The organism is Agromyces sp. P2_B3 (genome assembly GCF_056404815.1).
The window spans coordinates 1-56134 of record NZ_JBFUDH010000014.1 but is presented as its reverse complement, the minus strand read 5'-3'; the positions used below and the strand labels follow the sequence as shown (position 1 = coordinate 56134).

Below are 56134 nucleotides of genomic sequence, written 5' to 3'. Positions count from 1 at the left end.
GTGGTGGGGATGCGGATCCAGGCCGCTTCGGCGCTGCGGAGCAGCGAGAAGAGGATGCCGAGCGCGATCGCGAAGACCGATGCGACGAGCGCCGCCCGCAGGGTGGCGAGCACGCCGTCGACGATGATGAACTGCCAGACCTCGGGATCGGCGAAGATGTCCCAGCGACTGGGGTCGAAGAACCCGGGAAGCGTGATGCCGCCGCTCTCGCGGGGCTGGGCGAGCGTCCAGATCATCCAGGCGATGCCGGCGATGATGACGACGCCCGCGACGATCGACGCGATCAGCGAGATCCGGCGCGCCTTCGGGCCGGGTGCGTCGAAGAGGACCGACGAGCTGCTCATCGCTGCACCACCCACTTCCGTTCGAGCTGTCCGGCGAGGATGCCGAGGGGCACTGTGATCACGAGATAGAGGGTCGCGGCGCCGAGGAGGATCGCGATCACCGCGTCGCCGTTCGCGTTCGCGAGTTCACGCGTCGCCGCGAAGAGCTCGAAGACGAAGAATCCGCCCGCCACCGAGGTGTTCTTGGTGAGCGCGATGAAGACGTTGATGAGTGGCGGGATGGTCATGCGGAAGGCCTGCGGCATGACGACGAGCCCGACCGTCTGGGTGAACCCGAGCCCCACGCTGCGGGAGGCCTCGGCCTGGCCGATCGGCACGCCGTTGATGCCCGAGCGGAGCGCTTCGGCGACGAACGGCGAGGTGTACACCGACAGGCCGATCATGGCGGCCGTCACGTAGGTGAGCTCGGAACCGAGGTAGGGCAGGATGATCGCGCAGAAGAACAGCACGAGGGTCAGCGGCGTGTTGCGCACGAGCTCGGTGTAGACCGTGGCGAAGACCCGGAGCGAGCCCACGGGCGAGATGCGCATCGACGCGATGATCGTGCCGATGACGAGTGCCGCGATGCCGCTCACGACGAGCAGCAGCAGGGTCATCCTGAAGCCCTCGAAGTACGTCGGCAGGTTCTCGATGACGGCGTCCACGAGTCTCCGTTCCGGTCGGTTGGGGGTGGGACGCGGCCCGGACGATGGTCGCCCGGGCCGCGCTCCGATCAGTAGCGGTCGACGGCAGGCGGGTCGACGTAGGGCAGCACCGCTCCGGCGGTGGACTCCCACGCCTGCTCGTAGCGCCCGTCCTCGTAGGCCTTCTCGAGCACGTCGTTGATCCACATGCGGAAGTCGGTGTCGTCCTTCGCGAGGCCGATGCCGTAGGGCTCCTCGGTGAACGGCTTGCCGACGACCTTGAACTCGCCCTCGTTCTGGGCGGCGAGGCCCGCGAGGATGACGTTGTCGGTGGAGACGGCGACGACCTGGCCGCTGCGAAGCGGCTCGAGGCAGTTGCTGTACGTGTCGGTCTCGATGACCTCGGCGCCGAGCTCCTTGAGGTTCGCCGCGGGCGTGGACCCGGTGACCGAGCAGACGGGCTGGCCGACGAGGTCTTCCTCGCTCTCGATGTCGTCGTTGTCGGCGAGGGTCAGGATCGACTGTCCGGCCATGTAGTACGGACCTGCGAAGGAGACGACCTCCTTGCGCTTGTCGTTGATCGTGTACGTCGCCACGACGATGTCGACCTGGCCGTTCTCGATGAAGGGCTCACGGTTGGCCGACACGGTCTCGGTCCACTCGATGTTCTCCTCGTCGATGCCGAGCTCGGACGCGATGATCTTGGCGATCTCGACGTCGAACCCCTCGGGGTCGCCCGACGGGCCCTTGAGTCCGAAGAGCGGCTGGTCGAACTTCGTGCCGACGGTGATCTTGCCCGCTTCCGAGAGCTTGGCCATCGTCGTGCCGGCCTCGAACGTGGGCGCCGCCGTGGGCGTCTCCTCCGCCGTGTCTCCGCCGCCGCCTGCGCAGCCCGCGAGCACGAGCGCCGACGCGGCTGCGGCCGCGACGAGTGCGAATCTCATCCGTTTCATGTCTCTGCCTCTTCTCTCTGGGTGGTTCCTCGCCGCTCGTGGCAGCGCAGGTCTAGTGCTCGAGGATCTTCGAGAGGAAGTCCTTCGCGCGATCCGACTCGGGATGGTCGAAGAATTGCGCCGGCGCGGCCTCCTCGACGATGCGTCCGTCGGCCATGAACAGCACCCGGTCGGCCGCCTTGCGCGCGAAGCCCATCTCGTGGGTCACGACGATCATCGTCATGCCGTCTTGGGCGAGCCCGACCATCACGTCGAGCACCTCGTTGATCATCTCGGGGTCGAGCGCGCTCGTCGGCTCGTCCATGAGGATGAGCTTGGGGTTCATGGCGAGCGAGCGGGCGATCGCGACGCGCTGCTGCTGGCCGCCCGACAGCTGCGACGGCATCTTCTTCGCCTGGTTCGCCACGCCGACCCGGTCGAGGAGCTCCATGGCCTTCGCGTCGGCCGCCTTGCGGGACTGCTTCTTCACGCGGATCGGGGCGAGCGTGATGTTCTCGAGCACGGTCTTGTGCGCGAAGAGGTTGAACGACTGGAACACCATGCCGACGTCGGCGCGGAGCTTCGCCAGCTGGGCGCCCTCCTCGGGAAGCCGCTCGCCGTCGATGGTGATGGTGCCGGAGTCGATGGTCTCGAGCCGGTTGATGGCGCGGCACAGCGTGGACTTGCCCGAGCCGCTCGGCCCGATCACGACGACCACCTCGCCCCGATTGACGGTGGTGTTGATGTCGTTCAGCACATGCAGGTCGCCGAAGTGCTTCTCGACGTGGTCGATGACGACGAGGGGTTCACCGCGACGCACAGAGATGTTCGACGTCGGCGGCGCCGGCTGGGTTGGCTCCATATCCCCCAAACTAGGGGGCGCGACATCCGGGCGACAACCAACGACGCGGCGGTTCGGTGCGGTGGTTACCTATTCGTGACCCGCGCTGCGCTGCGCGAAGGCGCTCTCGTACAGGCAGACGGATGCCGCGGTGGCGAGGTTCATCGACTCGGCGTGGCCGTAGATCGGCACGGTCACGACACGGTCGGCGAGGGCCAGCTGCTCGTCGGGCAGGCCGTGCGCCTCGTTGCCGAACAGCCAGGCCGTCGGACGCTCGAGGACGCCGTCGCGGCGGGCCGACAGGAGGTCGTCGCCCTTGACATCGGCCGCCAGCACCGTGAGCCCCGCCGCCCTCGCGCGCTCGAGCACGTCCTCCAGGTCGGCGCCGACCGCGACGGGCAGGTGGAATATCGAACCCGTCGAGCTGCGCACCACCTTGGGGTTGTACAGGTCGACCGCGCGGCCCGTGAAGACCACCGCGTCGGCGCCCGCGGCATCCGCCGCTCGCACGATCGTGCCGGCGTTGCCGGGATCCCGCACCTCCTCGAGGATCGCCACGAGCTTGGGCGATGCCCCGAAGACGTCCTTCACGGCGGTCGGGAACTGTCGGCACACCGCGATGAAGCCCTGCGGCGTGACCGTGTCGGCCATCGCGTCGAGCACCTCCTCGGTGACGAACTCGAGGTCGAGGCCCTCATCGTCGGCGGTGCGGGCGATCTCGGGATGGCGTTCGACCGCCGTCGGCGTCGCATACAGCTCGACGACGAGGTGCGGCCGGAACCTGAGGGCCTCCGCGACCGCTTGCGGGCCCTCGAGGAGGAACAGCCCGCTCTCCACCCGGGCGGACTTCTTCGCGAGCTTGGCGACCCCTCGGACGCGCGGGGACCTGGGGTTCTCGAGCATGCTGCAAGTCTATGGGGCGCCCTCGGAGGGGCCCGGCCTACGCGGCGAGGAGTCGCCGCGCCGCGAGGCCGATCAGCGCACTGTAGGTCGGGTAGGCGAACTTCACGCTCGCCAGCGTCGCCACATCGACCCCGGCCGCCATCGCCGTGGTCACCGACTGGATCACCTCGACCGCGTTCTCGCCCACCGCGTGCGCCCCGAGGATGAGCTCGCGGCGGCGGTCGGCGATCAGGAGCAGGAAGCCCCGCTCGCGATCGTCGATGACGGCGCGCTCGAGCTCCGAGTAGTCGACGCGGCTGACGACGCACTGCAGGTCGCGCTCGCGGCACTCGGGCTCGGTCAGCCCCACGCCGGCGTAGTCGGGGTCGGTGAATCCGCCAGCGGGGAGCAGGTGGTGGGGGGTCCGCCGGTTCGCGCCGAGCACGGCGTTCTCGGCGGCCGCCTCGCCCTCGAAGTGCGCGGCCTGCACGAGCATGTCACGGCCGGTCGCATCGCCGACCGCGAAGATCTGCGAGACCGAGCTGCGGAAGTACTGGTCGACGACGATCGACGATCGTTCGACCCGGACGCCGATCGCATCCAGCCCGAGGTCGTCGACCCGCGCCGGCCAGCCCGTCGCCATCACCACGGCGTCGAAGGCGTCGGATTCCTGCGCGGCCGCCGCCCGCCAGTCGAGGTCGAGCCGCCCGTCGTCGCGCCTGCGGAGTGCGTCGACGCCGTCGATGCCGACCCGGACGCGGATGCCGTCCTCCTCGAAGGCCGCCGCGACCGCCTCCGAGATCGACGGGTCGGAGGCCATCAGCACCCTGGGCGCGACGTCGAGCAGCGTGACGTCCGAGCCGAAGGCGGCGAACACGGTGGCCAGCTGGGCACCGGTGTTCCCCGCGCCGATCACCGCCACCCGGTCGGGAAGCCGCGGAAGGTCGAGCACCTCGTCGGGAACGGTCGCGAGCTCGGCCCCGGGGATCGGAAGACGCCGGGAGTGGCCGCCGACGCAGACGATGATCGAGGCCGCCTCGATGCGGCGCCCGCTCTCGAGGACGAGGGTGTGCTCGTCGGCGAAGGTCGCCCGTCCCTCGAGCAGGAGGTCGATGCCGGCCTCGGCGAACCGCTCCGCCTCGCGCTTGATCGACCGCACCCGGTCCACCGTGCTCCGCACCCGCGCGACGGTGGATGGCCAGTCGATGCGCTGCCGCGACACCGTGATGCCGTACTCGTCGGCCGTGCGCACCTCGCGCATGAGGCGGGCCGTCTTCGCGAGCACGCGCGTCGGCACGCAGCCCGAGTTCACGCAGGTGCCGCCGGTGCGGTCCGCCTCGAGCACCACCACGCTGGCACCCAGCTCGGCCGCCCGTAGTGCCGCGGCCGTGCCGGCCGGCCCCGCCCCGATGATCGCCACGTCGTACACGTCCGCGGATCCCGCACCCATCCAGCTGCTCCCGTCGTCGGATTCGATCCAGTCTCGACAGTCTCGCATCGGCCCGGGTCCACGGGCGGAACAGACGACGAACGGCCCGGCACCCAGGGGTGCCGGGCCGTTCGTGACGGAGGACGCGCCTTACGCGGCGGTCTTCGGAGCCGAGGTGTCGGCCGGGAGCGCCTGCTTGGCGGTCTCGACGAGCGCCGCGAAGGTCGTGGGCTCGTTCACGGCGAGCTCCGCGAGGATGCGGCGGTCGACCTCGATGCCCGCAAGGCCGAGGCCCTGGATGAGGCGGTTGTACGTGAGGCCGTTCGCGCGCGAGGCGGCGTTGATGCGCTGGATCCAGAGGCGACGGAAGTCGCCCTTCTTCTTGCGACGGTCGTTGTACGAGTAGACGAGGGAGTGGGTGACCTGCTCCTTCGCCTTGCGGTACAGACGCGAACGCTGGCCGCGGTAACCCTCGGCGCGCTCGAGGATGACCCGGCGCTTCTTGTGGGCGTTGACCGCCCGCTTCACTCTTGCCATGACTCTGTTTCTTCCTTAACGGGTCTCGCGGCTCAGCGGCCGAGAAGCTTCTTGATGACCTTGGCGTCGGGGGCCGACACGACCTTGTCCTGGTTCAGGCGGGCCTTGCGCTTCGAAGCCTTGAGCTCGAGGTTGTGGCGCATCCCGGCCTGCTGCTTCTTGATCTTGCCGCTGCCGGTGATCTTGAAGCGCTTCTTGGACCCGGAGTGGGTCTTCTGCTTCGGCATCTCGTTGTTCTCCTTGGTTCTGCCGCCAACTCGTGGCGGACGGGGGTGCTTGGCCTACGCCTCGGTGGCGTCGGCCGACTGCGTCTCGGGCTCGTCCGGGGCATCCGCCGCCGGTCGCACCTTCGCCGCAGCACGCTGTGCATTCGCCTCGGCCTTGGCCTCGGACTTGTTCTTCAGGGGCGCGATGACCATGACCATGTTGCGGCCGTCGATCGTGGGGTTGTGCTCGACCGTGCCGAACTCCGCCACGTCCTCCGCGAAGCGCTGCAGGAGGCGGACACCCATCTCGGGGCGCGACTGCTCGCGGCCCCGGAAGAGGATCATGGCCTTCACCTTGTCGCCGGTCTTCAGGAAGCCGACGGCGCGCTTCATCTTGGTCTCGTAGTCGTGCTTGTCGATCTTGAGGCGGAACCGAACCTCCTTGAGGATCGTGTTCGCCTGGTTGCGCCGGGCCTCTTTCGCCTTCTGCGCAGCCTCGTACTTGTACTTGCCGTAATCCATGATCTTGGCGACCGGAGGCTTGGAGTTCGGTGCGACCTCGACGAGATCGAGATCGGCCTCCTGCGCGAGCCGCAGGGCCACCTCGATCTTCACGACGCCGACCTGCTCTCCGCCAGGTCCCACGAGACGAACCTCGGGGACGCGGATACGGTCGTTGGTACGGGGATCGCTGATGCGTGTACTCCTCTACTCAAGCTGTTTCGCTCGACGGGAGGCGGATGCCGCCCGTCGACGAGAGCGGAAGATCCACGCAGGTTCGCACGGAATCACACCGGCAAATCACTGCGGCACCCTGTCTACTCCCCCGCGTGCTGGTCGCCCAGCAGCGTGGAAGCGGAGTGCAATCGACCCGGTAACCTTGATGAAGCGGTATGCGCGGGTGGGAGAATCTCCACTTTCGTACCGGGGACTGGCCCCGGGCCCGCAGTAGTCTAACAGAGGAAGTCCGTGAGCGACAGTTCAGCCGAGTCCACCGTCGAGGGCGCGACCCGTGACATCGCCGAGGTGCCCGCCGTCGAGATCATCACGACCGCTGCCGTGCACCTCATGAGCGCGGCCGCGGTGAAGGTCGGGCTCGCTGACGACCCCGACCAGCAGGTCGACCTCGACGAGGCGCGCAAGCTCATCAACGCCCTCGCCGGGCTCATCACGGCGGGAGCCCCCGAGATCAGCGACATGCACGCGCGGTCGCTCCGCGACGGCCTGCGTTCCCTGCAGCTCGCCTTCCGCGAGGCGTCCGTCATCCCCGATCCGATCGGCCAGGGCCCCGGCGAGAAGTGGACCGGCCCCGTCACCTGACGGTCACCGCTGGCAGTTCGGGCACCACCACGAGTCGCGCAGCTCGACCTCGTTGCGGCCGAGCAGGCCGTGCTCGATGCGCGTGCCGCAGCGCCGGCACGGCTGCCCGGCGCGCGAGTACACCCACAACCGTTCGCCGCGACGGTCGACACCGGTCGTCGTGCGGGAGATGCGATCGCGATTGGCTCGGATGACCCGCGACGCGAGGTCGACGAGCGGCGCCGCCTCCACCTCGCTGGCCGGCCTGGTCGGGCGGATGCCGCGGAGGAAGCAGAGCTCGTTGACGTAGACGTTCCCGAGGCCGGCGAGGTTCCGCTGATCGCCGAGCGCCACGGCGATCGGCACGTCGGGTGCCGCTTCGATGCGTCGCACGGCCTCGACGGCGTCCCAATCGGCGCCGAGCAGGTCGGGGCCGAGATAGGCGAGCCGGTCCGCTTCCTCCGCTGCCGGGAACACCTCCACCAGTCCCAGGTCGAAGCCCACGGCCACGGCCGTCGGCGTCTCGACGATCGCGCGCGCCTGCCACGCGGGCCGGCGCCACTTCTCGCCGGGACGATGCACCCGCCACTCGCCCTCCATCTTCAGGTGCGTGTGCAGCACGGCGTCGCCGATGCGCATCAGCAGGTGCTTGCCGCGACTGGCCACCGAGTGCACCGTCTCGCCCGAGAGGTCGACCGTCGCGAACGCCGGCACCCGGATGTCGGTGCGGGTGACGGGCTGCCCGGCCAGGGCGGCATCGAGCCGGCGCGCCGCCTGGTAGACGGTGTCACCCTCTGGCATCGAACCGGAGTCCCCTCGGCGTCTCGCGGAAGCCGGCGGCGCGCAGCGCCGGCTCGAGCACAGATCCGTAGACGACCTGCCCGTTGACCGTCTCGATGCGGAGCCTCGGCGAGCCGGCGCGGCTGAGCGCCTCGGCGAGCGCGGCCGCCGCCGCGGCCAGCGCGTCGGCGTCGTCGGTGAAGACGAGCGTGGTGCGACCACCCCGCTCGAGGTAGAACACGGCCTCGCCGTCGACGATCGCGACGAACGCGCCGCCCTTCCGCGCCGGGCGATGGCCACCCTCCCCCACTTCCGGCCAGTCGAGGGCGGCGCCGAACGGGTTCGCGGGGTCGGTGGCGGCGAGGGCGACGGCCTGGCCGCGCGGGGCGCTGCGAAGGCGGTCGACCGCGGAGGTCGAGGCGAACTGCGCGCCGCCCTGCCCGTCGATGAAGTAGCCGCGTCGCACGCGCCCGGTCTCCTCGAAGCCCGAGAGGGAGCGGTAGGCGAGGGCGAAGCCGCCGAGCACGCCCTCGGCGACGACGGAGCCTCGCGTCACCACCCCGTAGCGCTCGAGGAGCGTCTCGCCGAGCGCGTGCGCTCGTGGCGTGGCGGCTGAGCTCGCGAGGGGCAGCACGGCCCAGCGGCCCGCGACCTTCGGCGGGTTCGCGCGGGCCGTCGCCGTGCGGGCGGACTGCACGCTCGCGGCGAGCGAGCGTCGGGACAGCGACCCGCCCCGCAACCGGGCCCTCGGCGTGGCCGCGGCGGTCTTGTGCGCGCCGCGTCCGGCCACGAGTCCGCGAAGCGGCGCGAACGTGTCGTTGGTCACCAGGCCGCCCCAGGCGAGACGCCAGAGCGCGTCGATGACGGGTTGCTCGTCGCTCGCGCCGACGGCCTCGACCAGCTGGCGGAAGAAGTAGCCGCCTCCCCCGCCGAGCACCGCGAGGAGCTCGGTCTCGAGCGGATCGAGCGGCGCGGCCGCCGGGGCGGGGAGCGTGAGCTCGGCCGTCTCGGCGAGGTGCAGGCTGACCCAGCCGTCGTCACCGGCCAGCGATCCCTGCCCGGCCCACACCACCTCGCCCGAGGCGGTGAGCTCGTCGAGCATGGTCGGCCGGTAGTCAGCGACTCGTGCCGGCAGCACGAACGACTCCCACGCCGACGCGGGGATGCGGGCGCCCTCGAGCTGCTCGATCACGGCCGCCAGCCCGTCGACGCCCCGGAGGCGGCCGCCCACGTGCTGCCAGTCGGGCAGGAACCGCGCATACTCGCGCGGCGCGACCGGCTCGACCTCGTTGCGAAGGGCGGCAAGCGAGCGGCGGCGGATGCGGCGCAGTACCTCGCTGTCGCACCACTCGGCGCCGGCGCCGTGCGGCAGGAACTCGCCCTCGACGACCCGGCGCTCACCCGCGAGTCTCGCCAACGTCGATGTCGCGACGACGGGCCCGATGCCGAAGCGTGCCGCGACCGCGTTGGCGGTGAACGGCCCGTGGGTGCGGGCGTACCGGCTCACGAGGTCGCCGAGGGGATCGCGCACGGCCTCGCCGAACACCTCGGGCAGTCCGGGCGGGATCGGCACCCCGAGGGCGTCGCGGAGGCGGCTGAGGTCTTCGACGACCGCGAACCAGGTCGTGCCCGCGAAGCGCACCTCGGCCACTCGTCGAGCGTCCACGAGCGTCGCCAGGGCCGCCGCGGCATCCGTCTCGTCATCGGATCGCTCGGCCACCTCGGTCGCCGTCAGCGGCCCCAGCTCGCGGAGCAGGTCGGCGACACCCTCGTCGCCGCGGGCGGCGCGATCGGGGACGAGCCGCTGCAGCATCCGCTCCGTCTCTTCGACCACCTCGGGATCGAGGAGCTCGCGCAGCTCGACCGTGCCCAGCAGCTCGGCCAGCAACGCCGGGTCGAGCGAGAGCGCGGCGGCACGGCGTTCGGCGAGCGGCGCGTCGCCCTCGTACATGAAGGCGCCGACGTAGCCGAAGAGCAGGCTCGAGGCGAACGGACTCGCCGTCTCGGTGGTGACCTCGACGAACCGCACCCGGCGCGCCGCGATGCGCTCGGTGAGGCGCGTGAGGGCCGGCAGGTCGTAGACGTCCTGGAGGCACTCGCGTACCGCCTCGAGGATGATCGGGAAGTCGGGGAAGTCGCGCGCGACCTCGAGCAGCTGCGACGCGCGCTGCCGCTGCTGCCAGAGCGGCGAACGCCGGCCCGGGTTGATGCGCGGGAGGAGGAGCGCGCGTGCCGCGCACTCGCGGAAGCGTGACGCGAACAGGGCCGAGTCGCCCACCCGCTGCGTGACGAGCTCGACGAGCTCGGCCGACTCGAAGGTGAACAGCTCGGCGCCGGGTGGCTCGTCGGACGTGTCGGGCATGCGCAGCACGATGCCGTCGTCGCTCGCCACCGCGTTCGCGTCGACGCCGAAGCGCTCCTGCACGCGGGCGCCGGCGGCGAGCGCCCAGGGCGCGTGCACCCGCATGCCGTACGGCGAGTGCAGCACGATGCGCCAGTCGCCGAGCTCGTCGCGGAACCGCTCGACGACGAGGTTCGTGGCGTCGGGCACGACGCGGGTGGCCGCCTTCTGGTCGGCGATGAACGCGACGAGGTTGGATGCCGCGCGCTCGTCGAGTCCGGCGGTGCGCGCTCGTGCCACGCCCGCGTCGGGTGCCGCGTTCGCCAGTTCGGTGACGAAGCCGCCGATGGCCTCGCCGAGCTCCGCCGGACGCCCGATGCCGTCGCCCTTCCAGAACGGGAGGCGGCCGGGTTCACCGAACGCCGGCGCCACGAGCACGCGGTCGTGCGTGATCTCCTGGATGCGCCAGCTCGTCGCTCCGAGCGCGAACACGTCACCGACGCGGGACTCGTAGACCATCTCCTCGTCGAGCTCGCCGACGCGCCGGCCGGGCCCGGCCTCGCCGATCATGAACACGCCGAACATGCCTCGGTCGGGGATGGTGCCGCCGCTCGTGACCGCGAGCCGCTGCGCGCCGCGTCGCCCGACGATCGTGCCGGCGTCGCGGTCCCAGACGATGCGCGGACGCAGCTCGCCGAACCGGTCGGACGGGTATCGCCCGGCGAGCAGGTCGAGGGTGGCGTCGTACGCGGATCGCGGCAGCGTGGCGAACGGCGCGGCGCGGCGCACGAGGTCGAACCAGCCCTCGACGTCCCACTCGTCGACGGCGGCGGCCGCGATGGTCTGCTGCGCGAGCACGTCGAGCGGGTTCGTCGGCACCCGCATCGCCTCGATCGCGCCGGCGACCATGCGTTCGGCGACCACGGTGCAGTGCAGGAGGTCGGCCCGGTGCTTCGGGAAGACGACGCCCTTGGAGATCTCGCCGACCTGGTGCCCGGCACGCCCGATGCGCTGGAGCCCGCTCGCGACCGACGGGGGCGACTCCACCTGCATCACGAGGTCGACGGCGCCCATGTCGATGCCGAGCTCGAGGCTCGACGTCGCCACCACGCATCGCAGGCGGCCGGCCTTCAGGTCGGCCTCCACCAGCGCTCGCTCCTCCTTGCTGACCGAGCCGTGGTGGGATCTCGCGAGCACGGGCGCAGCCCCGCCGGTGATGCCCGACGCACCGACCGCCTGCGCCGGAGGGCGTCGCACCGGCAGCGGACCGTCGGCCACATCGGCGGGCCTGAAGCCATCGCCCGCCCCGACGGCCACCGGCTCCACAACCTCGACGGGCTCCAGATCGAGCGCCTCGACGGGCTCCAGCGCCGCCATCGCCTCCACCGGCTCGGCCTGCCGTTCGGCCCAGAGCTCGTTGAGGCGCGCGGTGAGCCGCTCGGCCAGGCGACGCGAGTTCGCGAACACGATCGTCGACCGATGGGCCAGCACCTCGTCGAGGATCGCCGCCTCGACGTGCGGCCACACCGACCCCGAGCCCGACTCCGTCGCGAGGTCGGACAGGTCGTCGACCGGCACGGTCACCCGGATGTCGAACCGCTTGCCGCTCGGCGGCGCCACGACGCTCACCGGGCGCGTGCCCGCCAGGAACCGCGCCACCTCCTCATGGGGACGCACCGTCGCCGACAGCCCGATGCGCTGCACGGGGCTCGCCGTGATCGCGTCGAGCCGCTCGAGGGAGAGCGCCAGGTGCGCGCCCCGCTTGGTGCCGGCGAGCGCGTGGATCTCGTCGACGATCACGGTCTCGACGCCGCGCAGGGTCTCGCGCGCCGCCGACGTGAGCATGAGGAACAGCGACTCGGGCGTGGTGATGAGGATCTCGGGCGGGTGCGCCACGAGCGAGCGCCGTTCGGCCGGCAGGGTGTCGCCCGAGCGCACGCCGACGCTCACCTCGGGCACCTCCAGTCCGTGCGCGGCCGCCGTGCGGGCGATGCCCACGAGCGGTGCACGCAGGTTGCGCTCGACGTCGACGCCGAGGGCCTTCAACGGCGAGAGGTAGAGGACCTTGGTGCCCGTCGTCTCGGCATCGGCTCCGGACGCATGCAGCCGGTCGATGGCCCAGAGGAACGCGGCGAGGGTCTTGCCCGACCCGGTGGGGGCCACGACGAGCGCGTGGTCGCCGCGCGCGATCGCCCCCCAGGCCTCGCGCTGCACGCTCGTGGGCGCGGTGAACGACTCGGTGAACCACGCCCGGGTCGCGGGCGAGAACGCATGCAACGCCTCGGCCATGCCTCCATTCAACCGGATGCCCCTGACGTCGGGCTTGGAACAGCCGTCACCGCTGCCCGGCGTGCACTGCGGCGAGTGCGCGTGCGACGGCGTCGACCGTGCGGCGCACCTGCGCGGCATCCGTCTGCCAGTTGCTCACCGAGAACCGCACGACCGCCCGGTCGTGCCACCTCGAGGTCATCGCGAGCACCTCCCCGTCGTCCCAGAGCCGTGCGCTGAGCGCTTCGGTCGCCGCGTCACTGGCGAGCGCGATGCAGACCTGCGTGAACACGACGTCGTTGAGCACCTCGACGCCCGGCATCGCCGCCACACCCTCGGCGATGCCGCTCGCGGCATCCGCCAACCGCTCGACGAGCGCAGCGACTCCCGACCGGCCGAGCGAGCGCAGCACCGCCCAGGTGGGCACGCCCCTTGCCCGCCGTGAGAGCTCGGGCACCTTCTCGTGCGGGTCGGCGCCGACCTCGGTCGCCTGCAGGTAGCTCGCCTGCATGCTGAGCGCGCCGTGCATCGGCCGGGCGTCGCGCACGATCGCGAGGCCGCAGTCGTAGGGCACGCTGAGCGTCTTGTGGGCGTCGGTCGACCACGAGTCGGCGGCCTCCATGCCGGCAGTGAGACGTCGCAGCCGCGGCGAGGCGGCCGCCCACAGGCCGAACGCCCCGTCGACGTGCACCCAGGCACCCGCCTCGTGCGCCGCCGCGATCGCCGGGCCGAAGTCGTCGAACGCGCCCGAGTGGATGTTGCCGGCCTGCAGGAGCACGATCGCCGGCCCGGAGCCCGCCGCGAGGGTCTCCCGCAGCGCGTCGACGCGGATGCGACCCTGCTCGTCGCTCGGCACGACCACCGGGCTCCCGAGCCCGAGGTACCTGCCGGCGAGATCGACCGTGCCATGCCGCTCCTCGCCCACGATGAACCGGATCGGCGGTCCGCCCGCCATGCCGGCGGTCTCCACATCCCAGCCGGCACTGCGCAGTACCGCGTCGCGCCCGGCCGCCAGGCACGTGAACTGCGCCATCGTCGCGCCCGTCACGAACCCGACCTGGCTCCCCTCCGGAAGTCCGAGCAGGTCGACGACCCACGCCTCCGCGAGCTCCTCCACCGCGACGGCGCCCGGGGTGATGGTGCGCAGTGCGGTGTTCTGGTCCCAGGTCGACACGAGCCAGTCGGCGGCGAGCGCCACCGGCTGCGTGCCGCCGATCACCCAGCCGAAGAAGCGCGGCGAGCCGATGGCGATCATGCCCGGCTCGGCGCCCTCCGCGAGCCGCTCGATCACCTCGGTCGCGGGCTCGCCCGACTCGGGCAGCGCACGACCGAGGCGGTCCTTGATCTCTTCGAGGCCGAGCCTCGGGGGGATCGGCCGCTCCCCGACACGCGACAGCCAGTCTCGTGCATACCGATCGGCGAGATCGAGCACTGGTCCGTAGGCTCGGTCGGCATGTGCTGGTCCGTCGGCATCGACGGGCTGCTCGTTCGGGTCGACCACGTGACACCTGCGATTCCGCGCGCGCGGGCGCGCCTCCTCGATTCTGCTCCGGCTGCGACATCCGGTCAACGAAGCGGATGCCGCGAGCGGGCCTCGGAGCTCAGACCGCCGTGACGGCGTCGGGTCCGGCCACGATCCGCACCGTCAGCGAGTCCACGAGGGTCGCGATCGCGTCGTCGGCGGCCCAGCGCGCGGCCAGCCGCTGGAGCACGGCGTCGAGCTCGGGGCGGGTCAGGCCCGCCACGAGCGTGAGGCGCACGACGAGCTCGGGACCGGCGAGGCGGGCGTCGGGATCGCCGGGCAGCAGCTCGACGCCGAGCACCGCGAGCTCCGTCGCGATCGTGCGCTCGAAGGCGTCGCGCACCTCGACCGAGTCGAACGGCGGATGCCACGGCTGCGACTGCGCCACCGCCCAGACCGCCGGCCGGCGCAGCACGAACTCGCTCGGCGAGCCGGGGTCGAGCACCACCAGGTCGGTCCCGTCGTCGGTCGCCGCGAGCGCCACCCGCACGCCGTCGGCGGGCACCGGACGCGCACCGGGATTCCATCGCGACATCGCCTCGACCGAGGCGAACACCGGCAGCACGCGGCGCCCGTCGGGCCCCTCGACCGTGACGATCGACAGCTCCTGGCTCTTGTCGACCGCGAGGCCGTGCTCGCCGACCTCGGTCCCGCCGTCGCCGAGCTGGGCGAGCAGTGGGATCAGGAGTCGCGACCGGCCGAACTCGGCGACCACGTCGCCCTGCCCGCCGTCGCCTGAGCGGAACCGGCGGATGGCGGCGGCGAGTCGTTCGGGAGCGCGGCCGTCGTCGGCGGCGTGCGCGTTCGGCTGGAACGAGCGGCCCGCCCACGGCACGCCCGCCGAGTCGGCGGCGTTCGGCCCGGAACGCGCCGGCGCGGCATCCGCACCGCCCGGCTCGTGCCCGTGCCCGTGCCCGTGCCCGTGCCCGTGCTCGTGCCCGGGGTCAGTGCCCGGCGACATCCAGCGCCTCGGGCAGCGTGAAGGCGCCCGCGTACAGCGCCTTGCCGACGATCGCGCCCTCGAGGCCGAGCGGCACGAGCTCGCGGAGCGCGGCGATGTCGTCGAGGCTCGAGATGCCGCCGGAGGCGACGACCGGGCGGTGCGTGCGATCCATGATCTGGCGGAGCAGGTCGAGGTTGGGGCCCTGCAGCGTGCCGTCCTTCGTCACGTCGGTCACCACGTAGCGGGCCGCGCCCGCCTCCTCGAGGCGGTCCATGACATGCCAGAGGTCGCCACCGTCCTGCGTCCAGCCGCGGGCCGCGAGGGTCGTGCCGCGCACGTCGAGCCCGACGGCGACGGCTTCGCCGTACTGCGCGATGACGGATGCCGCCCACTCGGGGTTCTCCAGCGCGGCGGTACCGAGGTTGATGCGCTTCGCGCCGATCTCGAGGGCGTGCTCGAGCGACTCGTCGTCGCGGATGCCGCCCGACAGCTCGACGTTCACGCCACGGACCTGGCGGATGACCTTCTTCAGGATCCCGGCGTTGGATCCCCGACCGAATGCCGCGTCGAGGTCCACGAGGTGGATCCACTCGGCGCCCTGGTCGGCCCAGTCGCTCGCGGCGTCGACGGGGTCGCCGTAGTTCGTCTCGGTTCCCGCCTCGCCCTTCGTGAGCCGCACGGCCTTGCCGCCCGCCACGTCGACCGCCGGAAGCAGCACCAGACGGGGGGTCTTGTTGAACTCGCTCATCACTGTCCTCGTATCCGTGGCTGTGAAGCGCCACAGCGGCACAGTCACAGCATCCTAGCGCCGGCGCGGCGAGGCCGTCGGCGGATGACGCCCCGCTCAGGCGAGCGAGCCGAGCCAGTTCCCGAGCAGCCGGATGCCGGCTTCGGCGGATTTCTCGGGATGGAACTGCGTCGCCGTCAAGGGGCCGTTCTCGACGGCGGCGAGGAACGGCGCGCCATGTTCGGCCCAGGTGAGCCTCGGCTTCGGGAACGGCGGCATGACGTCGAGCAGCCACGCCTGTGCGGCATACGAGTGCACGAAGTAGAAGCGCTCGTGCTCGATGCCGTCGAAGAGCACGGAGCCCTCGTCGGGGCGAACGGTGTTCCAGCCCATGTGCGGCAGCACGGGCGACGGCAGCTCGGAGACGACGCCGGGCCACTCGCCGAGCCCCTCGGAGTCCACGCCTCGCTCGACGCCGCGCTCGAAGAGCACCTGCATGCCCACGCAGATGCCGAGCACCGGGCGGCCACCGGCGAGCCGGCGGTCGATGATCTCGTCGCCGCGAACGGCGCGCAGTTGCTCCATCACGGCGGCGAAGGCGCCGACGCCGGGCACGAGGAGGCCGTCGGCCTCGAGGGCGGCGGCCCGGTCGGCGGTCACCTGCACCTCGGCGCCCGCGCGTTCGAGCGCCTTGGCGGCCGAGTGCACGTTGCCCGAGCCGTAGTCGAGCACGACGACGCGCTTCGCACCCGTCACAGCGCGCCCTTGGTCGACGGGATGCCGGTGACGAGCGGGTCGAGCGCCTTCGCCTGCCGGAACGCCCTCGCGAACGCCTTGAACTCGGCCTCGGCGATGTGGTGGGGGTCGCGACCGCCGAGCACCGTGACATGCACGGTGAGGCCGGCGTTGAACGCGATGGCCTCGAAGACGTGGCGCACCATGGAACCCGTGAAGTGACCGCCGATGAGGTGGAACTCGAAGCCCGCGGGTTCGCCCGAGTGCACGAGGAATGGGCGTCCGGAGATGTCGACCACGGCCTGCGCGAGGGCCTCGTCGAGGGGCACGAGGGCGTCGCCATATCGCGAGATGCCACGCTTGTCGCCGAGCGCCTCGCGGATGGCCTGCCCGAGCACGATGCCCACGTCTTCCACGGTGTGGTGCACGTCGATCTCGATGTCGCCGCGCGCCCGCACCGTGAGGTCGGTGAGCGAGTGCTTGGCGAATGCCGTGAGGAGGTGGTCGTAGAACGGCACCGAGGTCTCGATGTCGCTCACGCCCGTGCCGTCGAGGTTCACCGACAGGTCGATGCTGGACTCGCTCGTCTCGCGCTGCACGCGGGCGGTGCGCGGTGCGCCGGGAGTGGTCATGCCGTCATCCTATTCGGGGGCCGATGCCGGGTTCGCCGAGGAGGCCGTCGCGTGGGCCGGTGACGCTGCCGCACTCGCGGGCGAACCGGCCGGTGCGAAGTTCGCGATCGCCTCGAGGAACGCCGTCGTCTCGGCCTCGGTGCCGGCCGTCACGCGGAGGCATCCGGGGAGGCCGATCTCGCGGATGAGGATCCCCCGTTCGAGGAGCGCCTCGAACACCGCGTGCGGGTCGTCGACTCCGCCGAACAGCACGAAGTTCGCCCCGCTGCGGTAGGGGCGGAATCCGAGGCGGGCCAGCTCGGTGGCGATGCGCTCACGCTGCCCGCGGATCTCGTCGACCATCGCCAGCATCTCATCGGAGTGCGCGAGTGCGCCGAGCGCCGCGGCCTGCGTGAGCGCCGAGAGGTGGTACGGGAGGCGCACGAGGCGCAGGGCATCGACGACCGCAGGGTCGGCGGCGAGGTAGCCGACCCGCGCGCCGGCGAACGCGAAGGCCTTGCTCATGGTGCGCGAGACGAGCAGCCTCGGCCGCCCCTCGAGCAGGGTCAGGGCGCTCGGCGTGCCGGGGTCGGCGAACTCGATGTACGCCTCGTCGACCACCACGATGCCTCGCGCGGCATCGGCCACCGCCGTGATCGTGTCGAGCGACAGCGGCGTGCCGGTCGGGTTGTTCGGCGCGCAGAGCAGCACGACGTCGGGGTCGTGCTCACGGATGGCCGCGACGGCGGTCTCTGGGCTGAGCTCGAAGTCGTCGTCGCGCCCTGCGGTGATCCATTGCGTGCCGGTGCCCGATGCGAGGAGGCCGTACATCGAGTAGGTGGGTGCGAATCCGAGCACCGAGCGGCCCGGGCCCCCGAACGCCTGCAGGATGTGCTGCAGCACCTCGTTCGACCCGTTGGCCGCCCAGATGCGGTCGACGTCGAGTCCATGGCCCAGGTAGTCCGCGAGCGCACGACGCAGCGCGGTGAACTCGCGGTCGGGATACCGGTTCAGGCTGAGGATCGCCGCGGCGACCCGCGCGACGATGTCGTGCGCCACGTCCTCGGGGATCGGATGTGTGTTCTCGTTGACGTTCAGGGCGACGGGCACCGTCTTCTGCGGTGCGCCGTACGGCGTGCGGCCGCGGAGATCGTCGCGGATGGGCAGGTCGTCGAGGCTCGTCACCAGTCCATGCTAGCCACGCGGTGGCAGGCGCCACGGCCTCGTGACGTCATGGAACGACGGGAAGCGCGAGCCGCTGACCCGGCTCGACGACCGCGTCGTCGAGCCCGTTGAGTCGCATGATCTCGTCGACGAGTTCACGCGGATCTCCCTGCGGCGCGAGGGACTCGGCAAGGGCCCACAGCGAGTCGCCCTGGCCGATCGTGACGTACTCGAACGACGTCGCTGCCCGTGCGGCACCCGAATCGGCCGCCGCGCCACCGGAACCGAGGACGGCGACCAGCGCCCAGACCACCAACGGGAGCGACGCCAGCCCCGTGAAGACCGCCCTTCCCCGACGGGTCAGGCGAAGCCGGGTGGCGGCCGGGGCCTCGATCGGCTGCGGGCGCACGGAAGTGCCGAGCCGGTTCGTTACGATCACTGCACTCATCTCACACCTCCTGATGAGTCGCATCCGGCCCTCGGCCGGGAGGGCCGGATGCGAAGCTCTGTTCCGAATATATCTTCGAATGTTCGAAGCTGCAAGCATCCACTCGTCGTGCGTGGTGCCGCCGAATTGCGCGACACACTCGAACGAATGTTTGCCGCACCGACATCTGCCGGATACAGTTTCGAATGTTCGAACACAGTCGATCAGACACCACCGACATCCGGCCGCGAGGTCGCAACGAGGGGCGGAGACGTTGAGCACCGACATCGACGGAACGCGCACGGCGGGCGGCCAACGCCGCCGCAAGAGCCTGAGCGCGAAGCAGGTCGCGATCCTCGAGGTCATCCAGCGTTCCGTGTCGAGCCGTGGATATCCGCCGAGCATGCGCGAGATCGGCGATGCGGTGGGACTCTCCTCACTGTCGAGCGTGACGCACCAGCTCAACCAGCTCGAGCTCGCCGGCTACCTCCGGCGCGACCCCAACCGTCCCCGAGCCCTCGAGGTGCTCATCGAGCTGCCCGGGGCGCCAGGACGCAACGCCTCGGCGGGCGAGCCCGTGCAGGTGGGCGACGCCGCCATGGTCCCCCTGGTGGGGCGCATCGCCGCAGGCATCCCCATCACCGCCGAGCAGCAGATCGACGAGGTGTTCCCCCTCCCCCGTCAGCTCGTCGGCAAGGGCGACCTCTTCATCCTCAAGGTCGTCGGCGACTCCATGATCGATGCGGCGATCTGCGACGGCGACTGGGTCGTGGTGCGATCGCAGCGCACCGCGGAGAACGGCGAGATCGTGGCGGCCATGCTCGACGGCGAGGCGACCGTCAAGGTCTTCCGGCAGCGCGACGGCCACACGTGGCTGCTCCCCCGCAACACCGCGTTCGAGCCCATCCTCGGCGACCAGGCCGAGGTCCTCGGCAAGGTCGTCGCCGTGCTCCGCGCGGTCTGACCAGGGTTCGGCAGACCCTGCAGCTCTCGGTCAGGCGGCCGTGAGCACTCGGCGCGTCGCGGCCTTGGTGGCCGGTGCACCGAGCCCGTGCAGCCACCCGACCACGGTGTCCATGAAGCCTGCGTGGTCGTCGCGGAACACGGTGTGACCGGTTCCCCTCACGGTCGCGACGGTCATCCCCCGGCTCCGCATCTGCGCGGCGACGCGCTCGGTGATCAGGAGGCTCTTCTCGGCGAGCACGACCAGGCTGGGCGCCACCAGTCGGGCGGGCGGCACGAGCGGCCTCGTGTCGAGGAATCCGAGGATGGTCCGCTTGTCCCAGTCGCGAAGCGTCGCGACCTCGATGTCGACGTCGACCGCGCTCCAGCGGGGGTTCATGCGCACGAGTGCCGACCGCCGGGGCCGCGGGGCCATGGCGAAGAACGCCTTGAACGCCCAGCCCTTGACGCCGGTGGGGAACGAGAACGCCGGGTCGATGTAGATGGCCGCCCGGGGCGCCAGGCGGTCGGCGACGAGGCTCGCGACGAGGCCGCCGAGCGAGTGGCCCATTACCACGTCGGGCGCCCGGTCGAGCATCGGCTCGAGCGTCTCCACGACGTCGTGCGCCCAGGCCGCCGGCGAGTATCGACGCGCCCGGGGACTGCGACCGTGCCCGGCGAGGTCGACCGCGAGCACCCGATATCCGTGCGCGTGGAGCTCTGCCGTCACCCGGTGCCAGGCCCGTGAATCGGACATGATCCCGTGGATCAGCACGGCGGTCTTGGCACCATCGCCGGATTCGTGCACTGCGAGTCGCATGACGTCGACCGTACGGGTCGCACCTGTGGGCTGCCCGGGCGGCACATGGGGATCCCCCGAGTGCGACGACGCGCCGTGCGACGTCGCGCTGAACGACGACGCCGGTCGGATGCCGCGAGCTCGCGACATCCGACCGGCGTGCGTTTCGCCCTACTTCGCGAGCGCGGGCTGGGGCAGCTCGGCGCGCACGGCGCGGGTCGCCTGGATGATGTGCTCGAGCGACGCCACGGTCTCGTCGTAGCCGCGGGTCTTGAGCCCGCAGTCGGGGTTGACCCACAGCTTGGAGGCCGGGATCTCCGCGACCGCCCGCTCGAGGAGCGACTGCACCTCGGCGGCGCTCGGCACGCGCGGCGAGTGGATGTCGTAGACGCCCGGGCCGATGCCGTGGTCGAAGCCGCTCGTCGACAGGTCGTCGACGACTTCCATGCGGCTGCGGGCGGCCTCGATCGAGGTCACGTCCGCGTCGAGGTTGCGGATCGCGTCGATGACCACGCCGAACTCCGAGTAGCAGAGGTGCGTGTGCACCTGCGTCGCCGCAGCGGCGCCGCCCGTCGCGAGCCGGAACGAGCCGACCGACCAGTCGAGGTAGGCGGGCTGGTCGGCGAGCTTCAGCGGGAGCAGTTCGCGCAGCGCCGGCTCGTCGACCTGGATGACCCGGATGCCGGCCTGCTCGAGGTCGCCGATCTCGTCGCGCAGCGCGAGCGCCACCTGGCGCGCGGTGTCGCCGAGCGGCTGGTCGTCGCGCACGAACGACCACGCGAGGATCGTCACCGGACCGGTGAGCATGCCCTTGACCGGCTTCTCGGTGAGCGACTGGGCGTACGTCGACCACTCCACCGTCATCGGCGCCGGACGGGAGACGTCGCCCCAGAGGATCGACGGCCGCGTACAGCGCGATCCGTAGGACTGCACCCAACCGTGCTGCGTGACCGCGAACCCGTCGAGGAGCTCGGCGAAGTACTGCACCATGTCGTTGCGCTCGGGCTCGCCGTGCACGAGCACGTCGAGGCCGAGGTCCTCCTGCAGGCGGATGACGCGTTCGATCTCCTCGCGCATGAGCCCGCGGTACTCGGCATCCGTCAACTCGCCCTTCAGCAGGCGTGCGCGCGCACGACGGATGTCGGCCGTCTGCGGGAACGATCCGATGGTCGTGGTGGGCAGCTCGGGCAGGTCGAGCGACTCCTGGGCGGCGACCCGCTCGTCGTACTCGTCACGGGCGAAGTCGCGATCGGCGAGGCCGGCCAGTCGTGCACGCACCGAGGGCACGCGCACCCCGGGCGCACCGGCACGGTCGGCGAGGGCCGCGGATGCCGCGTCGAGCTCGCTCGCGATGGCGTCGCGTCCCTCGGCGAGCCCCCGTGCCAACGTCGCGACCTGGGCGACCTTCTGGTCGGCGAACGCGAGCCAGCTCACGAGGCGCGGGTCGAGCTTGGACTCGTCCTCGACGTCGTGCGGCACGTGCAGCAGCGAGGTGGAGGTCGAGACGGCCACGTCGCCCGAGAAGGAGCGGAGCGCGTCGGCCCGCTCGAACGCGTGCGCGAGGTCGCCCCGCCAGATGTTGTGGCCGTCGACCACGCCCGCGACGAGGGTCTTCGACGCCAGCGACTCCTCGGTCGCCGGGTCGAGCTGCTCGGGCGCGGTGCCGCGCACGAGGTCGAGCGAGATGGCCTCGACGGGCGCGGCCGCCAGCGCGGGAAGCGCGTCGCCGAGCGCGCCGTAGGGCGCAGCCACGAAGATCGACGGGCGCTGCTCGGTGGAGCCCAGCGCGTCGTAGGCCTGGCCGATCGCCTCGAGGACCCGGTCGCGCGACTCGTCGATGCTCTCGCTGACGAGCGCCGGCTCGTCGAGCTGCACCCACGCGGCACCGGCCGCCTGCAGCTCGGCGAGGAGCGCCGCGTACACGGGCACCAGGTCGGCGAGGCGGTCGATCGGCCGGAAGCCCTCGGGGGCGCCATCGGCGGCCTTCGCGAGGAGGAGGAAGGTCACGGGTCCGACGATGACCGGGCGGGTGAGGAACCCGGCGGCCTTGGCCTCGGCGAACTCCGCGAGGATCCGGTCGGCGTGCAGGGAGAACGCGGTGTCGGGCCCGATCTCGGGAACGAGGTAGTGGTAGTTCGAATCGAACCACTTCGTCATCTCGAGCGGCGCGTCCTCGCCCTCGCCGCGGGCGATGGTGAAGTACCCGGCGAGGTCGACGCGGCCCGACTCGTCCTGCAGCCGGCGGAAGCGCTCGGGCACGGCGCCCACCGCGATCGCGGCGTCGAGCACCTGGTCGTAGTAGGAGAACGACTCGGGGATGGACGAGTCGTCACGGCCCAGGCCGAGGGCTGCGAGGCGCTCGCGCGTCGCCGCACGGAGGTCGGCGGCGGCGGCCTCGAGCCTGCTCGCGTCGATCGCGCCCGACCAGAAGGCCTCCACGGCCTTCTTCAGCTCGCGGCGGCGCCCGATGCGCGGGTAGCCCAGGATCGTGCCGGTGGGGAAGGAGTGTGCGGTCATCGTTCTGTGGTGTTCCTCTCGTTGACGAGTCGGTCGTTGACGCCGATCCCGAGCCGGTCGAGCACGTCGAGCACGGCCTCATGGCGGTTGAAGGTGTACAGGTGGAGACCCGGTGCGCCGCCCGCGAGCACGTCGGAGGCGAGCCGGGTGGCGAAGTCGATGCCGAGCTCGGCCTGCGCCGCGGCATCCGGTTCGATCTCGAGGTCGATCGCGAGGGACGCCGGCGGCTCGACGCCCGTGAGCTCGGTGAGCCGGGCGAGCCGGGCGGGCGTGGTGACCGGCATGATGCCGGGCAGGATCGGGATCGTCACCCCGCCGGCGCGAGCGCGGTCGACGAAGCCGAGGTAGTCCTCGGCGCGCCAGAACAGTTGCGTGATGGCGAGGTTGGCTCCCGCGATCTCCTTGGCGAGCAGCGTGTCGACGTCCTGGGCGACCCCACGCGATCGCGGATGTCCAGTGGGGAACGTCGCCACCGCGACGCGCTCGGGCCTCGGCCGCTCACCGATCTGCCTGACGCCGGGCAGGCCGGGGATGCCGACCTGGCCGAAGGGCTCGCGTTCCTCCTGCACCCGGTGGATGAGCTGCACCAGCTCGGCGGCGCTGTCGAGGTCGCCGATGCCGGCGTCGGGAGAGGCGTCGGCGCCCGCGGGCGGGTCACCGCGCAGCGCGAGGAAGCTCGTGATCCCCGCGTCGAGGAACTCGCGCACGAGGCGGTTGGCCTCGGCATGCGAGGAGCCCACGCAGGTGAGGTGCGCCATCGGCTCGACGTCGGTGTGCTCGAGCATGTAGCGGAGCACGGTCAGGGAACGGTCGCGCGACGAGCCGCCGGCGCCGAACGTCACCGAGATGAACGCGGGGTGCGCCTCGGCGAGCTTGTCGATCGTGCGACCGAGCGCGAGCGCAGCGGCATCCGTCCTGGGCGGGAACAGCTCGAAGGAGACCGGCGGGCGGTCCCGACAGTCCGCGCCTCCGGCGTCCGGTCCGGTCTGGGCCATGGTGCTCCTGCGTGGCGTCGCGTGCCGTTCGGCGAAGGCGCGGCAGGCCGCGTCCCCCGGCCGGATCGGCGGGTGGGTGTCGCGGGCGGGTGCCGGGCTCGGCGGTCGCTCCAGGTGCCCGGCATCCGGCCGTGCACCGACGATCACCAGCGACGATACGCCTCCGTCACGCGGATGCGCCCACTATGACGCGCGGTGACAGGGAACCGGCGGCACGACCTAGGCAGGCACGGATGCTGCGTCGAACTCCGCGAGCTGGCCGGCCTGCTCGGGCGAGGCGAGCGCCCGGATGCGGGTGCCGTCCTCGACGTACTCGATGGACAGGACGCGACCGGCTTCGTGGAGCGTCGAGACCACGTCGCCGCGGTCGTACGGCACGAGCAGGTCGACCTCGACCGCGGGGTCGGGCAGCATGCGCTCGATCGCCGCGAGCACGTCGGGAATGCCCTCGCCGGTGCGCGCCGACGCGAACACGGCGTTCGGCTCGAGGCCGCGGAGCACGAGTCGGTCCTCCTCGGTCACGAGGTCGGCCTTGTTGAAGACGATGAGCTCAGGCACGTCGCGCGCGCCGACCTCCCCGATCACGTCGCGCACCGTGGCGATCTGCCCGGCGGGGTCGGGGTGCGCCGCATCGACCACGTGCACGATCAGGTCGGCGTCGCCGACCTCCTCGAGCGTCGAACGGAACGCCTCGACCAGCTGGTGCGGCAGGTTGCGCACGAACCCGACGGTGTCGGCGATCGTGTAGACCCGGCCGTCAGTGGTGGTGTTGCGCCGCACGGTCGCGTCGAGCGTGGCGAACAGCGCGTTCTCGACGAGCACTCCGGCTCCGGTGATGCGGTTGAGCAGGCTCGACTTGCCCGCGTTCGTGTACCCGGCGATCGCGACCGATGGCACGGCGTTGCGGCGGCGGTTGGCGCGCTTGGCCTCACGGGCGGGCTTCATGCCGGCGATCTGCTTGCGCAGCTTCGCCATGCGCGAGTGGATGCGGCGACGATCGAGCTCGATCTTCGTCTCACCCGGTCCGCGGGAGCCCATGCCGGCACCGGCGCCGCCGACCTGGCCACCGGCCTGGCGGGACATCGACTCACCCCAGCCGCGGAGGCGGGGAAGCAGGTACTCGAGCTGCGCGAGCTCGACCTGGGCCTTGCCCTCACGGCTCTTCGCGTGCTGGCTGAAGATGTCGAGGATCACCGCGGTGCGGTCGATGACCTTGACCTTCACGACGTCCTCCAGCGCACGCCGCTGGCTCGGAGCGAGCTCGGTGTCGGCGATGACGGTGTCGGCGCCGAGCGCGGCCACGACGTGGCGCAGCTCCTCGGCCTTGCCGCTGCCGAGGTAGGTGCTCGGGTCGGGGTGCGGACGACGCTGCAGGAGCCCGTCGAGCACCCGTGCACCGGCCGTCTCCGCGAGGGCCGCGAGCTCGCGCATCGAGTTCTCGGCGTCGTCCTGCGAACCCTGCGCGTACACGCCGATCAGCACGACGTTCTCGAGGCGCAGCTGTCGGTACTCGACCTCGGTGACGTCCTCGAGCTCGGTCGAGAGACCGCTCACCCGCCGCAGCGCCGCCCGCTCCTCGCGGTCGAACTGCTCGCCGTCGTGCGAGTCGTCGCCGGTCACCTCGGAACCCGTGCGCTGGATCGCCGAGGCGTCGCCGGCTCCGAACCTGGCCACGCCCGCGCGGCTCTCCGCGCTGCGGAGCACGCGCTCGACGTCGTCGTCTGCAGTGTGCCGTTCGCCTTCGTTCATCTCGTCAACCTTACTTCCGTTCGCGTGCGATAACTTGCTTGCATGGGCTCCGACCACTACTTCTCCCCTTCGCCTCGGAGCGGCGGCGGCACGCGCACGATCCGTGTGCGACTCGCCGGCCGGGAGGTCGAGCTCGTCACCGCCGGCGGGGTGTTCAGCCCCGAGCATCTCGACGAGGGCACCCGCGTGCTGCTCGACGCCGTCCCTGCGCCGCCTCAGACCGGGCACCTGCTCGACCTCGGTGCGGGCTGGGGACCGATCGCGCTCAGCCTGGCGATGCAGGCACCGGATGCCACGGTGTGGGCGGTGGACGTCAACGAACGCGCCCTCGACCTGGTGCGTCGCAACGCGGCCCGCCTCGGCCTCACCAATGTCAACGCCGTGCTGCCCGGGGATGTTCCCGATGACGTTCGGTTCGCCACGATCTGGTCGAACCCGCCGATCCGCGTCGGCAAGCAGGAGCTGCACGCCATGCTCGCGCACTGGCTTCCCCGACTGGCCGACGACGCGACCGCTTGGCTCGTGGTCGCCAAGCACCTCGGGGCGGAGTCCCTGCAACGCTGGATCGCCACCGAGCTCGGCCTCGACGTCGAACGAGCGGACAAATCCAAGGGGTTCCGGGTGCTCGCTGCCCGTGCGGCAACCGCGCGCTGAACTCAGGCGAGGGTGAGCACCCCGTCGAAGACGAGCTCCGCCGGCCCCGAGAGGGCGACATGCTCTCCGTCGGCTGCCTCGAACATGCGCACGCCCAGGACGCCACCCGGCACCTGCACGCGCCAGTCGTTCGGCGCGCCGGATCCGGCCCAGTACCGCACGGCCAGTGCCGACGCGACCGCGCCGGTGCCGCACGAGAGCGTCTCGCCCGAACCGCGCTCGTGCACGCGCATGCGGATGCGGCCGATGCCGTCCTCGACGAGCGGCTCGGCGGGCACCACGAACTCGACGTTCGCGCCGGCCTCGGGCACCGGGTCCAGCACGGGCTGGTAGTTCAGGTCGACGGCCTCGAGCTCATCGTCGTCGGCGAGGGCCACGACCACGTGCGGGTTGCCCACGTCGATGCCGAGTCCGGGTCGTGCCACCGGCAGCTCCTTGCCCCGCACGAGCGGCTCGCCGCCGGCGAGGCGCCACGGTCCGAGGTCGGCCTGGAAGCCGTCGGCGCTGCGTCGCACGGTGCGGACACCCGCGCGCGTACCGATAGCGATCGCCCCTCCGGCCGGGAGCTCAGCCAGCCCCTGGTCGAGGAGGTAGCTGACGAACACGCGGATGCCGTTGCCGCACATCTCGGAGACGGTGCCATCGGCATTCCAGTAGTCCATGAACCACACGGCGGCCGGGTCCTCCGACAGGGCCGCGGCGCCGTCGTCGAGGTTGCGGGAACGCACGGCTCGGATCACGCCGTCGGCGCCCACCCCGAACCGCCGGTCGCACACCGCGGCGATCTGCGTGGGCGTGAGCTCGGTGTCGCCCTCGGGGTCGCTGAAGAGCACGAAGTCGTTGCCCGTGCCCTGCCCCTTGGTGAATCGCAGATCGAACGGCATCCGATCAGTCTAGAGCCGCCTGGCGGGCCAGCTCCGAGCCGCGAGCGGCGAGGTCGTCGGCGTCGATCGTGGTCGCGTCGCGATAGCGGCCGAACCAGCCGACCTGCCGGCGCGCGTAGGTGCGCGTGAGCTGCTGCGTCTGGGCGATCGCCTCGGCGCGCGACATCCGCCCATGGAACTCGGCGAGGGCCTGCGCGTAGCCGATCGCCTTGCGCGCCGTGACGCCCCGCTCGAGGCCGCGCGGCACGAGCTCGCGCACCTCGTCGAGCAGTCCGTCCTCCCACATGCGTGCGGCTCGGGCATCGAGCCGCTCCACGAGACGTGCGCGGTCGCTGCGGAGGTGCACGATGCGGTGGGGACGCCAGGCCACGGGCTCGTCGGGAAGGCGTGCGGCCTTCGGCTCCCCCGTGAGCTCGATGACCTCGAGCGCGCGCACGATGCGCCGGCCGTTCTGCGCATCGACGCTCGCGGCCGTCTCGGCATCGAGCGCCCGCAGCCTCCCGTGCATGAGGCCGGGACCGATCTCGGCGAGCTCGGCCTCGAGCCGCGCGCGAATGGCGGCGTCGGTGCCGGGGAAGCGGAAGTCGTGGATGACCGACGACACGTACAGGCCGGATCCACCGACCAGCAGCGCCACGTGGCCGCGGGCGAGGATGTCGTCGATGGCCGCACGGGCGGCGGGCTGGTATGCCGCGGCCGACGCCTCCTCGGTGACGTCGAGCACGTCGAGCTGGTGATGCGGCACCCCCCGCCGCGCATCGAGTGCCAGCTTCGCAGTGCCGATGTCCATGCCGCGGTAGAGCTGCATCGCATCGGCGTTCACGACCTCGGTGACCCGGCCCGCCCGTTCGAACGCCTCGGCGAGGTCGAGCGCGAAGTCGGACTTGCCGGCGCCGGTCGCGCCGACGATCGCGATGAGGGTCACGTCAGCGCTGTGCGTCGCTGGGGTCGTAGATCGGCATCGTGCCGACACCCGGGGCCACGAGCGGCTCGGCGCCACGGGTGCGCACCGACGGCAGGCCCAACGACACGCGAGCACCGACGGATGCCGCGGGGCCGGCCGGCACGCCGCAGCTCTCGGCCTGTGCGCGATCCCAGGCATCGCCCGCCCGGGTGCGGCGGATCGTCAGCGGCACGTCGTCGAGCGAGTCGGCGATGAGGTGGAACGGCGCAGCCTGCGTGATCGTGACCGACACGACATCGCCGGGGCGCGGGAGCTCAAAGCCGGCAGGAACCTCGAAGTGCACGAGCCGGCTGTCTTCGGCCCGGCCGCTCAGCCGGTGCGTCTCGGCGTCCTTCTTGCCCTCACCCGTCGAGACGAGGACCTCGACCGGACGCCCGATGAGGCGCTGGTTCTCCTCCCAGGAGATCTGTTCCTGCAGCGCGATGAGTCGGTCGTAGCGCTCCTGCACGACCTCCTTCGGCACCTGCTCGTCCATCGTCGCGGCCGGGGTGCCCGGGCGGATGGAGTACTGGAAGGTGAAGGCCGACGCGAATCGTGCGGCCTCCACGACGCGGAGCGTCTCCTGGAAGTCCGCTTCGGTCTCACCGGGGAAGCCGACGATGATGTCGGTGGAGATGGCGGCGTTCGGGATGCGGGCGCGCACACGGTCGAGGATGCCGAGGAACTTCTCGGAGCGGTAGGACCGGCGCATCGCCTTGAGGATGCGGTCGGAGCCCGACTGGAGCGGCATGTGCAGCTGCGGCATGACCGCCGGCGTCTCGGCCATGGCCTCGATGACATCGTCGGTGAACGCGGCGGGGTGCGGGCTCGTGAAGCGGATGCGCTCGAGGCCCTCGATCCGGCCCGCGGCGCGGAGCAGCTTGCCGAATGCCTGGCGATCGCCGAACTCGACGCCGTAGGAGTTGACGTTCTGGCCGAGCAGGGTCACTTCGACAGCACCGTCGTCGACGAGTGCCTGGATCTCGGCGAGGATCTCGCCGGGTCGGCGATCCTTCTCCTTGCCCCGGAGCGCCGGCACGATGCAGAAGGTGCACGTGTTGTTGCAGCCGACGGAGATCGACACCCACCCGCTGTACGTCGAATCCCGCTTGGTGGGGAGCGTGGACGGGAACACCTCGAGGGCGTCGAGGATCTCGAGCTGCGCCTCGTCGTTGTGGCGTGCACGTTCGAGGAGGCTCGGCAGGGACCCCATGTTGTGGGTGCCGAAGACGACGTCGACCCACGGCGCCTTCTCGAGGATGACGTTCTTGTCCTTCTGGGCGAGGCAACCGCCGACGGCGATCTGCATGCCGGCGTGACGACGCTTGACGCCGGCGAGATGTCCGAGGTTGCCGTAGAGCTTGTTGTCGGCGTTCTCGCGCACGGCGCACGTGTTGATGACGACGATGTCGGGCTCGGCCCCATCGGCGGGCACGTACCCGGCTGCTTCCAGCGATCCGCTGAGGCGCTCGGAGTCGTGCACGTTCATCTGGCATCCGAAGGTGCGGACCTCGTAGGTCCGCGGCGTCGACGCCGGCTCAGTGGTCTCGATCGTCGAGGCCTCGCGAAGGGTGCTCATGATCGCACCAGTTTACGAGCCATCGGCGGCCAGCGCCGCCGTCACCGCCTCGCGGACGATGTCGCCCGGGTAGCCCCGACGCTGAAGGAAGGCGGAGAGCCGACGCTCCGCCGTCTGGTGGTCGAGCCCGGTGAGCTGCCTCGCACGCCGCTGCGCCACCTCGAGGGCGTTGCGACGTTCGACGTCGGGGTCGAGCTCGTCGACCGCGGCGCGAGCCGCGGAAGGGTCGACGCCGCGACGCGAGAGCTCCTGGAGGATCGCGCCGCTCCCCCGGCCGCGGCGGGCCCCGTTGACGTGCACGAGCTGCTCGGCGAGTCGTGCGTCGTCGAGGTAGCCGAACCGCTCGTAGCGCTCGATCCACTCCTCGATCTCCGCTTCGTCGAGGCCGTGTTCGGCGAGCACCGCTCGCACCTCGGCGACGGACAGCGCCGAACGGCGCAACCGAGACACGACCAGCCGGTCGATGCGGGCATCTCGCTCGGGCCCGGTCTCCTCGGGATCGTCGCTCACGACGGTGAAGCGACTGCGACGACGTTCGGCGCGCCGGGAGTCGCGATCGGAGTTCGGTGACGACCAACGACTGCCGCCCGAACCGCTCGTGCGGGGCTGCTCGGTCGCATTGACGACGTCATCGGCCGGGGCTGATCGACCGCGGCCACCGGCGTCCGCAGGCGCGCCGCGGACGCCGGTGTCGGCAGGCGCGCCGGCCGGTTCGGCAGTGCCGGGCGGCGTGGCCCACGGCAGGTACGAGACCGGGGCGAGGTGCTCGGTTGCGTCGCTCATCTCACTCCCCTCCCCGATCTCGTTCATCGTGCGACTCAGGCGCCCTTGCGCCCGAGCTTGCCCTCGATCGACTCCACGTTCGACGGCACGGCCGGCGCAGCACCTGCCGCACCGATGCCGAGCTTCGCGAGGATCTTCTTCTCGATGTCGGCGGCGATGTCGGGGTTCTGCAGGAGAAAGTTGCGCGCGTTCTCCTTGCCCTGTCCGAGCTGGTCGCCGTCGTAGGTGTACCAGGCACCGGACTTCTTCACGATGCCCTGATCGACGCCGTAGTCGATCAGCGAGCCCTCGCGCGAGATGCCCACGCCGTAGAGGATGTCGAACTCCGCCTGCTTGAAGGGCGGCGCCATCTTGTTCTTGACGACCTTGACGCGCGTGCGGTTGCCAACCGCCTCGGTGCCGTCCTTCAGCGTCTCGATGCGGCGGATGTCGAGTCGCACCGAGGCGTAGAACTTGAGCGCCTTGCCGCCCGCGGTGGTCTCGGGGCTGCCGAAGAACACGCCGATCTTCTCTCGCAGCTGGTTGATGAAGATCATCGTGGTGTTCGTCTGGTTGAGGCCACCGGTGAGCTTGCGGAGCGCCTGCGACATCAGGCGGGCCTGCAGGCCGACGTGCGAGTCGCCCATCTCGCCCTCGATCTCGGCGCGCGGCACGAGCGCCGCGACGGAGTCGATCACGATCAGGTCGATCGAGCCCGAGCGCACGAGCATGTCGGCGATCTCGAGCGCCTGCTCACCCGTGTCGGGCTGCGAGACGAGGAGCGAGTCGATGTCGACGCCCAGCTTCTTCGCGTACTCGGGGTCGAGCGCGTGCTCGGCGTCGACGAACGCCGCGATGCCGCCGGCACGCTGCGCGTTGGCGATCGCGTGCAGGGTGAGCGTGGTCTTTCCCGAGGACTCCGGGCCGTAGATCTCGATGATCCGGCCGCGGGGAAGGCCGCCGACGCCGAGCGCGACGTCGAGTGCGACCGAGCCCGTGGGGATCACCTCGACGGGAGCGCGGTCTTCGCTGCCGAGGCGCATCACCGACCCCTTGCCGAATTGGCGGTCGATCTGGGCGAGTGCGGTTTCGAGTGCTTTCTCGCGGTCTACGGGTGATGGCATGTGCTGGCTCCTCGTGCTCGTTGCGGCTGCCTCTAGGCTGTCGTTCCACGTTGCGGGCCGTGACCCGCGGCGTCTCGCGACAAGGCGTTTGCGGTGTGTTCCGACGCTTCGACCGTATGGCCGCCCACTGACATCCGGAGCCCCGTGAGGCGGGATGTGGAGGGACGCGACATTCCTCCTGCTGTCGAGGACGAGCCTAGTCGAGCAACCGAACGGATGTTCGAAGACACGCCCGCGTGTCGAACACGTCTTCGGGGCCCGCCGAAGGCGCTCGATGCCGTCAGGACGTGCGGCGCTGGCCTCGGCCCGGCTCACGCCGACCGACGCCGTGACGACGCTCGGGCGGGACATCCGTCGCCTCGCACAGGGCGACCCAGACCTCGCGCGGCGGAACGCCGGCCGCGAGTGCCTCGCGTGCGGTGCGGTCGCGGAGCCCCGGCAGCACGAGGTCGTTCACGACGACGCTGCCATACCCTGCGCCGAACTCCTCATCGACCGCGATCTGGAACTCGCTCAGCTTCATCGATGCTCCCGGACATGCCATCGGCCGGTCCGAAGACCGGCCGAGGCGTTGGATCGTGGGTGGGTCAGCGGACCATCATGTCCGCGTCGAACTCCGCGACGAGCTCGTCGGGCAGGCTGTCGGGCACGACGGCCAGGCCCTCGAGGACGGCGATGCGGTCGCCGACCTCGTGCATGATCACGGAGATGGGGGTGTCGAGCGCTTCAGCGACCGACGCGAGGATCTCGGAGGAGGCCTCCTTCTGGCCGCGCTCCACCTCGCTGAGGTAACCGAGAGCGACGCTGGCCTTCGACGCCACCTGACGAAGGGTGCGACCCTTCTGCAGACGGAAGTCCCTCAGCACGTCGCCGATCTCCTGTCGAACCAGAACCATCGGGGACCTCCTTCACTCTGCCATCGACTCCTCGGAGCCGGAAACGGGAGGGTCAGTCTACCCGACTCTCATGGCTTCCAACCTAGCGTCGCACACTTGGACTTTCGTGTGAACTCGTCACCTGTAACAGGTTGTTCACGAAGGTTATTCCGCCGGAACGCCGACGGAGTCGAGCTCCTCGACCGCGGCCGCGATGGCGGCGACGACCGCGGCTGCGCGCACCACGGCCCTGCCGCCGTCGAGCTCGAGCGCCACCGAGCGGATGCCCCGGGGCGAGGCGATCCCGACGTACACCGTTCCCGGGGCCCGGCCGTCCTGCCAGTCGGGCCCGGCCACGCCCGTGGTCGCGACGCCGAGGTCGGCGGCCCGGCCGTCGACGGCGCATGCGCGGCGTACGCCGTCGGCCATCTGCTGCACGACGTCGGGATCCACGGCCCCTCGCTCCGCGAGCAGCGCGGCGTCCACGCCGAGCACCGTGCGCTTCACGGGCGTCGCGTAGGCCACCACTCCCCCGTTGAATACGACGGACGCGCCCGGAATGCCCACGATCGCCGCGGCCAGGAGCCCGCCGGTCAACGACTCGGCGGTGGCGATCGTCAGGCGCAGGTCGGTGAGCCGGTGCACCAGCGCGCGGGCGTCGGGTGCACCCGGGGAATCGGTCGGCCGGGGCATCCGCTCGCCCTCAGTGCGACTCGCGCGCACCGCGTGCGAGTCGAACGGCGTCGCGCACGTACAGCAGGCCCGACCAGACCGTGAGGACGAGCGCCGCGGCCATCGCGGCCCAGTTGAGCCAGAAGATCCAGTCGCCGACGATCGTCCAGAGTGGCAGGAGCGCGAGCGAGATCGCGATCGACTGCGCCATCGTCTTCGCCTTGCCGCCGGATGACGCGGGGACGACGTTGCCTCGCCTGAGCTCGACGAACCGCCAGATCGTGATGCCGACTTCGCGCACGACGATGACGATCGTGACCCACCACCACAACTCGCCGAGGATCGAGAGGCAGACGAGCGCACCGCTCGTGAGCAGTTTGTCCGCGATGGGGTCGAGGATCTTGCCCAGATCGGTGACCAGGCCCCGCGAACGTGCGAGCCATCCGTCGACCCAGTCGGTGGAGATGGCGATGATGAAGAGGAGAGCGCTCCACCACCGCATGGGCCCGTCGGCACCCCCGTCGGCGAGCAGCAGCCAGAACACGAGCGGCGCCATGAGGATGCGCACGATCGTGATCGCGTTGGGGAGGTTCCAATTCGCCGATCGCTCGGGGCTTCCGGCGGAGGAGGTCATACGCACAGCCTAGCCGCGCGGTGCTTCCGCGGAGCGGGCGGCTCAGTCGCGGCCGGTGAGGCCCCAGGCGTCCTCGTCGGTGTCGCCCTCGACCTCGGGCAGCCCCTGGGTGGCACGACCGACGGGGTCGTCGTAGCGGGGGTCCGGGTCGTCGTAGCCGCCGGCGTCGGCGGGGACATCCGCCCGCGCCGCCGCCTGCCCGGCAGGGCCGCCCCCTCCTGCCGGCTCCTCGCCGCGGAGACGTGCCAGCACGCCGGGGAGTTGCTCGGCCGTCACCAGCACGTCACGGGCCTTCGACCCCTCGGACGGACCGACGACCTCACGGGACTCGAGCAGGTCCATGAGCCGCCCGGCCTTGGCGAACCCGACACGGAGCTTGCGCTGGAGCATCGAGGTCGAGCCGAACTGCGTCGAGACGACGAGCTCCGCCGCGGCGAGCAGCAGCTCGAGGTCGTCGCCGATGTCGGAGTCGATCTCCTTGCGTTCGACGGCGGCCGCGACATCCTGCCGGTACTCGGGCCGCGCCTGCCGCGTGACGTGCGTGACGACCTTCTCGATCTCGGACTCGCTGACCCACGCGCCCTGCACGCGGATCGCCTTCGACGCCCCCATCGGCAGGAAGAGCGCGTCACCCTGGCCGATGAGCTTGTCGGCCCCCGGCTGGTCGAGGATGACGCGCGAGTCGGTGACGCTCGTGACCGCGAAGGCGAGGCGCGAGGGCACGTTGGCCTTGATGAGGCCCGTGACGACGTCGACGGAGGGCCGCTGCGTCGCGAGCACGAGGTGGATGCCCGACGCGCGTGCGAGCTGCGTGATGCGCACGATCGAGTCCTCGACGTCACGCGGGGCGACCATCATGAGGTCGGCGAGCTCGTCGACGACGACGAGCAGGTAGGGGTAGGGCTTGAGCTTGCGCTCGCTGCCGGCGGGCAGCACGATCTCCTCGTTGACCACGGCCTTGTTGAAGTCGTCGATGTGGCGGAAGCCGAACGACGCGAGGTCGTCGTACCGCATGTCCATCTCCTTCACGACCCACTGCAGCGCCTCGGCGGCCTTCTTCGGGTTCGTGATGATGGGCGTGATGAGGTGCGGCACGCCCCCGTACGGCGCGAGCTCGACCCGCTTGGGATCGATGAGCACCATGCGCACGTCGGAGGGCTTCGCCCGCATGAGCAGCGACGTGATCATCGAGTTCACGAAGCTCGACTTGCCCGAGCCGGTCGAACCGGCCACCAGCAGGTGCGGCATCTTCGCGAGGTTGGCGACGACGTAGCCGCCCCCCACGTCCTTGCCCACGCCGATCGTCATCGGGTGCTTCGCGTTCACGGCCGCGCCCGACCGCAGCACGTCGCCGAGGGTCACGATCTCGCGGTCGGCGTTGGGGATCTCGATGCCGATCGCGCTCTTCCCGGGGATCGGCGAGAGGATGCGCACCTCGTTCGACGCGACCGCGTACGACAGGTTCTTCGACAGTGCGGTGACCCGCTCGACCTTCACGCCGGGCCCGAGCTCGATCTCGTACTGCGTCACGGTCGGGCCCCGCGAGAACCCGGTCACCTTGGCGTCGACCCCGAACTGCTCGAGCACGCCGGTGATCTGCCGCACGACCTCGTCGTTCACGTGCGAGCGCGTCTTCGCCGGCGCACCGGCCGCCAGGGTCGACGCCGCCGGCAGGTGGTACGGCCGATCGGGCACGGCGGCTTCGAGACTCGGTTCAGCGGATGCCGCGGCGCCGCCGATCGCGCCGGTCGCATCACCCTCCCCGTCGACGTCGAAGACCGCGAGCACGGCCGGTGACCCGGCGTCGTCGCCGCGGAGTCCGGTGCCGCCATGCGGGATGTCGCCGGTGAAGCGCTGGAGCGCCGCCTCCGCGCGGTCGAGGTCGCCCAGCACCTCGGTGTTGTACGAGCCGGCTCCGCCGACGCCCTCGAGCGGCGTCTCGAAGCTGCCGGCTGCCGACCCCGGACCGAACACCTCGGTGAGGCCGTCGACGCCGTTCGCCTCGAACGCGGGATCCTCCTCGCGGTTCGAGTCGTTGCGTCGCCACCAGGGCACGAGTCCGGTGGACTCGGAGTCGTCGTCGAGCGCGTCGATGCCGTCGAGTTCGGCCTGCGCCGTCTTGCGGGCCGCGCGGCGCGACGGCTTCGGCTCGGCCTCGGGACGCTCATCGGGCTCGGGCGCGCCGAACAGCCAGGCGTACAGCTCGCGGAACCGGGCCGGGATGCGGTTCGGCGGCGTCTTCGTCATGATCAGCAGCGACAGCACGAGGAGCAGCACGAGCACGACGGCGGCGCCGATCTCGGTGATCAGCAGGATCAGCGGCTGGGCCAGCATCCAGCCCAGGATGCCGCCGGCACGAGCCAGCACGGCCATGCCCTCGCTCGGCTCGGGCTGGCCGCCGAACAGGTGGCAGAGCCCCGACACGGTGAGGAGCAGCAGACCGAGGCCGATCCCGATGCGGGTGTTGTCGTGCACCGAGCTGGGATGCCGGAAGAGCCAGACGGCGAACAGCAGCATCACCACGGGCAGCGCGAAGGCGACCCGTCCGAACAGTCCGCCGAACGTCCACGAGTCGAACGCCTGGGCGACCGGCTCGTTGATGAAGAACCACTCGACGAGCGCGCCGGCGACGGCGAGCACCACGATGAAGAACGGCAGTCCGTCCCGGCGCTCCTCCTTCGCGAGGGTCTCGGGGCCGAGCGCGCGCGCCGCCCCACCCGTGACGTGCGCGAGCCCCATCCAGGCGCGGACGAGCAGCGGGGACCGGTCGGGCGTGGCCGGCTTGGCCTTCGCCGCCGCCGACCCGCGTGAGGTCGACGCCGGGAGCTTCTTCGTGGGCGCGGTCTTGGAGCCCGAGCCGCGTGCGGACGCGCCGGAGGCACGCCCGTTCGACCTGGTGCTCGTAGCCATGCGACCACGTTACGGCCGACCGGCGACGCAGGCCGACAGGACGCGGCGAGTGTCCGCGATCAGCGACCCGCTGCGCGGGTCGCTCTGGGGTTCAGCCGAGGACCCGCACCATGGTGTCGCGTCCACCGCGGGTGCCCACCACGGCGAACCCCTCCGAGCGGTAGAGCGCGTGTGCGAAGTTGCCGTGCTCCACGCTCAGCGTGATGCGGGCGTACCCGGCCGCGCGCGCGGCATCCGTCAGCGACCGCATCAGGGTGCGCCCGACGCCCTGTGCACGCCAGAGCGGCTGGACGCCGATGATGAGCTCGGGCACTCCCGCGGCGACGAAGCCGTGCGCAGGGGTGTCGGCCGCGAACAGGCGGTACCACGCCGCGCCGATCGGCTTGGCATCGCTGTCGAGGGCCACGAAGCCGGTGTCGGCCGGCCGCTGCCAACCGGCGATGTAGCCGCGCGAGACCGGGTCGGCGAACACCGTCGGCTTGGGCCGGGTCGCCCCGGCCCGCCAGTTCGCCGCCTCGACCACCATGTCGGCGAGGAACGCGCCGTCGCTCGGGATGGCCGGGCGGATCGTGTAGTCCGCCATGCGCGGATGCTACGCCCGCCGTGTTTCCGCGGTGTTTCCGTCGCCCGAAGGTGCCACTGAGCCCGGCTCCGGCTCGCGGAAGCCGCCCGGCAGCCGGACCTGCGCGCTACGCCTCGATGACGAGCGGCACCAGCATCGGACGGCGGCGGAGCCTGCGGTTGACCCAGGTGCCCACGGTGCGGCGCACGATCTGCTGCAGCGCGTGCTGGTCGCGCACGCCGTTCTGGGCGGCCTCGAGCAGTGCCGCCGAGATCTTCGGCTTGACCTCCTCGAACACGGCGTCGTCTTCCGCGAAACCGCGCGCGTGGATCTCGGGGCCGACGATGATGCGCCCGGTCGAGGCATCCACGACGATGATGACCGAGATGAAGCCCTCTTCACCGAGGATGCGGCGGTCCTTCAGGTCGGCGTCGGTGATCTCGCCGACCGTCGCGCCGTCGACGTAGACGAAGCCGAGGTCGAGTTGCCCCGCGACCTTCACGACGCCGTCGCGCAGGTCGTAGACCGTGCCGTTCTCGCCGATGAACGTGTTGCGCTCGGGGATTCCCGTGTCCTGCGCCAGCTTCGCGTTCGCGAAGAGGTGACGGTACTCGCCGTGGATCGGCAGCACGTTCTTCGGCTTCAGGATGTTGTAGCAGTAGAGGAGCTCGCCCGCGGCCGCGTGACCCGACACGTGCACCTTCGCGTTGCCCTTGTGCACCACGTTCGCGCCGAGCTTCGTGAGCCCATCGATGACCCGGTACACCGCGTTCTCGTTGCCGGGGATGAGGCTCGACGCGAGGATGACGGTGTCGCCCTCGCCGATCTCGATCTGGTGCTCGCGATTCGCCATGCGCGAGAGCACGGCCATGGGCTCGCCCTGCGACCCCGTCGACATGTAGACGATCTCGTCGTCGGGGATGTCGCCGGCCTTCTTGAAGTCGACGAGCACGCCGGCGGGCACCTTCAGGTAGCCGAGTTCGGCCGCGATGGTCATGTTGCGCACCATGCTGCGGCCGATGAGTGCGACCTTGCGGCCGTTGAAGTGCGCGGCGTCGAGCACCTGCTGCACCCGGTGCACATGGCTCGAGAAGCTCGCCACGATCACTCGGCGCGGCGAGCGCGCGATGACCTCGTCGAGCACGGGGCCGATCGAGCGCTCGAGGGGCGTGAAGCCCGGGACATCCGCGTTGGTGGAATCGACCATGAAGAGGTCGACGCCCTCCTCGCCCAGGCGGGCGAACTCGCGCAGGTCGGTGAGCCGGCCGTCGAGCGGCAGCTGGTCCATCTTGAAGTCGCCGGTGGCCAGCACGGTGCCGGCACTCGTCTTGATGGCGACGGCGAGCGCATCGGGAATCGAGTGGTTGACCGCGATGAACTCGAGGTCGAACGGTCCGATGCGCTCGTGCTCGCCCTCGCGCACCGTGAGGCTGTACGGCTGGATGCGGTGCTCCTTGAGCTTCGCCTCGACGAGGGCGAGCGTCAGCGTGGAGCCGATCAGGGGGATGTCGGCGCGCAGGCGCAGCAGGTAGGGCACGGAGCCGATGTGGTCCTCGTGCCCGTGCGTCAGCACCACGCCGACGATGTCGTCGAGTCGCTCGCGCAGGAAGCCGAAGTCGGGCAGGATCAGGTCGACCCCGGGCTGGTGCTCCTCGGGGAAGAGCACCCCGCAGTCGACGATGAGGATCTTCCCGTCGATCTCGTAGCTCGTCATGTTGCGGCCGACCTCGCCGAGGCCGCCGATGGGGATGACGCGGAGCGTCCCTGCCTCGAGCGGAGCGGGATCGATGACGACGTCGGGCATGTGCCCTCCTTACGTTGCGGTGTTCAGTTCACACGGCCGTTCCGGCGGATGCCTCGGCCGACGTTTCAGCGGGTGGTGCCCGCGACCTTGGGCAGCGCGCCGCCGGCGGCGGCGTTGCGGTCGGGACGGAAGCGGTGGAAGTCGACGCCGGGGATGCCCTGCACGAGGTCGATCTCGTCCTCGATGAGCGCGGCCTCCCACTCCTCGGGACCGACGAGCGGGAGTCGCACGCGGGGGCTGCCGATGCGGCCCAGGCCGTGCAGGATGTACTTCGCCGCGACCGTGCCCGGCACGTGGGTCATGACGGCGCGCACGAGCGGCTCGAGCCGCCGGTGCTCGGCGGTCGCCGCCGCGAGGTCGCCGCGGTTCACGGCGTCGACGATGGTGCGGTAGGGGGCGGGAGCGATGTTCGCGGTCACGCCGATGAGTCCCGTGGCACCGATGGCGAGGTGCGGCAGCACGTTCGCGTCGTCGCCCGAGAAGTACATGAGGTCGGTCTGGTTGAGCACGCGGCTCACTTCGGAGAAGTCGCCCTTGGCGTCTTTGATCGCCAGGATGTTCGGGTGCTTCGCGAGCCGCAGGATCGTCTCGTACTTGATGGGCACGCCGGTGCGGCCCGGGATGTCGTAGAGGATGACCGGCAGGTCGGTGGCGTCGGCCACGAGCCGGAAGTGCGTGAGGATGCCGGCCTGGGTCGGCTTGTTGTAGTACGGCGTGACGATCATGATGCCGTCGGCGCCCGCCTGCTCGGAGTGCTTGTAGAGCTCGATCGCGTGCGCGGTCTCGTTCGAGCCGCCGCCCGTGATGATCTTCGCGCGGCCCGCGGCGACGTCTTTGCCGACCTCGACGAGCCGGATCTTCTCGGGGTCGGTGAGCGTCGACGTCTCGCCGGTGGTGCCCGTGACGACGATGCCGTCGGCGCCCGCCGAGATCACGTCGTCGATGTGCTTCTCGACCCCGGCCCAATCGACCTCGCCGTCCGCCGTCATCGGCGTGACGAGCGCGACGAGCACCTGTCCGAAGGGGTTGTCTGCAGTCACGCCCCCAAGGCTATCGGGTCGAGCGGATGCCGCGCCGCGCCGCCTGCGGAACGCCCCCGCCGCGCCCGTCGCCCGCGCGACCCGGTGATGCCGATGATGCCGATGATGCCGATGGTCAGGCTTCGCGGATATACGATCCAGCAGTCCGGTCGGAAGTGCGGATCCGCGGCGCGCCGGATCGTATATCCGCCGATTGATGCACTGCGGATCGCCCGGCGGATCGATCGGCGTCAAGGAGAGCGAGGAGGCCGAGAGCCGTTCAGGCGAAGCGCACTCGTTCGGCCCACGGCTCGAGGTGAGCACCTCGGCGAGTCGTCTCGATGATCGCCTGCTCGACCACCGGCCAGTCGTGCATCACGAGCTCGTAGTCGAACCGGAGCGTCTGGAAGCCGTGTCCGGCCGCGACGGCATCGCGCAGTCGATCACGGTGTCGGCCATCGGGGCCGTCATGACCCACCCGACCATCGACCTCGAGGATGAGTCGATCTCCGAGCACGAAGTCGACCCGCCCGACACCGGGGATCTCGACTTGGGTTCGGAGCCCCAGTCCGAGTCGATGCAGGCGGAGCCGCAAGAGCGACTCGAGCCCGCTCTCCGCGTCGGTCCGCGCGAAATCCACCAGCCATCGAGCCGACTCGGTGATGCGGTTTCGTAGCTCTCCACGGGCGGCCGCACCCAGCCGCCCGAGGTGCAGGGCTGACTCGAGCGTGACGAAGAATGCGTCCTCCCCGAGGCATCCGCGGATCTGGAGCAGTGCGTCGACGAGCGGTACTTCGGTCGACGAGAACTGGAGTGCGTTCCAGTGCTGAACGCAATCGCATGCGGCATGGACCAGCGCATGTCCGTTCGCGGGAAGCGAGACATGCACGCGTTCGTCGAGGGGCAAGACCCAGAGTCCGTGCCGACGAGCGACCGACACGCAGGCGAGCACGCCGCCGTGCCGAAGCGCCACCATCGTCGGCCATGGAACATCGGGGCTGGCATACAGGCCGGATCGGATTCGGATCACCTCACCGCTGACGGTCGCCCGACGCAGCGAGCGCGCGTCGATGCCGAAGGCTCGGAGTTGGGAAGTCCGGGCGGCGCCGCCCAGCTCACGACAGAGTCTTCCCAGCTCACCGACGGCCCAACGCGATTGCATTCGACGATGCTGCGACCCCCGACCGCCGCCGCCTCCCGTCCAAGCTGCTGTCGTGCAAGAACCGTGATCGTCGGCATCGGTGGAGGACGAGTGCATTGCCGCACTCGCGGATATACGATCCGCCACGCCGCGCGATCGGCGGATCCGCCGGGGTGGCGGATCGTATATCCGCCGTTTGTGACACGTGCCGCGCGCGCGTGAGCGTGAGCGTGGGCGGGTCAGGCGCGGACGTAGCTGAGGAAGCGGTACTCGGGGCCGCCGCGTGAGGTGAGCCACGCGGGGTCGGATGGCTCGGCGTCGGCCCGCCGCCACACCGCCGGGTCCACCACGGGAGCAGGGGTGTCGCCCGCACGCGGTTCGATCACCGCGCCTCCGCCCGGCGCCCGGAGCTCGGTCACCTCGAGGCGGTCGGCGAGCGGCAGGGTCTGCCGGAACACCTCGGCTCCGCCGATGACCCACACGCGCGCGGGCTCCCGCGCCGCGGCGAGCGCGAGCGCCTCGTCGACGGATGCCGCGCGCTCCGCGCCCTCGGCGGCCCAGTCGGCACGACGCGTCACGACGACGTTCGCCCGCCCCGGCAGCGGCCGGAACCGCGGCGGCAGCGACTCCCACGTCTTGCGCCCCATGATCACGGGGTCGCCGAGCGTGAGCTCCTTGAAGTGCGCGAGGTCTTCGGGCACGTGCCAGGGCATGCCGCCGTCGCGGCCGATGACGCCCCCCGATTCGGCCCAGACGAGGCCGGTCGACGGACGCTGGGTCGCGGCATCCGTACCGCTCGTCATACCGCGACGGCCGCGCGGATGGCCGGGTGGTGCTCGTAGCCCTCGACGATGAAGTCGTCGTACTCGTAGTCGAAGATCGACGCCGGCGTGCGGGCGAACCGCAGGGTGGGCGGAGCGAACGGCGTGCGGGTGAGCTGCTCGGTGACCTGCTCGACGTGGTTGTCGTAGATGTGGCAGTCGCCGCCGGTCCACACGAAGTCGCCCACCTCGAGGCCCGCCTGCTGGGCGACCATGTGGGTGAGCAGGGCGTAGGAGGCGATGTTGAACGGCACCCCGAGGAACAGGTCGGCGCTGCGCTGGTAGAGCTGGCACGACAGCTTGCCGTCGGCCACGTAGAACTGGAACAGGGCGTGGCACGGGGCGAGCGCCATGTCGGGGATGTCGGCCGGGTTCCACGCCGAGACGATGAGGCGGCGGGAGTCGGGGTTCACGCGAATCTGCTCGATCACCTGCGAGATCTGGTCGATCGTCTCGCCGCCGGGCGTCGGCCACGAGCGCCACTGCACGCCGTAGACGGGACCCAGCTCGCCCGCGGCATCCGCCCACTCGTCCCAGATGGTGACGCCGTGCTCGCGGAGCCACCCGACGTTCGACGAGCCCTGCAGGAACCAGAGGAGTTCGTAGGCGATCGACTTGAAGTGCACGCGCTTCGTGGTGACGAGCGGGAACCCCTGCGAGAGGTCGAAGCGCAACTGGCGGCCGAACACGCTGCGCGTGCCGGTGCCCGTGCGATCGGTCTTGTGCGTGCCGTGCTCGAGCACGTCGCGCAGGAGGTCTTCATAGGGCGTGGGGATCGTCTCGGCCATCGCCTCGATGCTAACCCCGACGGCCGACGAGGGGGGCGGATGCCGCGGGCGAGCCGCCCGGCGTCCGCGTGACGCGGTGTCATCCTCCGTCACACGCCCCATGCCGCCGGGCGACCGCCATACCATCGCGACATGGACTGGTCGGTCGCGCTCGTCGCGGCCGTCGCGCTGCCCGCCGGGGCCACGGTGCTCGGGCTCTGGTGGCGATCACGGACGGGCCGCGTCGCCGCGGCATCCGACGTCTCGGCCCTCGACGACCTCGGACTCGCGCCGAGCGCCATCGGCAGTTCGGCGACGCTCGTGCAGTTCTCGACCGAGTACTGCAGTCGCTGCCCGTCGACGGCGCGGCGACTCGCCTCGATCGCCGCCGACTACCGGGGGGTGCGGCACGTCGAGCTCGACCTCACCCGCCGTCCCGACCTCGCCGACCGGTTCCGCGTGCTGCAGACGCCGACCGTCCTCATCCTCGACGCCGGCGGCACCGCGACCGCCCGCATCGGCGGCGTGCCCGACGCGCACGCCGTGCGCCGCCACCTCGACACCCTCACCGGGAGGTCCCGTGTCCCATCCTGAACCCGACGGCATCGATCCGCGGGGCCCGCGCTTCACCGCCGCGATCACCGCGGTGCTCCTGCTCGTCGTGGCCGTGCTCGGCTTCGGCGGCGCCGACCTCGCCGCGTGGATCCTGCTCGCCGCGCTGAGCGCGCTCTTCGCGTGGGGCGCGTTCGCCGGGGTCCGCCGGCACCCGTTCGCGCTCGTGTTCCGGCGGGTCGTGCGACCGCGACTGTCCCCGCCCGATGAGCTCGAGGATCCCCGACCGCCGACCTTCGCGCAGGGCGTCGGCTTCGCGGTGACCATCGTCGGCGTCATCCTGGGGGCGGCCGGCCTCGCCGCCGCGGTGCCGATCGCGGCATCCCTCGCGTTCGTCGCCGCGTTCCTCAACGCGGCGTTCGGCTACTGCCTCGGCTGCCAGCTGTACGTGCTGCTCGTGCGGGCACGAGTCATCCCCCGAACCTGACCGCTGGCGCATCCGCCCGGATAGGCTGGGAGCCCGTCTCGAGGAGGAGGATCCCACATGGCACTCACGAGTGAAGCGACCACCGTCTGGACCGGCACGCTGTTCGAAGGATCGGGCCAGGTGGCCCTCGACTCCTCGGGCCTCGCGACCTTCGACGTGAACTGGAAGGCGCGCAGCGAGGGCGTCGCGAACACCACGAACCCCGAGGAGATGCTCGCCGCAGCGCACTCGTCGTGCTTCTCGATGGCCCTGTCGCTCGCGCTCACCCAGGCCGGCAACCCGCCCGAGAGCATCCAGACCACGGCCGCCGTGACATTCGAGGCCGGCAAGGGGGTGCTCGGCAGCCACCTGCTCGTGAGCGCGCGCGTGCCCGGCCTCACCGAGGAGCAGTTCGAGGCCATCGCCCAGGACGCGAAGGCGAACTGCCCCATCTCGAAGGCCCTCTCGATCCCGATCACGATCGAAGCCGAGCTCGCCTAGCCCGTGCGCGTGCTCATCGCCGGTGCGTCCGGCTTCATCGGTACGGCCCTGATCGAGCGATTGCACGGCGACGGACACGAGATCGTGCGCCTGGTGCGACGCCGTGCGCAGGGCGACGACGAGGCGACCTGGTCGCCGGCCGCCGGCATCATCGACTTCACCGTCATGGATCGCGTCGACGCCGTCGTGAACCTGTCGGGTGCGTCACTCGCCCGGCTGCCGTGGACGAAGACGTACCGCGGTGAGATCAACGACTCCCGCGTGACGGCCACCCGCACGCTCGCCGACGCGATGCGGAAGGCGCGCCGGCCCCCGGCGGTGTTCCTGAGCGCCTCGGCCGTGGGCTTCTACGGCGATCGGCCCGGCGAGCTGCTCACCGAGTTCTCGAGCGCGGGCACCGGATTCCTCGCCGACGTCGTGTCGCGCTGGGAGAGCGCCGCGGCCCTCGCACCGCACGAGACCCGGTCGGTCGTCTTCCGTACGGGCATCGTCGTGGGTGAGGGCGGGGCCATGCAGCGGGTGGGCACCCTCACCCGATTCGGGCTCTCGGGGCGCCTGGGCACCGGAGGCCAGCACTGGCCGTGGATCGGCCTCGCCGACGAGGTGGGGGCGATCGTGCACCTGCTCGAGTCCCGGCTGTCGGGCGCGGTGAACCTCGTCGGCCCGACAGCGGCGACGGCCGACCGCGTGATGGCCGCGATGGCCGAGCGGATGCACCGGCCCTACACCTTCACCGTGCCGGAGCGCATGCTCGAGCTGGCGCTCGGCCGGGCCGCCGACGAACTGCTGCTGTCGAGCCAGAAGGTGCGCCCGCAGCGGCTCATCGACGACGGATACCGCTTCGAGCACGTCACGATCGAGTCGGCGCTCGACGCGATGCTCAGCGCTCCGCGCGCTCGAGCGTGATCGCACGCCGCACGGCGCCCCGCGCCCTGCGGCGGTCGCCGGCCGCATCGTAGGCGAGCCCCAGCCGGAGCCAGGCCCGCCAGGAGTCGGGCGCCGCCTCTGCGGCGTCGCGGAACGCCGGGAACGCGGCATCCGCTGCCGACCGCTCGGGTCGGCCGCTGGGCTTGACCGGGATCTCCAGCTCGAGCCCGCCCTCGTCCTCGAGCCGTCGCATGAGCGCCTGCGACCGCAGCCCGAACGAGATCTCCCGCCAGAGCGCCCATGCGGCGATGACCGGCAGCACGATGAGCGCCAGCCCGATGCCCACCGCGACGGGCTCCCCGGTGGCCATGAACTGCACGGCGCGCCAGCCCACGAGCACCACGTACAGCGCGAGGAGCACGGCCATCAGGATGGCGCCGGCCTTGCTCGTCATGAGGGGTCGGGCAGGCCGAGGTCGAGCAGCGCGTCGAGGCCGACGACGACTCCGGATGCCGCGGGCGCGCGCCGCAGCGCCAGCAGGATGCCCTGCTCGTAAGCCGAGGCCGACACCGTGGAATGGGCGATCGTCAGCGTCTCGCCCTCGCCGCCGAGCACCACCCGCTGCTCGGCGAGCACGCCCGACAGCCGGAGGCTGTGGACCGGGACCCCGGAGACGAGCTGGCCGCGGGCGCGCTGGTCGGCGTGGGGCGCGGCGACGGGGCCGACCTCGGCGCGCGCCCGGCCGATGAGCTCGGCCGTGCGCACGGCGGTACCCGACGGCGAGTCGACCTTGCCGGCGTGGTGCGCCTCGACGATCTCGATGGAGTCGAAGAAGCGGGCCGCGAGCGCCGCGAAGGCAGTGCCGAGGACGCTGCCGATCGAGAAGTTCGGGATGAAGAGCACGGCGCCCGCGTCGTCGTGGCCGCGCACGAACCGGCCGATCTCGGCGATGCGGTCGCTCGACCACCCCGAGGTGCCGACCACGATGGGGATGCCCGCGCCGGTCGCGAACTCGACGATCCCAGCGCTGGCGGCGGGGTGCGTGACGTCGAGGGCCACGTCGGCGCCGAGCATCTCGTCGAGGTCCGACCGCGAATCGAGCGCCGCGTGCAGTTCGAGGTCGTCGGATGCCTCGATGAGCTCGATCGCCAGACGCCCCATCTTGCCCGTGGCTCCGGCCACGGCGACCCGTATCGTCACCGCTTCACCCTACCAATCGCGTGGCGACGGGCTCGCGTGCGCGCCCGTCTAGGCTGGACGACATGCGGTTCCGAGCGGTCGACGTCACGGGCGCCGAGGCGCTCGCCCTGCTGGACGCGTACTTCGCGGAGCGCGCCGCGGGCTTCCCCGCCGAGCAGGGCGAATACCGTCCGACGTACCCGGTCGCCGAGCAGTTCACGCCGCCGGCCGGTGTGTTCCTGGTCGTCGAGGATGATCGCGACGACCGGGCCGAGGTGATCGGGTGCGGCGGCGTGCGGCGCATCGACTCCCGCCCCGGATCGGACGAGCCCCGCTTCGAGGTGAAGCACCTCTGGCTCGCGCCGGCCGCCCGTGGTCGTGGAGCGGGCCGGCGTCTCCTCGACGAGCTCGAGCGCCGCGCGGTGGCCTTCGGCGCGCGCGAACTGGTGCTCGACACGAACGCGAGCCTCGCGGCGGCCGGCGGTCTGTACCGGTCGAGCGGCTACGCCGAGGTCGAGCCGTACAACGCCAACCCGAACGCGACGCACTGGTACGGCAAGCACGTCGGCTGACCTGCGCCCGCCGACGGTGGCTCGGAGGGCGTACGGCCCAGAGGGCGTACGGCCCAGAGCGCGTAGGGCTCAGAGCGCGTAGGGCTCGGGGAGCCCGGAACGCAGCTCGAACGGCAGGTGCGCGAGGTCGTTGTGCACCAGCAGGTTCCACGGGCGGCCCGACTTCTGGGTGAGCACGGTCAGCCCGCAGTTGGCCTGGTGGATCGAGAGCCAGCGCCACTCGGGAGCACCGAGGGCCTCGCGCACGAGCCAGCCGATCACGAAGTTGTGCGTGATGAGGAGGTCGTGCCGGTCCTCGCGGTGCGACCGCAGGAACTCCGCTCCGGCATCCGCCATCTGGGCGCTGCCCGCCTCGATCTCCGCCTCGGTGACCGAGCCGAAGAACGGCTCGTAGACCTTGGGCGTCTCGGGGGCGGGTCCGGAGGGGATGCAGTCGAACAGCAGTGCCGAGGGCTCGGGCTTCAGCGCCGGCATCTTCGCCGCGATGATCTCGGCCGTCTCGGTGGCGCGCTGCAACGGCGAGTGCCAGGCGTTGTCGAACGGCACGCCGCCGAGCCGCTCGCCGAGCAGTTGCGCCTGCCGGCGCCCCCGCGGCGAGAGCGGACCGTCGGGCATGCCGTGCTCGGCGTCGAGCTGCTCGCCGTGGCGCACGAGGTAGAGATGGTGGGGCACTGTTCCGCTTTCGTCGGTACTGGTCGGAGGGGTTCGGACGTCAGGCGACGTCGGTGCTGGGCGCGATCTCGTCGACGGCGCCGCGGAACGCCGACTCGTCGGCCGCGCCCACCGCGACCAGCGAGAACGGCCGTGCGGCCAGGTCGGCGGCGAGCTCCTGCACGTCGTCGGCGGTGACGAGGGCGATGCGCCGCAGCGCCTCGTCGAGGTCGATGAACTCGCCCAGCGTCAGCTCGGCTCGGCCGAGCCGTGACATCCGGGTGTCGGAGTCCTCGAGCGCGAGCGCGGACGCTCCGCTCAGCTGACCGGCGGCGCGTCGCAGCTCATCGGCCGTGACGCCGTGCTCGGCCACCCGCTCGAGCTCGGTGCGCATCAGCGCGGCGACAGTGCCGGCCTTCGCCGGCGCGCAGCCGGCGTACATGCCGAACAGGCCGGCATCGGAGTATCCGGGCGCGAACGAGTAGACCGCGTAGGCCAGGCCTCGGCGCTCGCGCACCTGCTGGAACAGCCGGGACGACATGCCCGAGCCGAAGATCGCGTTCAGCACGCTCATCGTGGAGCGGCGCTCGTCGGTCGCGACGAGCCCGGGCACGCCGAGGAGCAGGTTGACCTGCTCGGTGGGCCGGGGCACGACCGTGAGGGCGGTGCCGGGCGCGAGCACCGCCGGCGCGATGCTGCGCCGCTCGACCGGCGCGCCTTCGGCGGTGAGGTCCCAGCCGTGCCGGGTGAGGGCGGCCTCGAGCTCGGCGACGAGCGCGTCGTGGTCGACCGCCCCGGCCACGGTGACCACCAGGTCTTGCGGGCGGTAGTTGGCGCGGTAGTGCTCCCACACCGCCTCGCGCGTCGCCGCGCGGATGGTCTCGGGGCTGCCGCCGATGGGGCGGCCGAGCGGATGCTCCCCGAGCACGGCCTCGAAGAAGCGCTCGTTCGCGACATCCCCCGGGTCGTCGCCCGCCATCGAGAGCTCCTCGAGGATGACACCCCGCTCGTTGTCGAACTCGACCGGGTCGAGCAGCGACGACGTGAACATGTCGGCGAGCACCTGCACCGCCATCGGCAGGTCGCGATCCTGCACCTTGGCGTAGTAGCAGGTGTACTCCTTCGCCGTGAGCGCGTTGTGCTCGCCGCCGACGGCATCGAAGGAGATGGCGATGTCGAGCGCCGTGCGGCTCGTGGTGCCCTTGAACAGCAGGTGCTCGAGGAAATGGGTCGACCCGTAGGTGGCGGGGTGCGCGGCATCCGCCTGCTGCTCGTCTCGCGAGCCGACCGCGACCCAGAAGCCGATGGTGACGCTGCGACTGCCCGGCACCTGCTCGCTGAGCACCCGAACTCCCGACGGGAGCACGCTGCGCCGAACTCGCGCGTCGCCTGCGGCTGTGAAGGAGAGTTCGGCCTGGCCGAGTGGGAGGTCGACAGCGCCGTTCATCCCGTCCAGCCTATGGCACCCGGACGTGCGGCGGTCGGATGCGTCGGCCCGCGGGCGCGGCGTCGGCCGAGCGGTCGCGCCGAGCGGTCGTGCGAGCGGGCAGCGCCGCTGCTAGGCCGACGCGCGATCGAGCTCGACGAGCTCGGAACGGTGCAGTTCGACGGATGCCGCGGCCATGAGCGCCTCGACCTGGTCGGGCTTCGTCGCGCTCACCACCGGCGCGGCCACGGTGGGCTTGGCCAGCAGCCAGGCCAGTGCGATGGTCGCGGGCTGCACGCCGTGGGCGAACGCGATCTCGTCGAGCGCGGTGAGGACGCGGTGGCCGCGTCGTCCGAGGTGGCGGGCGACGCGTTCGCCGCGTGCGTCGCGACGCACCTCGGAGCGGCGGCGCACCTGGCCGCCGAGGAACCCGTTCGCGAGCGCGAAGTACGGCAGCACGGCGAGGCCCTGGGCATGGGCGACGAGCTCGGTGGCACCCTCGAAGGGTCGACGGTCCATGAGGTTGTACTGGGCGGTGAGGAGCTCGAAGCGCGGCAGGCCGTTGGCGGCGAGGACACGCGCCTCGATGAGCCGCTCGGGCGAGAAGTCGGAGGCGCCGATGGCGAGCACCTTGCCCTCGGTGATGAGCGCGTCGACCGCGCCGAGGCTCTCCTCGAGGGGCGTCTCGGGGTCGTCTCCGTGGAAGAACAGCACGTCGATGCGATCGGTGCCGAGCCGGTCGAGGGACGCCTCGACCGCCGCTCTGAGGTCGACCGGAGCCAGCCCGTGGTGGTCGGGGTGGCGTCCGACCTTCGTCATGACGCGCATCCGATCGCGCGTGTGCCGGGTGCGCAGCCAGGAGCCGATGATCGTCTCGCTGCGGCCCGCCGCATAGCTGTCGGCCGTGTCGAGGAGGTCGCCGCCGGTGCCGGCGAAGCGGTCGAGCACCGCGTGGGAATCGTCGGCGCCGAGCGTCCACCCGAAGGTGCTGCCGCCCAGCGCGATGGGGTGTGCCAGGATGCCGGTCTCACCGAGGGTCGCGGGCATCGGCACCGTGATCGGGCCCGAGAGCGTGTTCGACTCGACGGTCTCGACGCGGAGCGCCGGCGTCGCCGACGCGGTGACGCTCAGGACGTCGTCGCGCCCCACATTCGCGAACTCCTCGATGACCGCCGAACCCGCGACGCTCGCCGCGTTGGCTCGGTAGGTATGCCGTCGTGCCACGCGCCCCTCCTCCCCAGGATTGACTCCGAGAATACGTCCTCGGGGTACGCGTCCCCCGCCAGACAGGGCGAAACGAGAGGAACCGTTACCGAATCGTTTGCGGTCCGTCCACTGGTGTCCCCCGAACGGGCGACGTCGGCGATGGAGGCGCGGGCCCGCAGCCACGCGGGCGTGCTTTCTGCGCGCCGGTCGACTAGCCGCGGCCGGAGCGGCGCACGACGGCCTCGGCCTGGCGGAGCACGGGCGCGTCCACCATCCCACCGCGGAACGCGAAGACGCCCGCACCGGCCCCGGCCGCTGCGGCCAGCACGGCACGGGCCCACTCGAGGCGCTCTGCGTCGGGTCGGTAGGCCGCACGGGCGACGTCGACCTGCGAGGGGTGGATGCACGCCGTGGCGGCGAATCCCACGGCGACGGCGTCCTCGGCCTCCTGCCGGAGGCCCTCGAGGTCGGCGATGTCGAGGTGCACGGTGTCGATGGCGGCGACGCCGTGGGCGCCCGCCGCGAGGAGCACCTGCGATCGGGCGTGCGTCGCGACGCTGCGGTAGGCGCCGTCGGCACGCCGGCTCGACGATCCGCCGAGTGAGGCCACGAGGTCCTCGGCGCCCCACATCAGCGCGGACACGTTGGGCAGGGCCGCGACCTCGGCCGCGGCGAGCACCCCCCGCGCCGTCTCGCAGAGCGCGATGACCTCGTGGTCCTCGAGGCCGACCAGGTCGGCGGTGCCCTCGCACTTGGCGAGCATCACCGTGCGGTAGGGCGTCGCGGCGAGGGCGGCGAGGTCGTCGGCGAAGTGCGGGGTCGACGCGGGGTTGACGCGCACGATGACCCGCTCGGGGTCGAGCGTGGAGGCGACGAGGGCGACCCGCGCGGCCCGCTTCGCGTCGTCGGCGACCGCGTCCTCCAGGTCGAGGATCACCGCGTCCGCCCGTTCGCCCGCCTTCCGGTAGCGATCGGGCCGGTCGGCCGGGCAGAAGAGCAGGGCCGGGCCGAAGCGGAACGGCGGATGCGTCATCCGCGGGCCGCCTCGTCGGTGGAGGGGTCGGCACCGCTCGCTGCACGCCCCGCGGACGACTGGCGCTCCCCCGCCTCGCGGGTCCACACGAGCATGGTGCGGGAGGCGGTCGCCACGACGACGCCGTCCTGGTTGCGCGCCGTGTGCTCGAGTACCACGACGCCCTGGCCCGGGCGCGACGCCGACTCCCGCTTGGACGCGACGATGCTCTCGCCGTAGAGCGTGTCGCCGACGAACACGGGCGCGGGGAACGCCACCGCACCGAAGCCCAGGTTCGCGACGAGGGTGCCCTGGGTGAGCTGGCCCACCGACTGCCCCACCAGCGTGGAGAGGGTGAACAGCGAGTTGACGAGCCGTTGGCCGAACGGCTGCTCGGCCGACCAGGCCGCGTCGAGGTGCAGCGGCTGCGGGTTCATCGTCAACGTCGTGAACAGCACGTTGTCGGCTTCCGTCACCGTTCGCCCCGGTCGGTGCAGGTAGCGCACGCCCTCCTCGAACTCCTCGAACCAGAGCCCGCGCTGCACGACCTCGCGCATCGGGACATCCGTCATGGCGACCTCCTAGCCGATGCCCAGCTCGCGTGCGATGACCATGAGCTGCACCTCGTTCGTGCCCTCGCCGATCTCGAGGATCTTCGAGTCACGGTAGTGCCTCGCCACGAGGCTCTCGTTCATGAAGCCCATGCCGCCGAAGACCTGGGTGGCGTCGCGTGAGTTGAGCATCGCCGCGTCGCTCGAGACGAGCTTCGCCATCGCGGCCTCCTTCTTGAACGGGAGGCCCGCGTCGAGGCGCCGGGCGGCGTCGTGCCAGGCGAGGCGCGCGGTGTAGACGCGAGCCTGCATCTGGGCGATGGTGAACGCGACGTACTGGTGCGAGGCGATCGGCACGCCGAAGACGTTGCGGGTCTTGGCATAGCTGAGCGCCTCGTCGAGGCAGCCCTGCGCGACGCCGGTCGCCAGGGCGGCGATCGCGATGCGGCCCTCGTCGAGGGTGCGCAGGAAGTTGGCGAAGCCGCGGCCGCGTTCGCCGAGCAGGTTCGCGGCGGGCACGCGCACGTCGTCGAACGTCAGCGGGTGCGTGTCGGAGGCGCGCCAGCCCGACTTGTCGTACCCGGGGGCGACCGTGAAGCCCGGAGTGCCGTTCGGCACGATGATCGTCGAGAGCTCCTTCGAGACCGAGCCGTCGGGACGCGTGCGCTCGCCCGTCACGGCGGTGACCGTCACGAACCGGGTGATCGGCGTGCCCGAGTTGGTGATGAACTGCTTCGACCCGTTGATGACCCACTCGTCACCGTCGAGCACGGCGGTCGTGCGCGTCGCTCCGGCGTCGGAGCCGGCTTCGGACTCGGTGAGGCCGAAGCCGCCGAGCGCGCGCCCGGCGACGAGGTCGGGCAGGTACTCGGCCTTCTGCTCCTCGGTGCCGTGCCGGTAGATGGGCATGGCGCCGAGGCCCACGGCGGCTTCGAGCGTGATCGCGATCGACTGGTCGACGCGGGCGAGCGCCTCGATCGCGAGGCACAGCGCCATGTAGTCGCCGCCCTGTCCACCGACCTCCTCGGGGAACGGGAGGCCGAACAGGCCGAGCTCGCCCATCTGGGCGACGACGTCCATCGAGAGCGTGTGCGTGCGGTCGGCCTCGTACGACTGCGGGGCGACCACCGTGTCCGCGAATTCGCAGACCATGTCGTAGAGCTGCTGTTCCTCGTCGTTCAGGTCGGGCATGGTGTTCCTCATTCCTGGTGGGATGCGTCGGGAGCGGCGCCCTCGTGAGGGTCGCTCGAAGACTGGGGGTCGGATGCCGCGGGGTGCGGCTCGATGCGGGCGACCACCTGGTCGCGCGAGACGAGATCGCCGGTCGCTGCGGCGAGGCGGACGAGGCCGGCGAGCGTGGCGAGCACGCGGTGCTCCATCTTCATGGCCTCGATCGCGACGACGGCGTCGCCCGCTTCGACGGAGGCGCCGTCGGCGACGAGCACGGCGGTGACCGTGCCGGGCATCGGGGCGCGCAGTTCGGGCGCGGCGGCGAGCCCCCCGCGTTCGGCTGCGCGTCGGCGGGCCGCGGCCCGCGCGCGGCGGTCGAGCACGGTGAAGGCGGCGGTCTCGCCGTCGCGGTGCACCCAGACCGTGCCGTCGTCATCGCGCCGCACGAGCACGCCGTCGACCTCCGCTGAGGTGTCGGTGGCGGTGTCGTCGTCGTCCGCCGCCACCTCGCGCACGTCGTCGACCGCGTCGCGCGGAGCGAGGAGCACGACCGGGGCGCGGTGCGGCCCGGGACGCCACCCGGTGGAATCCAGCCACGCACGCGGGCCTGCGGCATCCGTCGCCCCATCGTGCTCGACGCGGGCGTGTGCTGCGACGAGGTCGGCGGCCGCGGCGAGGAGCCCGGGCGAGGGCTCGGCTGCGGTGGGCTCGGGCAGCCGATCGATGAGTCCGGTGTCGAGGTCGCCCGCGCGCACCGCGGGGTCGGCGATGAGCCGGCGCAGGAAGGCGAGGTTCGTGTCGACGCCGAGCACGACCGTGTCGGCCAGCGCGCGATCGAGGCGATCGAGTGCCTCGGCGCGATCGTCGCCGTAGGCGATGACCTTGGCGAGCATCGGGTCGTAGTGCGCCGTGATCTCCTGGCCGTCGACGATCCCCCCGTCGACGCGCACGCCGGGGCCCGCGGGCTCGCGCCATGCAATCACGCGACCCGTCGAAGGGAGGAAGCCGCGTTCGGGCGCCTCCGCATAGACCCGCGCCTCGATGGCGTGGCCGGTCAGGCGCACCTCCTCCTGGGTGATCGCGAGGGGCTCATCCGCGGCGATGCGCAACTGCTGCTCGACGAGGTCGACCCCCGTGACGAGCTCGGTCACGGGATGCTCGACCTGGAGCCGGGTGTTCATCTCGATGAAGAAGAACTCGTCGGGTGCGGCATCCGACACCAGGAACTCGACCGTGCCGGCGCCGAGGTAGCCGACGCTCCGGGCCGCGTCGCAGGCGGCTGCGCCGATGCGCGCCCGGGTCGCCTCGTCGAGCAGCGGCGACGGCGCCTCCTCGATGACCTTCTGGTGGCGGCGCTGCAGGGAGCACTCGCGCTCACCGAGGTGGATCACGGTGCCGGCGGCGTCGGCGAGCACCTGCACCTCGATGTGGCGCGGCCGCTCGATCAGGCGCTCGATCAGCAGGGTGTCGTCGCCGAACGCGGCGAGCGCGATGCGGCGGGCCGCCGGGAGGGCCGCGGCGAGCTCGTCGGCATCGCGCGCGATCTGCATGCCCTTGCCGCCGCCACCCGCCGACGGCTTCACGAGCAGCGGGAATCCGACGGTGGCGGATGCGGCGAGGAGAGCCGCGTCGTCGAGCGCGGGGTCGGCGATGCCGGGCACGGTCGGCACACCGGATGCCTCGACGTGCCGCTTCGCGCGGATCTTGTCGCCCATCACCTCGAGCGCCTCGATGCCCGGGCCGACGAAGACGAGGCCCGCATCGCGGCACGCCTCGGCGAAGCCGGCGTGCTCCGAGAGGAAGCCGTAGCCCGGATGGATCGCCTGCGCGCCCGACTCGAGCGCTGCGGCGACGATGCGTTCAGGGACCAGGTAGCTCTCACTCGCGGACGCAGGGCCGATGCGCACGGCTTCGTCGGCGAGCCGCACGTGCGGCGCGCCCGCGTCGGCGTCGGAGTAGACGGCGATGGAGCGGATGCCGAGGCGGCGCAGCGTGCGGATGATGCGAACGGCGATCTCGCCGCGGTTGGCGACGAGCACCCGGTCGAAGGGGCGCGGCGATCGGGAGCGCGGCCTCGGCTCCGATCCATGATCGGGCGGGCTCATGAGCGTGACCATCCGCGCCTCTCTGCACGTCGTTCGCGCGCCATCCAGTTAGCGCGCACTAACTGGACTCGATGTTAGCGGCCATTAACTGGAATGACAAGCGGCCGCGTCGGGTCGCGGATGCTCGCCATGGAGATCTGCGAGTACTACCGACCGACCTTGCCGAACACTCCCGCGATCGGCGCCAGCACCGACGGACGTGCCGCGATCCACGCGGCGGCGATGACCACCAGGGAGGCGACGAAGATCCAGAAGCCCAGCCAGCCGTCGGCGTCCTGTGCGGCGTACATGTGGTTGAGGTTGCGGAGCGCCCCGGTCAGGAAGACGAGCGTGACGTGCACCACGATGAATCCGACGAAGTACAGCATCACGGGGAAGTGCACGGCACGCGCCCACTCCACCGGATAGCGGCGGTTGAGGGCCGCGGCGTCCTTCGGCCACGCCCCCGACATGCGCACTCCCGTCAGCACGGCGAGGGGCGCCGCGACGAAGATCGTGACGAAGTAGGCGAGCACCTGGAGGCTGTTGTAGTTGACCCACCCGTTCTCGAGCGGCCAGTCCAGCGACAGGTACTGCAGCCCCGCCGAGACGGCGTTCGGGATGATGTCCCAACTCGTCGGTACGACCCGCATCCACTGGCCGGTCGCGAAGAGCAGCACGACGAAGACGACGCCGTTCACCAGCCACAGGACGTCGAGCGACTGGTGGAACCACAGGTTCAGGCTGATCTTCCGGCCGAGCCGGGACCACCGCGGCGTCCAGAACGCCGCCGGTCGCTTCTCGGTGCGCACCTGCAGGCCCGAGCGGATGATGAGCACGATGAGGAAGACGTTGAAGAAGTGCTGCCAGCCCAGCCACGCCGGCAGTCCCACCGGTGCGCCGTCGGGCAACGGCGTCTCGCCGGGATAGGTCGCGACGAAGTCCTCCATGAACTCGAGCCCCAGGAACCAGCGCGTGAGCTGCACGACGATGGTTGCGGCGCCGATGATCGCGAGGATGCCGACGACGGATGCCCCGGCCCACTGTCGGCCGGTCAGGGGGCCGAACCGCGAGGCGACCGACGGCGGCGGCGCCACGCGTGCCGCCGCAGGCGCCGCGAGCGGCTCGGCGGG

56 protein-coding genes (1 of these 56 cut by a window edge) are annotated in these 56134 nt (G+C 71.4%); 8 read left to right on the top strand and 48 right to left on the bottom strand.

The genetic code is table 11. The annotated features are described in order from the left end of the window. From AC1DZA_RS16640 to infC, 9 genes are all read right to left on the bottom strand, one after another. Window positions 1-344 carry the beginning of an amino acid ABC transporter permease gene (locus AC1DZA_RS16640; RefSeq protein ID WP_476762022.1) on the bottom strand. Its footprint begins 571 nt before the window's first position, so 344 of the gene's 915 nt are visible here — the first part of the coding sequence; it begins with the start codon at window positions 342-344; its stop codon lies beyond the left edge, outside the window. Beyond that, on the bottom strand, window positions 341-988 hold the full coding sequence (locus AC1DZA_RS16635; protein WP_309972625.1) for an amino acid ABC transporter permease: 648 nt from the start codon (window positions 986-988) through the stop codon (window positions 341-343). The genes AC1DZA_RS16640 and AC1DZA_RS16635 overlap by 4 nt, the downstream gene beginning before the upstream one ends. A gap of 68 nt (window positions 989-1056) precedes the next feature. Beyond that, a complete protein-coding gene (locus AC1DZA_RS16630) occupies window positions 1057-1920 on the bottom strand; it encodes a glutamate ABC transporter substrate-binding protein (RefSeq protein ID WP_309972626.1) in 864 nt (287 codons plus the stop codon). A gap of 52 nt (window positions 1921-1972) precedes the next feature. Next, a complete protein-coding gene (locus AC1DZA_RS16625; RefSeq protein ID WP_309972627.1) occupies window positions 1973-2761 on the bottom strand; it encodes an amino acid ABC transporter ATP-binding protein in 789 nt (262 codons plus the stop codon). Window positions 2762-2830: 69 nt separating this feature from the next. Then, the gene (locus AC1DZA_RS16620) at window positions 2831-3643 is read right to left on the bottom strand and encodes a TrmH family RNA methyltransferase (RefSeq protein ID WP_476762020.1); all 813 of its coding nucleotides are present in this window, start codon (window positions 3641-3643) and stop codon (window positions 2831-2833) included. 37 nt (window positions 3644-3680) lie between these two features. Beyond that, complete coding sequence (locus AC1DZA_RS16615; protein ID WP_476773576.1) at window positions 3681-5072, bottom strand: dihydrolipoyl dehydrogenase family protein; 1392 nt, start codon at window positions 5070-5072, stop codon at window positions 3681-3683. A gap of 129 nt (window positions 5073-5201) precedes the next feature. Continuing rightward, window positions 5202-5588 carry a 50S ribosomal protein L20 gene (gene rplT / locus AC1DZA_RS16610; protein WP_309972633.1) on the bottom strand — a complete coding sequence of 129 codons (387 nt, stop codon included), beginning with the start codon at window positions 5586-5588 and terminating at the stop codon, window positions 5202-5204. 32 nt (window positions 5589-5620) lie between these two features. Continuing rightward, window positions 5621-5815 (bottom strand): 50S ribosomal protein L35, encoded by a 195-nt coding sequence (rpmI, locus tag AC1DZA_RS16605; protein WP_309972635.1) that lies wholly within the window; start codon window positions 5813-5815, stop codon window positions 5621-5623. Between the two features lie 54 nt (window positions 5816-5869). Further along, window positions 5870-6490, bottom strand: coding sequence for a translation initiation factor IF-3 (gene infC / locus AC1DZA_RS16600; RefSeq protein ID WP_309977739.1), 621 nt, complete (start codon window positions 6488-6490; stop codon window positions 5870-5872). Window positions 6491-6763: 273 nt separating this feature from the next. Here infC and AC1DZA_RS16595 point away from each other — a divergent pair, with 273 nt between their 5' ends. Further along, a complete protein-coding gene (locus AC1DZA_RS16595) occupies window positions 6764-7114 on the top strand; it encodes a DUF1844 domain-containing protein (RefSeq protein WP_309972637.1) in 351 nt (116 codons plus the stop codon). Window positions 7115-7117: 3 nt separating this feature from the next. Here AC1DZA_RS16595 and AC1DZA_RS16590 read toward each other — a convergent pair whose 3' ends face one another. From AC1DZA_RS16590 to AC1DZA_RS16550, 9 genes are all read right to left on the bottom strand, one after another. Next, window positions 7118-7894, bottom strand: coding sequence for a DNA-formamidopyrimidine glycosylase family protein (locus AC1DZA_RS16590; RefSeq protein WP_476773575.1), 777 nt, complete (start codon window positions 7892-7894; stop codon window positions 7118-7120). Continuing rightward, window positions 7881-12503 carry an Lhr family ATP-dependent helicase gene (locus AC1DZA_RS16585; protein WP_476773574.1) on the bottom strand — a complete coding sequence of 1541 codons (4623 nt, stop codon included), beginning with the start codon at window positions 12501-12503 and terminating at the stop codon, window positions 7881-7883. The genes AC1DZA_RS16590 and AC1DZA_RS16585 overlap by 14 nt, the downstream gene beginning before the upstream one ends. A 46-nt stretch (window positions 12504-12549) precedes the next feature. Next, window positions 12550-13914, bottom strand: a complete 1365-nt coding sequence (locus tag AC1DZA_RS16580) for a pyridoxal phosphate-dependent decarboxylase family protein (RefSeq protein ID WP_476773573.1) — start codon at window positions 13912-13914, stop codon at window positions 12550-12552. Between the two features lie 169 nt (window positions 13915-14083). Then, on the bottom strand, window positions 14084-14965 hold the full coding sequence (locus AC1DZA_RS16575; protein ID WP_476773572.1) for an SseB family protein: 882 nt from the start codon (window positions 14963-14965) through the stop codon (window positions 14084-14086). Next, complete coding sequence (gene priA / locus AC1DZA_RS16570; protein WP_476773571.1) at window positions 14949-15695, bottom strand: bifunctional 1-(5-phosphoribosyl)-5-((5-phosphoribosylamino)methylideneamino)imidazole-4-carboxamide isomerase/phosphoribosylanthranilate isomerase PriA; 747 nt, start codon at window positions 15693-15695, stop codon at window positions 14949-14951. The genes AC1DZA_RS16575 and priA overlap by 17 nt, the downstream gene beginning before the upstream one ends. A 96-nt stretch (window positions 15696-15791) precedes the next feature. Beyond that, window positions 15792-16430, bottom strand: a complete 639-nt coding sequence (hisH, locus tag AC1DZA_RS16565; RefSeq protein ID WP_476773570.1) for an imidazole glycerol phosphate synthase subunit HisH — start codon at window positions 16428-16430, stop codon at window positions 15792-15794. Then, window positions 16427-17041 (bottom strand): imidazoleglycerol-phosphate dehydratase HisB, encoded by a 615-nt coding sequence (hisB, locus tag AC1DZA_RS16560; protein WP_476761962.1) that lies wholly within the window; start codon window positions 17039-17041, stop codon window positions 16427-16429. The genes hisH and hisB overlap by 4 nt, the downstream gene beginning before the upstream one ends. Window positions 17042-17050: 9 nt before the next feature. Next, on the bottom strand, window positions 17051-18205 hold the full coding sequence (locus AC1DZA_RS16555; protein WP_476773569.1) for a histidinol-phosphate transaminase: 1155 nt from the start codon (window positions 18203-18205) through the stop codon (window positions 17051-17053). A 46-nt stretch (window positions 18206-18251) separates the two neighbouring features. Then, entirely contained in the window at window positions 18252-18632 is a 381-nt protein-coding gene (locus tag AC1DZA_RS16550; RefSeq protein ID WP_476761960.1) for a LysM peptidoglycan-binding domain-containing protein, read from the bottom strand. A gap of 265 nt (window positions 18633-18897) precedes the next feature. Between AC1DZA_RS16550 and lexA the strand changes: the two genes are divergently transcribed. After that, entirely contained in the window at window positions 18898-19575 is a 678-nt protein-coding gene (gene lexA, locus AC1DZA_RS16545) for a transcriptional repressor LexA (RefSeq protein WP_309977742.1), read from the top strand. 30 nt (window positions 19576-19605) lie between these two features. Here lexA and AC1DZA_RS16540 read toward each other — a convergent pair whose 3' ends face one another. The 4 genes from AC1DZA_RS16540 to hflX all read right to left on the bottom strand — a co-directional run bounded on the left by AC1DZA_RS16540 (window position 19606) and on the right by hflX (window position 25613). After that, entirely contained in the window at window positions 19606-20373 is a 768-nt protein-coding gene (locus AC1DZA_RS16540; protein WP_476761959.1) for an alpha/beta fold hydrolase, read from the bottom strand. Window positions 20374-20523: 150 nt separating this feature from the next. After that, entirely contained in the window at window positions 20524-22869 is a 2346-nt protein-coding gene (gene metE, locus AC1DZA_RS16535; protein ID WP_476773568.1) for a 5-methyltetrahydropteroyltriglutamate--homocysteine S-methyltransferase, read from the bottom strand. Next, the gene (locus AC1DZA_RS16530) at window positions 22866-23864 is read right to left on the bottom strand and encodes a methylenetetrahydrofolate reductase (protein ID WP_476773567.1); all 999 of its coding nucleotides are present in this window, start codon (window positions 23862-23864) and stop codon (window positions 22866-22868) included. The genes metE and AC1DZA_RS16530 overlap by 4 nt, the downstream gene beginning before the upstream one ends. A 219-nt stretch (window positions 23865-24083) precedes the next feature. After that, window positions 24084-25613 carry a GTPase HflX gene (gene hflX / locus AC1DZA_RS16525; RefSeq protein WP_476773566.1) on the bottom strand — a complete coding sequence of 510 codons (1530 nt, stop codon included), beginning with the start codon at window positions 25611-25613 and terminating at the stop codon, window positions 24084-24086. A gap of 42 nt (window positions 25614-25655) precedes the next feature. Here hflX and AC1DZA_RS16520 point away from each other — a divergent pair, with 42 nt between their 5' ends. After that, entirely contained in the window at window positions 25656-26267 is a 612-nt protein-coding gene (locus tag AC1DZA_RS16520; protein WP_476761955.1) for a class I SAM-dependent methyltransferase, read from the top strand. A 2-nt stretch (window positions 26268-26269) separates the two neighbouring features. On the opposite strand, the gene dapF is transcribed toward AC1DZA_RS16520, so the two are convergent. The 16 genes from dapF to AC1DZA_RS16440 all read right to left on the bottom strand — a co-directional run bounded on the left by dapF (window position 26270) and on the right by AC1DZA_RS16440 (window position 42785). After that, entirely contained in the window at window positions 26270-27151 is an 882-nt protein-coding gene (gene dapF / locus AC1DZA_RS16515; protein WP_476773565.1) for a diaminopimelate epimerase, read from the bottom strand. Window positions 27152-27155: 4 nt separating this feature from the next. Next, entirely contained in the window at window positions 27156-28076 is a 921-nt protein-coding gene (miaA, locus tag AC1DZA_RS16510) for a tRNA (adenosine(37)-N6)-dimethylallyltransferase MiaA (protein WP_476773564.1), read from the bottom strand. Window position 28077: 1 nt separating this feature from the next. Then, window positions 28078-29673, bottom strand: coding sequence for a tRNA (N6-isopentenyl adenosine(37)-C2)-methylthiotransferase MiaB (gene miaB, locus AC1DZA_RS16505; RefSeq protein ID WP_476773563.1), 1596 nt, complete (start codon window positions 29671-29673; stop codon window positions 28078-28080). 12 nt (window positions 29674-29685) lie between these two features. After that, a complete protein-coding gene (locus AC1DZA_RS16500) occupies window positions 29686-30456 on the bottom strand; it encodes a regulatory protein RecX (protein ID WP_476773562.1) in 771 nt (256 codons plus the stop codon). Between the two features lie 35 nt (window positions 30457-30491). After that, on the bottom strand, window positions 30492-31559 hold the full coding sequence (recA, locus tag AC1DZA_RS16495; protein ID WP_159605265.1) for a recombinase RecA: 1068 nt from the start codon (window positions 31557-31559) through the stop codon (window positions 30492-30494). Between the two features lie 280 nt (window positions 31560-31839). Further along, window positions 31840-32082 carry a DUF3046 domain-containing protein gene (locus AC1DZA_RS16490; RefSeq protein WP_309972675.1) on the bottom strand — a complete coding sequence of 81 codons (243 nt, stop codon included), beginning with the start codon at window positions 32080-32082 and terminating at the stop codon, window positions 31840-31842. Window positions 32083-32146: 64 nt separating this feature from the next. After that, window positions 32147-32455 carry a helix-turn-helix domain-containing protein gene (locus AC1DZA_RS16485; protein ID WP_159605269.1) on the bottom strand — a complete coding sequence of 103 codons (309 nt, stop codon included), beginning with the start codon at window positions 32453-32455 and terminating at the stop codon, window positions 32147-32149. A gap of 144 nt (window positions 32456-32599) precedes the next feature. Continuing rightward, the gene (locus tag AC1DZA_RS16480) at window positions 32600-33127 is read right to left on the bottom strand and encodes a CinA family protein (protein ID WP_476773561.1); all 528 of its coding nucleotides are present in this window, start codon (window positions 33125-33127) and stop codon (window positions 32600-32602) included. 10 nt (window positions 33128-33137) lie between these two features. Continuing rightward, on the bottom strand, window positions 33138-33740 hold the full coding sequence (gene pgsA / locus AC1DZA_RS16475) for a CDP-diacylglycerol--glycerol-3-phosphate 3-phosphatidyltransferase (RefSeq protein ID WP_476773560.1): 603 nt from the start codon (window positions 33738-33740) through the stop codon (window positions 33138-33140). 42 nt (window positions 33741-33782) lie between these two features. Then, window positions 33783-36650: a DNA translocase FtsK gene (locus AC1DZA_RS16470; protein WP_476773559.1), complete on the bottom strand. Its 2868-nt coding sequence runs from the start codon at window positions 36648-36650 to the stop codon at window positions 33783-33785. A gap of 91 nt (window positions 36651-36741) precedes the next feature. Next, window positions 36742-37233 (bottom strand): N-acetyltransferase family protein, encoded by a 492-nt coding sequence (locus AC1DZA_RS16465; protein WP_476773558.1) that lies wholly within the window; start codon window positions 37231-37233, stop codon window positions 36742-36744. A gap of 106 nt (window positions 37234-37339) precedes the next feature. Next, window positions 37340-39016, bottom strand: a complete 1677-nt coding sequence (locus tag AC1DZA_RS16460) for a ribonuclease J (RefSeq protein WP_309972686.1) — start codon at window positions 39014-39016, stop codon at window positions 37340-37342. 65 nt (window positions 39017-39081) lie between these two features. Then, the gene (dapA, locus tag AC1DZA_RS16455; RefSeq protein WP_309972688.1) at window positions 39082-40056 is read right to left on the bottom strand and encodes a 4-hydroxy-tetrahydrodipicolinate synthase; all 975 of its coding nucleotides are present in this window, start codon (window positions 40054-40056) and stop codon (window positions 39082-39084) included. 259 nt (window positions 40057-40315) lie between these two features. Beyond that, window positions 40316-41293 carry a type IV toxin-antitoxin system AbiEi family antitoxin domain-containing protein gene (locus AC1DZA_RS16450; protein ID WP_476773557.1) on the bottom strand — a complete coding sequence of 326 codons (978 nt, stop codon included), beginning with the start codon at window positions 41291-41293 and terminating at the stop codon, window positions 40316-40318. Between the two features lie 122 nt (window positions 41294-41415). Then, window positions 41416-41979, bottom strand: a complete 564-nt coding sequence (locus AC1DZA_RS16445; protein WP_476773556.1) for a dihydrofolate reductase — start codon at window positions 41977-41979, stop codon at window positions 41416-41418. Next, complete coding sequence (locus tag AC1DZA_RS16440) at window positions 41976-42785, bottom strand: thymidylate synthase (RefSeq protein WP_476773555.1); 810 nt, start codon at window positions 42783-42785, stop codon at window positions 41976-41978. Before AC1DZA_RS16440 ends, AC1DZA_RS16445 begins: the two co-directional genes overlap by 4 nt. Before the next feature lie 132 nt (window positions 42786-42917). Here AC1DZA_RS16440 and AC1DZA_RS16435 point away from each other — a divergent pair, with 132 nt between their 5' ends. The 4 genes from AC1DZA_RS16435 to AC1DZA_RS16420 are packed head-to-tail and all read left to right on the top strand — an operon-like array spanning window position 42918 to window position 45189. Then, complete coding sequence (locus AC1DZA_RS16435) at window positions 42918-43358, top strand: thioredoxin family protein (RefSeq protein WP_476773554.1); 441 nt, start codon at window positions 42918-42920, stop codon at window positions 43356-43358. Further along, entirely contained in the window at window positions 43345-43803 is a 459-nt protein-coding gene (locus tag AC1DZA_RS16430; RefSeq protein ID WP_476773553.1) for a DUF4395 domain-containing protein, read from the top strand. Before AC1DZA_RS16435 ends, AC1DZA_RS16430 begins: the two co-directional genes overlap by 14 nt. Before the next feature lie 57 nt (window positions 43804-43860). Next, window positions 43861-44283 carry an OsmC family peroxiredoxin gene (locus AC1DZA_RS16425; protein WP_476761057.1) on the top strand — a complete coding sequence of 141 codons (423 nt, stop codon included), beginning with the start codon at window positions 43861-43863 and terminating at the stop codon, window positions 44281-44283. Between the two features lie 3 nt (window positions 44284-44286). Continuing rightward, on the top strand, window positions 44287-45189 hold the full coding sequence (locus AC1DZA_RS16420) for a TIGR01777 family oxidoreductase (protein ID WP_476773552.1): 903 nt from the start codon (window positions 44287-44289) through the stop codon (window positions 45187-45189). Here the strand turns inward: AC1DZA_RS16420 and AC1DZA_RS16415 are convergent. Both AC1DZA_RS16415 and dapB read right to left on the bottom strand, forming a co-directional pair. Further along, window positions 45164-45604 carry a hypothetical protein gene (locus AC1DZA_RS16415; protein ID WP_476773551.1) on the bottom strand — a complete coding sequence of 147 codons (441 nt, stop codon included), beginning with the start codon at window positions 45602-45604 and terminating at the stop codon, window positions 45164-45166. The two genes, AC1DZA_RS16420 and AC1DZA_RS16415, sit on opposite strands and share 26 nt — an antisense overlap. Further along, on the bottom strand, window positions 45601-46350 hold the full coding sequence (dapB, locus tag AC1DZA_RS16410) for a 4-hydroxy-tetrahydrodipicolinate reductase (RefSeq protein WP_476773550.1): 750 nt from the start codon (window positions 46348-46350) through the stop codon (window positions 45601-45603). The genes AC1DZA_RS16415 and dapB overlap by 4 nt, the downstream gene beginning before the upstream one ends. A gap of 62 nt (window positions 46351-46412) precedes the next feature. Here dapB and AC1DZA_RS16405 point away from each other — a divergent pair, with 62 nt between their 5' ends. Further along, on the top strand, window positions 46413-46901 hold the full coding sequence (locus AC1DZA_RS16405; RefSeq protein WP_476773549.1) for a GNAT family N-acetyltransferase: 489 nt from the start codon (window positions 46413-46415) through the stop codon (window positions 46899-46901). 69 nt (window positions 46902-46970) lie between these two features. On the opposite strand, the gene AC1DZA_RS16400 is transcribed toward AC1DZA_RS16405, so the two are convergent. The 8 genes from AC1DZA_RS16400 to AC1DZA_RS16365 all read right to left on the bottom strand — a co-directional run. Beyond that, window positions 46971-47573, bottom strand: a complete 603-nt coding sequence (locus tag AC1DZA_RS16400) for a histidine phosphatase family protein (protein ID WP_476761062.1) — start codon at window positions 47571-47573, stop codon at window positions 46971-46973. Between the two features lie 40 nt (window positions 47574-47613). Further along, the gene (locus AC1DZA_RS16395) at window positions 47614-48999 is read right to left on the bottom strand and encodes a M16 family metallopeptidase (protein WP_476773548.1); all 1386 of its coding nucleotides are present in this window, start codon (window positions 48997-48999) and stop codon (window positions 47614-47616) included. 111 nt (window positions 49000-49110) lie between these two features. Beyond that, window positions 49111-50202, bottom strand: a complete 1092-nt coding sequence (locus tag AC1DZA_RS16390) for an aldo/keto reductase (RefSeq protein ID WP_476773547.1) — start codon at window positions 50200-50202, stop codon at window positions 49111-49113. 193 nt (window positions 50203-50395) lie between these two features. Then, complete coding sequence (locus tag AC1DZA_RS16385) at window positions 50396-51217, bottom strand: HpcH/HpaI aldolase/citrate lyase family protein (protein WP_476773546.1); 822 nt, start codon at window positions 51215-51217, stop codon at window positions 50396-50398. Beyond that, the gene (locus AC1DZA_RS16380) at window positions 51214-51768 is read right to left on the bottom strand and encodes a MaoC family dehydratase (RefSeq protein ID WP_476763875.1); all 555 of its coding nucleotides are present in this window, start codon (window positions 51766-51768) and stop codon (window positions 51214-51216) included. The genes AC1DZA_RS16385 and AC1DZA_RS16380 overlap by 4 nt, the downstream gene beginning before the upstream one ends. A gap of 9 nt (window positions 51769-51777) precedes the next feature. Beyond that, on the bottom strand, window positions 51778-52938 hold the full coding sequence (locus tag AC1DZA_RS16375; RefSeq protein WP_476773545.1) for an acyl-CoA dehydrogenase family protein: 1161 nt from the start codon (window positions 52936-52938) through the stop codon (window positions 51778-51780). Between the two features lie 8 nt (window positions 52939-52946). Beyond that, the gene (locus AC1DZA_RS16370) at window positions 52947-55022 is read right to left on the bottom strand and encodes an acetyl/propionyl/methylcrotonyl-CoA carboxylase subunit alpha (RefSeq protein WP_476773544.1); all 2076 of its coding nucleotides are present in this window, start codon (window positions 55020-55022) and stop codon (window positions 52947-52949) included. 146 nt (window positions 55023-55168) lie between these two features. After that, the coding region (locus AC1DZA_RS16365) for a cytochrome b/b6 domain-containing protein (protein WP_476773543.1) at window positions 55169-56134 on the bottom strand (966 nt) is incomplete at its 5' end.

Bases quoted from the DNA above. Each gene is read 5' to 3' on its own strand.
- AC1DZA_RS16630 (WP_309972626.1), bottom strand. From the start codon at position 1,920: ATGAAACGGATGAGATTCGCACTCGTCGCGGCCGCAGCCGCGTCGGCG.
- AC1DZA_RS16625 (WP_309972627.1), bottom strand. From the start codon at position 2,761: ATGGAGCCAACCCAGCCGGCGCCGCCGACGTCGAACATCTCTGTGCGT.
- AC1DZA_RS16620 (WP_476762020.1), bottom strand. From the start codon at position 3,643: ATGCTCGAGAACCCCAGGTCCCCGCGCGTCCGAGGGGTCGCCAAGCTC.
- AC1DZA_RS16615 (WP_476773576.1), bottom strand. From the start codon at position 5,072: ATGGGTGCGGGATCCGCGGACGTGTACGACGTGGCGATCATCGGGGCG.
- rplT (WP_309972633.1), bottom strand. From the start codon at position 5,588: ATGGCAAGAGTGAAGCGGGCGGTCAACGCCCACAAGAAGCGCCGGGTC.
- rpmI (WP_309972635.1), bottom strand. From the start codon at position 5,815: ATGCCGAAGCAGAAGACCCACTCCGGGTCCAAGAAGCGCTTCAAGATC.
- AC1DZA_RS16590 (WP_476773575.1), bottom strand. From the start codon at position 7,894: ATGCCAGAGGGTGACACCGTCTACCAGGCGGCGCGCCGGCTCGATGCC.
- AC1DZA_RS16585 (WP_476773574.1), bottom strand. From the start codon at position 12,503: ATGGCCGAGGCGTTGCATGCGTTCTCGCCCGCGACCCGGGCGTGGTTC.
- AC1DZA_RS16575 (WP_476773572.1), bottom strand. From the start codon at position 14,965: ATGTCGCCGGGCACTGACCCCGGGCACGAGCACGGGCACGGGCACGGG.
- priA (WP_476773571.1), bottom strand. From the start codon at position 15,695: ATGAGCGAGTTCAACAAGACCCCCCGTCTGGTGCTGCTTCCGGCGGTC.
- hisB (WP_476761962.1), bottom strand. From the start codon at position 17,041: ATGACCACTCCCGGCGCACCGCGCACCGCCCGCGTGCAGCGCGAGACG.
- AC1DZA_RS16550 (WP_476761960.1), bottom strand. From the start codon at position 18,632: ATGAGTGCAGTGATCGTAACGAACCGGCTCGGCACTTCCGTGCGCCCG.
- AC1DZA_RS16540 (WP_476761959.1), bottom strand. From the start codon at position 20,373: ATGCGACTCGCAGTGCACGAATCCGGCGATGGTGCCAAGACCGCCGTG.
- metE (WP_476773568.1), bottom strand. From the start codon at position 22,869: ATGACCGCACACTCCTTCCCCACCGGCACGATCCTGGGCTACCCGCGC.
- AC1DZA_RS16530 (WP_476773567.1), bottom strand. From the start codon at position 23,864: ATGGCCCAGACCGGACCGGACGCCGGAGGCGCGGACTGTCGGGACCGC.
- hflX (WP_476773566.1), bottom strand. From the start codon at position 25,613: ATGAACGAAGGCGAACGGCACACTGCAGACGACGACGTCGAGCGCGTG.
- AC1DZA_RS16520 (WP_476761955.1), top strand. From the start codon at position 25,656: ATGGGCTCCGACCACTACTTCTCCCCTTCGCCTCGGAGCGGCGGCGGC.
- dapF (WP_476773565.1), bottom strand. From the start codon at position 27,151: ATGCCGTTCGATCTGCGATTCACCAAGGGGCAGGGCACGGGCAACGAC.
- miaB (WP_476773563.1), bottom strand. From the start codon at position 29,673: ATGAGCACCCTTCGCGAGGCCTCGACGATCGAGACCACTGAGCCGGCG.
- AC1DZA_RS16500 (WP_476773562.1), bottom strand. From the start codon at position 30,456: ATGAGCGACGCAACCGAGCACCTCGCCCCGGTCTCGTACCTGCCGTGG.
- recA (WP_159605265.1), bottom strand. From the start codon at position 31,559: ATGCCATCACCCGTAGACCGCGAGAAAGCACTCGAAACCGCACTCGCC.
- AC1DZA_RS16490 (WP_309972675.1), bottom strand. From the start codon at position 32,082: ATGAAGCTGAGCGAGTTCCAGATCGCGGTCGATGAGGAGTTCGGCGCA.
- AC1DZA_RS16485 (WP_159605269.1), bottom strand. From the start codon at position 32,455: ATGGTTCTGGTTCGACAGGAGATCGGCGACGTGCTGAGGGACTTCCGT.
- AC1DZA_RS16480 (WP_476773561.1), bottom strand. From the start codon at position 33,127: ATGCCCCGGCCGACCGATTCCCCGGGTGCACCCGACGCCCGCGCGCTG.
- pgsA (WP_476773560.1), bottom strand. From the start codon at position 33,740: ATGACCTCCTCCGCCGGAAGCCCCGAGCGATCGGCGAATTGGAACCTC.
- AC1DZA_RS16470 (WP_476773559.1), bottom strand. From the start codon at position 36,650: ATGGCTACGAGCACCAGGTCGAACGGGCGTGCCTCCGGCGCGTCCGCA.
- AC1DZA_RS16465 (WP_476773558.1), bottom strand. From the start codon at position 37,233: ATGGCGGACTACACGATCCGCCCGGCCATCCCGAGCGACGGCGCGTTC.
- AC1DZA_RS16460 (WP_309972686.1), bottom strand. From the start codon at position 39,016: ATGCCCGACGTCGTCATCGATCCCGCTCCGCTCGAGGCAGGGACGCTC.
- AC1DZA_RS16450 (WP_476773557.1), bottom strand. From the start codon at position 41,293: ATGCACTCGTCCTCCACCGATGCCGACGATCACGGTTCTTGCACGACA.
- AC1DZA_RS16445 (WP_476773556.1), bottom strand. From the start codon at position 41,979: ATGACGAGCGGTACGGATGCCGCGACCCAGCGTCCGTCGACCGGCCTC.
- AC1DZA_RS16440 (WP_476773555.1), bottom strand. From the start codon at position 42,785: ATGGCCGAGACGATCCCCACGCCCTATGAAGACCTCCTGCGCGACGTG.
- AC1DZA_RS16435 (WP_476773554.1), top strand. From the start codon at position 42,918: ATGGACTGGTCGGTCGCGCTCGTCGCGGCCGTCGCGCTGCCCGCCGGG.
- AC1DZA_RS16425 (WP_476761057.1), top strand. From the start codon at position 43,861: ATGGCACTCACGAGTGAAGCGACCACCGTCTGGACCGGCACGCTGTTC.
- AC1DZA_RS16415 (WP_476773551.1), bottom strand. From the start codon at position 45,604: ATGACGAGCAAGGCCGGCGCCATCCTGATGGCCGTGCTCCTCGCGCTG.
- AC1DZA_RS16405 (WP_476773549.1), top strand. From the start codon at position 46,413: ATGCGGTTCCGAGCGGTCGACGTCACGGGCGCCGAGGCGCTCGCCCTG.
- AC1DZA_RS16395 (WP_476773548.1), bottom strand. From the start codon at position 48,999: ATGAACGGCGCTGTCGACCTCCCACTCGGCCAGGCCGAACTCTCCTTC.
- AC1DZA_RS16385 (WP_476773546.1), bottom strand. From the start codon at position 51,217: ATGACGCATCCGCCGTTCCGCTTCGGCCCGGCCCTGCTCTTCTGCCCG.
- AC1DZA_RS16380 (WP_476763875.1), bottom strand. From the start codon at position 51,768: ATGACGGATGTCCCGATGCGCGAGGTCGTGCAGCGCGGGCTCTGGTTC.
- AC1DZA_RS16375 (WP_476773545.1), bottom strand. From the start codon at position 52,938: ATGCCCGACCTGAACGACGAGGAACAGCAGCTCTACGACATGGTCTGC.
- AC1DZA_RS16370 (WP_476773544.1), bottom strand. From the start codon at position 55,022: ATGAGCCCGCCCGATCATGGATCGGAGCCGAGGCCGCGCTCCCGATCG.